Annotated in this window: 56 protein-coding genes, 1 pseudogene and 1 riboswitch (2 of these 58 only partly in view); of the genes and pseudogenes, 33 read left to right on the forward strand and 24 right to left on the reverse strand. The window is 72.4% G+C overall.

Annotated elements, in window-relative coordinates:
• On the forward strand, positions 1–251 hold the 3' end of the coding sequence (gene cbiE, locus OHS81_RS18295) for a precorrin-6y C5,15-methyltransferase (decarboxylating) subunit CbiE (RefSeq protein ID WP_328385812.1). It extends 1072 nt beyond the left edge of the window; 251 of the gene's 1323 nt are visible here — the last part of the coding sequence; its start codon lies off the left edge, out of view; the stop codon is at positions 249–251.
• The gene (gene cobM / locus OHS81_RS18300) at positions 248–1072 is read left to right on the forward strand and encodes a precorrin-4 C(11)-methyltransferase (RefSeq protein ID WP_328385813.1); all 825 of its coding nucleotides are present in this window, start codon (positions 248–250) and stop codon (positions 1070–1072) included. The genes cbiE and cobM overlap by 4 nt, the downstream gene beginning before the upstream one ends.
• Positions 1073–1197: 125 nt before the next feature.
• On the opposite strand, the gene OHS81_RS18305 is transcribed toward cobM, so the two are convergent.
• On the reverse strand, positions 1198–1428 hold the full coding sequence (locus OHS81_RS18305) for a bacteriocin (protein ID WP_328385814.1): 231 nt from the start codon (positions 1426–1428) through the stop codon (positions 1198–1200).
• A gap of 725 nt (positions 1429–2153) precedes the next feature.
• Here OHS81_RS18305 and OHS81_RS18310 point away from each other — a divergent pair.
• A complete protein-coding gene (locus OHS81_RS18310; protein ID WP_328385815.1) occupies positions 2154–2519 on the forward strand; it encodes a hypothetical protein in 366 nt (121 codons plus the stop codon).
• A 27-nt stretch (positions 2520–2546) separates the two neighbouring features.
• Here the strand turns inward: OHS81_RS18310 and OHS81_RS18315 are convergent, their stop codons facing one another.
• A complete protein-coding gene (locus tag OHS81_RS18315; RefSeq protein WP_328385816.1) occupies positions 2547–3794 on the reverse strand; it encodes a cobalt-precorrin-5B (C(1))-methyltransferase in 1248 nt (415 codons plus the stop codon).
• A 17-nt stretch (positions 3795–3811) separates the two neighbouring features.
• On the opposite strand from OHS81_RS18315, the gene OHS81_RS18320 reads away from it, so the two are divergent.
• Entirely contained in the window at positions 3812–4591 is a 780-nt protein-coding gene (locus OHS81_RS18320; protein WP_328385817.1) for a cobalt-precorrin-6A reductase, read from the forward strand.
• A 143-nt stretch (positions 4592–4734) separates the two neighbouring features.
• Here the strand turns inward: OHS81_RS18320 and OHS81_RS18325 are convergent, their stop codons facing one another.
• A complete protein-coding gene (locus OHS81_RS18325; protein WP_328385818.1) occupies positions 4735–5268 on the reverse strand; it encodes a hypothetical protein in 534 nt (177 codons plus the stop codon).
• A gap of 157 nt (positions 5269–5425) precedes the next feature.
• On the opposite strand from OHS81_RS18325, the pseudogene OHS81_RS18330 reads away from it, so the two are divergent.
• A pseudogene (locus OHS81_RS18330) lies at positions 5426–5662 on the forward strand (precorrin-6A/cobalt-precorrin-6A reductase); the annotation flags it as partial.
• Between the two features lie 141 nt (positions 5663–5803).
• Here the strand turns inward: OHS81_RS18330 and OHS81_RS18335 are convergent.
• Positions 5804–6037, reverse strand: a complete 234-nt coding sequence (locus OHS81_RS18335) for a hypothetical protein (RefSeq protein WP_443058721.1) — start codon at positions 6035–6037, stop codon at positions 5804–5806.
• A gap of 143 nt (positions 6038–6180) precedes the next feature.
• On the opposite strand from OHS81_RS18335, the gene OHS81_RS18340 reads away from it, so the two are divergent.
• From OHS81_RS18340 to OHS81_RS18360, 6 genes are read left to right on the forward strand one after another with little or no spacing between them, the layout of a single operon-like run.
• Complete coding sequence (locus OHS81_RS18340; protein WP_328385819.1) at positions 6181–7005, forward strand: helix-turn-helix domain-containing protein; 825 nt, start codon at positions 6181–6183, stop codon at positions 7003–7005.
• Positions 7002–7211, forward strand: coding sequence for a DUF397 domain-containing protein (locus tag OHS81_RS18345; protein ID WP_328385820.1), 210 nt, complete (start codon positions 7002–7004; stop codon positions 7209–7211). The genes OHS81_RS18340 and OHS81_RS18345 overlap by 4 nt, the downstream gene beginning before the upstream one ends.
• Positions 7212–7234: 23 nt before the next feature.
• Entirely contained in the window at positions 7235–7444 is a 210-nt protein-coding gene (locus OHS81_RS18350) for a DUF397 domain-containing protein (RefSeq protein WP_328385821.1), read from the forward strand.
• A gap of 58 nt (positions 7445–7502) precedes the next feature.
• The gene (locus tag OHS81_RS37450) at positions 7503–7817 is read left to right on the forward strand and encodes a type II toxin-antitoxin system HicB family antitoxin (protein ID WP_443058722.1); all 315 of its coding nucleotides are present in this window, start codon (positions 7503–7505) and stop codon (positions 7815–7817) included.
• 48 nt (positions 7818–7865) lie between these two features.
• Entirely contained in the window at positions 7866–8123 is a 258-nt protein-coding gene (locus OHS81_RS18355) for a hypothetical protein (protein WP_328385822.1), read from the forward strand.
• Positions 8120–8500 carry a hypothetical protein gene (locus tag OHS81_RS18360; RefSeq protein WP_328385823.1) on the forward strand — a complete coding sequence of 127 codons (381 nt, stop codon included), beginning with the start codon at positions 8120–8122 and terminating at the stop codon, positions 8498–8500. Before OHS81_RS18355 ends, OHS81_RS18360 begins: the two co-directional genes overlap by 4 nt.
• 60 nt (positions 8501–8560) lie before the next feature.
• Here the strand turns inward: OHS81_RS18360 and OHS81_RS18365 are convergent, their stop codons facing one another.
• Genes OHS81_RS18365 through cobG form a run of 3 tightly spaced genes read right to left on the reverse strand, consistent with a single transcriptional unit; the run spans position 8561 to position 12313 of the window.
• Positions 8561–10138 carry a precorrin-2 C(20)-methyltransferase gene (locus OHS81_RS18365; protein WP_328385824.1) on the reverse strand — a complete coding sequence of 526 codons (1578 nt, stop codon included), beginning with the start codon at positions 10136–10138 and terminating at the stop codon, positions 8561–8563.
• Positions 10135–10812, reverse strand: a complete 678-nt coding sequence (locus OHS81_RS18370; protein WP_328385825.1) for a precorrin-8X methylmutase — start codon at positions 10810–10812, stop codon at positions 10135–10137. Before OHS81_RS18370 ends, OHS81_RS18365 begins: the two co-directional genes overlap by 4 nt.
• Before the next feature lie 34 nt (positions 10813–10846).
• Positions 10847–12313, reverse strand: a complete 1467-nt coding sequence (gene cobG / locus OHS81_RS18375; RefSeq protein WP_328385826.1) for a precorrin-3B synthase — start codon at positions 12311–12313, stop codon at positions 10847–10849.
• Positions 12314–12515: 202 nt separating this feature from the next.
• Positions 12516–12588, forward strand: a riboswitch (cobalamin riboswitch).
• A 56-nt stretch (positions 12589–12644) separates the two neighbouring features.
• On the opposite strand from cobG, the gene cobN reads away from it, so the two are divergent.
• The 3 genes from cobN to OHS81_RS18390 all read left to right on the forward strand — a co-directional run bounded on the left by cobN (position 12645) and on the right by OHS81_RS18390 (position 17674).
• Entirely contained in the window at positions 12645–16247 is a 3603-nt protein-coding gene (gene cobN / locus OHS81_RS18380; RefSeq protein WP_328385827.1) for a cobaltochelatase subunit CobN, read from the forward strand.
• A 228-nt stretch (positions 16248–16475) separates the two neighbouring features.
• Complete coding sequence (locus OHS81_RS18385; RefSeq protein ID WP_328385828.1) at positions 16476–16748, forward strand: DUF1876 domain-containing protein; 273 nt, start codon at positions 16476–16478, stop codon at positions 16746–16748.
• Positions 16749–17146: 398 nt separating this feature from the next.
• Entirely contained in the window at positions 17147–17674 is a 528-nt protein-coding gene (locus OHS81_RS18390; RefSeq protein WP_328385829.1) for a CGNR zinc finger domain-containing protein, read from the forward strand.
• Between the two features lie 127 nt (positions 17675–17801).
• Here OHS81_RS18390 and OHS81_RS18395 read toward each other — a convergent pair whose 3' ends face one another.
• From OHS81_RS18395 to OHS81_RS18410, 4 genes are all read right to left on the reverse strand, one after another.
• Positions 17802–19130 (reverse strand): LCP family protein, encoded by a 1329-nt coding sequence (locus tag OHS81_RS18395; protein WP_328385830.1) that lies wholly within the window; start codon positions 19128–19130, stop codon positions 17802–17804.
• A 348-nt stretch (positions 19131–19478) separates the two neighbouring features.
• Entirely contained in the window at positions 19479–19733 is a 255-nt protein-coding gene (locus OHS81_RS18400; protein WP_328385831.1) for a hypothetical protein, read from the reverse strand.
• Between the two features lie 143 nt (positions 19734–19876).
• On the reverse strand, positions 19877–20839 hold the full coding sequence (locus OHS81_RS18405) for a M56 family metallopeptidase (protein ID WP_328385832.1): 963 nt from the start codon (positions 20837–20839) through the stop codon (positions 19877–19879).
• A 3-nt stretch (positions 20840–20842) separates the two neighbouring features.
• A complete protein-coding gene (locus tag OHS81_RS18410; protein WP_328385833.1) occupies positions 20843–21373 on the reverse strand; it encodes a BlaI/MecI/CopY family transcriptional regulator in 531 nt (176 codons plus the stop codon).
• A 238-nt stretch (positions 21374–21611) separates the two neighbouring features.
• Between OHS81_RS18410 and OHS81_RS18415 the strand changes: the two genes are divergently transcribed.
• From OHS81_RS18415 to OHS81_RS18430, 4 genes are all read left to right on the forward strand, one after another.
• Positions 21612–22187: a TerD family protein gene (locus OHS81_RS18415; RefSeq protein ID WP_328385834.1), complete on the forward strand. Its 576-nt coding sequence runs from the start codon at positions 21612–21614 to the stop codon at positions 22185–22187.
• 232 nt (positions 22188–22419) lie between these two features.
• Positions 22420–22686: a hypothetical protein gene (locus OHS81_RS18420; RefSeq protein ID WP_328385835.1), complete on the forward strand. Its 267-nt coding sequence runs from the start codon at positions 22420–22422 to the stop codon at positions 22684–22686.
• Positions 22683–23669, forward strand: a complete 987-nt coding sequence (locus OHS81_RS18425; RefSeq protein WP_328385836.1) for an acyl-CoA desaturase — start codon at positions 22683–22685, stop codon at positions 23667–23669. The genes OHS81_RS18420 and OHS81_RS18425 overlap by 4 nt, the downstream gene beginning before the upstream one ends.
• Positions 23666–24103, forward strand: coding sequence for a DUF5994 family protein (locus OHS81_RS18430; protein ID WP_328385837.1), 438 nt, complete (start codon positions 23666–23668; stop codon positions 24101–24103). Before OHS81_RS18425 ends, OHS81_RS18430 begins: the two co-directional genes overlap by 4 nt.
• A 240-nt stretch (positions 24104–24343) precedes the next feature.
• On the opposite strand, the gene OHS81_RS18435 is transcribed toward OHS81_RS18430, so the two are convergent.
• Genes OHS81_RS18435 through OHS81_RS18450 form a run of 4 tightly spaced genes read right to left on the reverse strand, consistent with a single transcriptional unit; the run spans position 24344 to position 28220 of the window.
• On the reverse strand, positions 24344–25081 hold the full coding sequence (locus tag OHS81_RS18435) for a response regulator transcription factor (RefSeq protein ID WP_328385838.1): 738 nt from the start codon (positions 25079–25081) through the stop codon (positions 24344–24346).
• The gene (locus tag OHS81_RS18440) at positions 25074–26402 is read right to left on the reverse strand and encodes a sensor histidine kinase (RefSeq protein ID WP_328385839.1); all 1329 of its coding nucleotides are present in this window, start codon (positions 26400–26402) and stop codon (positions 25074–25076) included. The genes OHS81_RS18435 and OHS81_RS18440 overlap by 8 nt, the downstream gene beginning before the upstream one ends.
• Before the next feature lie 53 nt (positions 26403–26455).
• On the reverse strand, positions 26456–27259 hold the full coding sequence (locus OHS81_RS18445; protein WP_328385840.1) for an ABC transporter permease: 804 nt from the start codon (positions 27257–27259) through the stop codon (positions 26456–26458).
• Positions 27260–27269: 10 nt separating this feature from the next.
• Positions 27270–28220, reverse strand: a complete 951-nt coding sequence (locus tag OHS81_RS18450) for an ABC transporter ATP-binding protein (RefSeq protein ID WP_328385841.1) — start codon at positions 28218–28220, stop codon at positions 27270–27272.
• A 380-nt stretch (positions 28221–28600) separates the two neighbouring features.
• On the opposite strand from OHS81_RS18450, the gene OHS81_RS18455 reads away from it, so the two are divergent.
• Positions 28601–29191, forward strand: coding sequence for a DUF6344 domain-containing protein (locus OHS81_RS18455; RefSeq protein WP_328385842.1), 591 nt, complete (start codon positions 28601–28603; stop codon positions 29189–29191).
• Between the two features lie 417 nt (positions 29192–29608).
• Here the strand turns inward: OHS81_RS18455 and OHS81_RS18460 are convergent, their stop codons facing one another.
• Genes OHS81_RS18460 through fabI form a run of 3 tightly spaced genes read right to left on the reverse strand, consistent with a single transcriptional unit; the run spans position 29609 to position 32406 of the window.
• Positions 29609–31132 (reverse strand): class I adenylate-forming enzyme family protein, encoded by a 1524-nt coding sequence (locus OHS81_RS18460; RefSeq protein WP_328385843.1) that lies wholly within the window; start codon positions 31130–31132, stop codon positions 29609–29611.
• The gene (locus tag OHS81_RS18465) at positions 31129–31629 is read right to left on the reverse strand and encodes a MaoC family dehydratase (RefSeq protein WP_328385844.1); all 501 of its coding nucleotides are present in this window, start codon (positions 31627–31629) and stop codon (positions 31129–31131) included. Before OHS81_RS18465 ends, OHS81_RS18460 begins: the two co-directional genes overlap by 4 nt.
• 6 nt (positions 31630–31635) lie before the next feature.
• Entirely contained in the window at positions 31636–32406 is a 771-nt protein-coding gene (fabI, locus tag OHS81_RS18470) for an enoyl-ACP reductase FabI (RefSeq protein ID WP_328385845.1), read from the reverse strand.
• Between the two features lie 358 nt (positions 32407–32764).
• On the opposite strand from fabI, the gene OHS81_RS18475 reads away from it, so the two are divergent.
• Entirely contained in the window at positions 32765–33019 is a 255-nt protein-coding gene (locus tag OHS81_RS18475) for an acyl carrier protein (RefSeq protein WP_328385846.1), read from the forward strand.
• 598 nt (positions 33020–33617) lie between these two features.
• Positions 33618–34181, forward strand: a complete 564-nt coding sequence (locus OHS81_RS18480; RefSeq protein ID WP_328385847.1) for a 4'-phosphopantetheinyl transferase superfamily protein — start codon at positions 33618–33620, stop codon at positions 34179–34181.
• A 76-nt stretch (positions 34182–34257) separates the two neighbouring features.
• Here the strand turns inward: OHS81_RS18480 and OHS81_RS18485 are convergent, their stop codons facing one another.
• Positions 34258–35499 (reverse strand): helix-turn-helix domain-containing protein, encoded by a 1242-nt coding sequence (locus OHS81_RS18485; protein WP_328385848.1) that lies wholly within the window; start codon positions 35497–35499, stop codon positions 34258–34260.
• A gap of 416 nt (positions 35500–35915) precedes the next feature.
• Between OHS81_RS18485 and OHS81_RS18490 the strand changes: the two genes are divergently transcribed.
• Positions 35916–37160 carry an aldehyde dehydrogenase family protein gene (locus OHS81_RS18490; RefSeq protein ID WP_328385849.1) on the forward strand — a complete coding sequence of 415 codons (1245 nt, stop codon included), beginning with the start codon at positions 35916–35918 and terminating at the stop codon, positions 37158–37160.
• Entirely contained in the window at positions 37157–38872 is a 1716-nt protein-coding gene (locus OHS81_RS18495) for a thiamine pyrophosphate-binding protein (RefSeq protein ID WP_328385850.1), read from the forward strand. Before OHS81_RS18490 ends, OHS81_RS18495 begins: the two co-directional genes overlap by 4 nt.
• 263 nt (positions 38873–39135) lie before the next feature.
• Here the strand turns inward: OHS81_RS18495 and OHS81_RS18500 are convergent, their stop codons facing one another.
• Both OHS81_RS18500 and OHS81_RS18505 read right to left on the reverse strand, forming a co-directional pair.
• Positions 39136–39972: an ABC transporter permease gene (locus tag OHS81_RS18500; protein WP_328385851.1), complete on the reverse strand. Its 837-nt coding sequence runs from the start codon at positions 39970–39972 to the stop codon at positions 39136–39138.
• 14 nt (positions 39973–39986) lie between these two features.
• Positions 39987–40649: a DUF1707 SHOCT-like domain-containing protein gene (locus OHS81_RS18505; RefSeq protein WP_328385852.1), complete on the reverse strand. Its 663-nt coding sequence runs from the start codon at positions 40647–40649 to the stop codon at positions 39987–39989.
• A gap of 371 nt (positions 40650–41020) precedes the next feature.
• Between OHS81_RS18505 and OHS81_RS18510 the strand changes: the two genes are divergently transcribed.
• On the forward strand, positions 41021–42268 hold the full coding sequence (locus OHS81_RS18510) for a helix-turn-helix transcriptional regulator (protein WP_328385853.1): 1248 nt from the start codon (positions 41021–41023) through the stop codon (positions 42266–42268).
• A 56-nt stretch (positions 42269–42324) separates the two neighbouring features.
• On the opposite strand, the gene OHS81_RS18515 is transcribed toward OHS81_RS18510, so the two are convergent.
• A complete protein-coding gene (locus OHS81_RS18515) occupies positions 42325–42504 on the reverse strand; it encodes a DUF5708 family protein (protein ID WP_088798687.1) in 180 nt (59 codons plus the stop codon).
• 520 nt (positions 42505–43024) lie between these two features.
• On the opposite strand from OHS81_RS18515, the gene OHS81_RS18520 reads away from it, so the two are divergent.
• From OHS81_RS18520 to OHS81_RS18540, 6 genes are all read left to right on the forward strand, one after another.
• Positions 43025–44284, forward strand: a complete 1260-nt coding sequence (locus OHS81_RS18520) for a beta-ketoacyl-[acyl-carrier-protein] synthase family protein (protein WP_328385854.1) — start codon at positions 43025–43027, stop codon at positions 44282–44284.
• A gap of 152 nt (positions 44285–44436) precedes the next feature.
• Positions 44437–45237 (forward strand): GNAT family N-acetyltransferase, encoded by an 801-nt coding sequence (locus tag OHS81_RS18525; RefSeq protein ID WP_328385855.1) that lies wholly within the window; start codon positions 44437–44439, stop codon positions 45235–45237.
• The gene (gene lanKC, locus OHS81_RS18530; RefSeq protein ID WP_328385856.1) at positions 45234–48002 is read left to right on the forward strand and encodes a class III lanthionine synthetase LanKC; all 2769 of its coding nucleotides are present in this window, start codon (positions 45234–45236) and stop codon (positions 48000–48002) included. Before OHS81_RS18525 ends, lanKC begins: the two co-directional genes overlap by 4 nt.
• 175 nt (positions 48003–48177) lie before the next feature.
• Positions 48178–48255 carry a hypothetical protein gene (locus OHS81_RS37455; protein ID WP_358463345.1) on the forward strand — a complete coding sequence of 26 codons (78 nt, stop codon included), beginning with the start codon at positions 48178–48180 and terminating at the stop codon, positions 48253–48255.
• A 57-nt stretch (positions 48256–48312) separates the two neighbouring features.
• A complete protein-coding gene (locus tag OHS81_RS18535; protein WP_206739719.1) occupies positions 48313–48432 on the forward strand; it encodes a class III lanthipeptide in 120 nt (39 codons plus the stop codon).
• Positions 48433–48592: 160 nt separating this feature from the next.
• Complete coding sequence (locus OHS81_RS18540; RefSeq protein ID WP_328385857.1) at positions 48593–50536, forward strand: FAD/NAD(P)-binding protein; 1944 nt, start codon at positions 48593–48595, stop codon at positions 50534–50536.
• A 52-nt stretch (positions 50537–50588) separates the two neighbouring features.
• Here the strand turns inward: OHS81_RS18540 and OHS81_RS18545 are convergent, their stop codons facing one another.
• Positions 50589–51251, reverse strand: coding sequence for a response regulator (locus OHS81_RS18545; protein ID WP_256331777.1), 663 nt, complete (start codon positions 51249–51251; stop codon positions 50589–50591).
• A 180-nt stretch (positions 51252–51431) separates the two neighbouring features.
• Positions 51432–52592 (reverse strand): sensor histidine kinase, encoded by a 1161-nt coding sequence (locus OHS81_RS18550; protein WP_328385858.1) that lies wholly within the window; start codon positions 52590–52592, stop codon positions 51432–51434.
• Between the two features lie 363 nt (positions 52593–52955).
• Here OHS81_RS18550 and OHS81_RS18555 point away from each other — a divergent pair, with 363 nt between their 5' ends.
• From OHS81_RS18555 to OHS81_RS18565, 3 genes are all read left to right on the forward strand, one after another.
• A complete protein-coding gene (locus tag OHS81_RS18555; RefSeq protein WP_328385859.1) occupies positions 52956–53720 on the forward strand; it encodes a hypothetical protein in 765 nt (254 codons plus the stop codon).
• Positions 53721–54028: 308 nt separating this feature from the next.
• A complete protein-coding gene (locus OHS81_RS18560; protein ID WP_328385860.1) occupies positions 54029–54691 on the forward strand; it encodes a transglycosylase family protein in 663 nt (220 codons plus the stop codon).
• Positions 54692–54923: 232 nt separating this feature from the next.
• Positions 54924–55237, forward strand: the 5' portion of a protein-coding gene (locus OHS81_RS18565) for a hypothetical protein (RefSeq protein WP_328385861.1). The gene runs 55 nt beyond the window's last position; the window shows 314 of its 369 coding nt (coding positions 1–314); it begins with the start codon at positions 54924–54926; its stop codon lies off the right edge, out of view.

Raw genomic sequence — 55237 nt, forward strand, 5'->3', positions numbered from 1 at the left:
GCTGGGAGGCGCTGCCCGTGGGCGGCCGGATCGTCGCGAACACCGTGACGCTGGAGTCCGAGGCGCTGCTCGCCGACTGCCACCGGCAGTACGGCGGCGAACTGGTCCGGCTCGCGGTCGCCCACGCGGTGCCGGTCGGCGGCTTCACGGGCTGGCGGCAGGCGATGCCGGTCACCCAGTGGTCGGCCGTGAAACCGCCGGCCACCTCCCCGTCCCCGTCCTCCCGCCCCCAGGAGTCCGAGCAACCATGACCGTCCACTTCATCGGCGCGGGTCCCGGCGCCGCCGACCTGATCACCGTGCGCGGCGCCCGTACGCTCGCCTCCTGCGGGGTCTGCCTCTACGCGGGCAGCCTGGTGCCGCGTGAGCTGCTTGCCGAGTGCCCGCCCGGCGCCCGGCTCATCGACACCGCTCAGCTGGACCTCGACACCATCACCGCCGAGATGGTCCGCGCCCACGAGGAGGGCCACGACGTCGCCCGGCTGCACTCCGGCGACCCGTCCGTCTTCAGCGCGGTCGCCGAGCAGATGCGCAGGCTCGACGCGGCCGGGGTGCCGTACGACGTGGTGCCGGGCGTGCCCGCGTTCGCCGCGGCCGCCGCCGCCCTGGGGCGCGAGCTGACCGTCCCCACCGTCGGCCAGACCGTCATCCTCACCCGCGTCGCCCAGCGCGCCACCCCCATGCCCGAGGGCGAGGACCTGGCCACCCTCGGCCGCAGCGGTGCGCTGCTGGTCCTCCACCTGGCCGCAATGTATGTCGACCGGGTCGTCGACGAACTCCTGCCGCACTACGGCGCCGACTGCCCGGCCGCCGTCGTCGCCATGGCCTCCCGCCCCGACGAAGTGGTCCTGCGCGGCACCCTCGCCGACATCGCCGGCCAGGTGAAGGCCGCGGGCGTGGTCCGTACGGCCGTCATCATGGTCGGCCGCACGCTGGGCGCCGAGCAGTTCCGCGACAGCCATCTCTACTCGGCGGACCGGGAGCGGCCGCACGGCGGGTGCGGGGCAGGCGGGGTCAGTGCAGGTGGGGGCGGGGCACAGGACTCCGCCGGCGCTCCGGCCGACACTCCCTGAGTCTTCCCCGAGTCCGGACAGACGCAGACGCAGACAGGCGCAGACACAGACGCAGACGCGCCGGAGCCCCGGGACGGAAGGTCCCGGGGCTCCGGCGCGTCCTGCTGATGCGTGACGTGCCGGCCTCAGAGGCTGGTGGTGTGCACCGCGCCCATGACGGAGCCGGAGACCTGCGCAGCGGCACCCTCGGGGGAGACCGACGCGCCGGCGCCGAGGAAGCCGCCGACGTTCGCGGAGACGCCGTGCCCGGCGATCTCGGCACCGGTGTTGGCGCCGCCGGCGACGAGACCACCGGAGATGTTCTCGAGCTCGCTGTCGGAGATCTCCGTGGCGGCGGGGGTGAAGTCGTTGCGCATGGTGTGCCCTTTTCGTCAATGCTGTGGATTCTGAACCAATGCAGGCCGAATTGTGGCGCAATCCGTCCGCAACACGGGCGCCTGGCACCGGGCACCGGAAACCGGACACCGGGGGAATGATGCGCATAATGGCGTCCGCGTGTTCACGAAATGCAATCACGACCAGGGGTTTCGCGGCAACTTCCCAGCCGGTTTTTCATCGGCGTGAAATGCAGCGCAACAACCACCCTGACGTGCATCTTTGTCCGATTCTTGCCTGATGGGGTGCACGGAGTATCCGCTGAGCGGGATGGCGTGAGATGTCTGCATTTTCCGCGTAACGAGGGTTGTCGTGGCGGTTGTCGCGCTGGTTGTCGGAGGGGTTGTGAATTTACGCCGAAGCTCTGAAATGCCCTTTGAGTTGCCGAGGGTACGTAACGTCCCTCGCGGCCACGGTCGCCGTCACGCTTTCAGTTTCCGCTTTCCGGTTTTCATTTTTGGGTTTTCAGTGAAGGTTCCGCACCGAAAGGCGGCACATCCGTTTACGGGGGCCTGCCCACTGCCCGCCCACTGCCGGTCCTCAGACCTGTCCCCGGACCTGAGCCCGCCCCCGTCAGACCAGACCTCCCCGGGCCCGTCCGGCTGACCATACGACCGCATAGGGGTGAATATCCGTTACTCGGCTCCCGGGGCCGGTAAGGAAGCTGCGACGCCCAAGGGGGGCACGAGCAAAGGAGTGCGCCACGATGCGTACCAGACTGGCCGCCGGTGCGGTCGGCGCCGCCGTCCTGCTGACGCTCTTCGGCGGCAACGTCGCCGGCGCCGACGGCAGGGACCACACCACGCAGGCGACGGCGGCGGACACCCCGGCACAGACGCACGACAGCTCGCCGTGGATGCACGACAGCCCGGCCCGGATGAACGACCGGCCGCTCCGCGTGAACACCCGTCCGGAAGAGCGCTACGACCGCCGGCAGGCCGGCTTCGACCGCAACGGGCGGTTCCGCGACAACCCGCTGCAGCTGACCTCCTGTGCCCTCGGCACGGCGCTGGGCAGGCTCAGCGGCCGCGGCAACGACTGCGTGGCCAGCCGGTACGGGCTGCGTACCTGACGGGTGCGGGGGAGGCGGGGGAGCCCTTCACCGGAGCGGGCCTCCCTGACGTGCTTCCCCCGGTCCCCGCGGCTCCGCCCGCCCCACCACCATGCCCGCCCGGTCGATGCAGATGACATCGACCGCGACGGGCGCCCCCCGCAGTACGGCCAGCGACTCGTCCCGCGCCGTCGCCGCCACCAGATCCCCCAGCGGCACGTCCGCCGCGGCGCACAACTGCAGCGCCGCCAGGCCCGTGTTGGCCTCGGCCACCGCCTGTGCCAGCGCCTCGTCCGCCCCGCCCCGCCGGGCGAGTTCCGCCAGGAACCCCTTGTCGACCTGGGACCGCGCGGAGTGCAGATCCAGATGCCCGGCCGCCAGCTTGGACAGCTTGGCGAACCCGCCGCAGATGGTCAGCCGCTCCACGGGGTGGCGCCGGATGTACTTGAGCACCGCCCCCGCGAAATCCCCCATGTCCAGCAGCGCGTCCTCGGGCAGGTGGTGCAGGGCGACGGCGACCTTCTCCGACGTCGATCCCGTACACCCGGCCACATGCCGCCGCCCCGCCGCCCGCGCCACGTCCACGCCCCGCCGGATGGAGTCGATCCAGGCCGAGCAGGAGTACGGCACCACGATCCCGGTGGTCCCCAGGATCGACAGCCCGCCCAGAATCCCCAGCCGTGGATTCCAGGTGCTGCGGGCGATCTCCTCCCCGTGATCGACGGAGATCTCCACCTCGACGTCGGCCGCCGCTCCCGGACCGCCGCCGTACCGCGCCGCGACCGCGTCCAGATGCTCCCGCATCATCTGCCGCGGCACGGGGTTGACCGCCGGTTCGCCGACGTCCAGCGGCAGCCCGGGCCGGGTCACCGTCCCGACCCCCGGCCCGGCCTTGAACACGACCCCCGACCCGGCCGGCAGCGCCCGCACGGTGGCCCGCACGAGCGCCCCGTGGGTCACGTCGGGGTCGTCGCCCGCGTCCTTCACCACCCCCGCCATGGCGGCCGTCCGCCCCGGCGCCGCCCCCTCCACGGTCAGCTCCTCCCTCACCAGCTCCTCCACTGCCAGCGCGAAGGACGGCGTCTGCCCCTTCGGCAGGGTGATCGTCACCGGGTCGGGAAACTCGCCGCTCAGCAGCGCCGTGTACGCGGCCGTGCTCGCCGCCGTCGCACAGGCCCCGGTCGTCCAGCCGTGCCGCAGCCCGGTGTGCGCGAGCTGCGCGCTGCGCCCGCCCGCGGCCTTGCCCGTACCCTGCGGCCCGGTATGGCCCGTACCCTGCGGTTGCGCTTCAGCCACGGAGGAACCCACATCCCATGAACGACGCAGCCTGCCCGCCGCGCCACGTACTGATCCTCGGCGGTACGACGGAGGCCCGCCGCCTGGCCGCCGCCCTGGCGGTGGAGCCGGCCCTGCGCGTGACGACCTCGCTCGCCGGCCGGGTCGCCGCGCCGCGGCTGCCGGCCGGGGAGGTCCGCATCGGCGGGTTCGGCGGCCCCGAGGGCCAAGCCCGCTGGCTGCGGGAGCACGCGGTGGACGCGCTCATCGACGCCACCCATCCTTTCGCCGACACGATCAGTCACCACGCGGCCCTGGCCGCCGCCACCGCCCATGTTCCCCTGCTCGCCCTCCGCCGGCCCGGCTGGGTGCCGGGACCCGGCGACTCCTGGCACCAGGTCGCCTCCCTGGACGAGGCCGCCGCCACCCTCCCCGCCCTCGGCACCCGCATCTTCCTCACCACGGGCCGCATGGGCCTGGCCCACTTCGCCCACCTCACCGACCTCTGGTTCCTCGTCCGCTCGGTCGACGCCCCCGAGCCGCCGCACCCGCCCCGGATGACGACCCTCCTGGACCGCGGCCCGTTCACCCTGGACGGCGAACGGCAGCTCCTCCGGGACCACCGCATCGACGTCCTGGTGACCAAGGACAGCGGCGCCGCCGCCACCGCCGCCAAGCTGACGGCGGCGCGGGAGGCGGGGGTGCCGGTGGTGGTCGTACGGCGCCCGCCGCTGCCGGACGGCGTGCCGGTGGCGGCGGATCCGGACGAGGCCGTGCAATGGATCCGGCGCCTTTTCAGCGAGGCCAATTCACGCTGAAGTGATTGGCCTCGCGGACCCGCTGCCGTAATTCCGTACGGCGGGCCTCGGCTTCCGGCTTTTTCTCTCCCTCGTACCGTGTTTCCCGACCGGGTTCGCTTTCCGCGGTGATTGCGGGGGCAGCGTGGGGTGTCAGCTCGCGGTCACGCCCAGGTGAGGCGTTGCCCGTCGGGGCTGACGTGCAGCCGCATACGGTCGGCCGACGGGCGCCCGTCCGCCTGCCAGTGTGCAAGGTGCTCGGTGATCTCGTCCCAAAGGCGTGCCGGGCCCCCCTGCCGCACCATCCACCGCGCGCTGTCTTGGTAGACGACCGCCCATGACTCGGCGTCCACGTCGATCACGACGTGTTCTGTCCGGCCGTCCCGTTCCAGCGTGAGCCGCTGCGCGCGTGGCGCGGCGAACTGCGCGACGAATCGGGCTGTCCAGTCGTCGAGCACATCCGCGCCCAGCTCTGCGGGCATCACGTCGCCCTCGCTGAGGTTCGGCAGCATCCCGAGCGGGGGCGGAAGGTGCGGACGGGCCAGCATGAACGAGACCTGACCGCCGAGAACCGGGCCGCTGGCCGTGCCATCGTGGGCGACCGTGAGCCGTACGAGTTCGGATGCGTGCATCCACCCGCCGACCGTGAGCAGGACCTCACCACCGGGCCGTGTCTGGGCGAGCCAGTCAGCCGGCACGGTGTGCACGCCGCACGTAGCGAGACCTGTCCAAAGGTTGCGGGCGGATGATCCCGCCGGGACGGGGTGGTGCACTGCCTTTTGCTACCCGCCCGACTGTCGCTGTCCTTCTTTCACAGCCGGACGGGGGCCTGGTAGCGAGGGTGTGCGTCACATCCCCTTCACGGTGGAAGGCGAACGGGCCCTGCTGCGGGAGCACCACATCGACGTCCTGGTGACGAAGGACAGCGGGGCGGCCGCCACTGCCGCCAAGCTGACGGCGGCGCGGGAGGCGGGGCTGCCCGTGGTGGTCGTACGACGCCCGGCCGTGCCGGAGGGGGTGCTGGTGGCGGCGGATCCGGACGAGGCCGTGCACTGGCTCCGGCGCCTTTTCAGCGAGACCAATTCACACTGAAGTGATTGGCCTCGCGGACCCTTTTTGCTAATTCTTCGCGGCGTTTTGCCGATTCCGCGGGCTCGTCATCCCGGCGGCCGTGCGTGTCATCACGGCAGGGGTCGCGGGAACTCGCGGTCGTGGATTCACCCGTCTCCCCGCTCACGGGGCGGACGCCCGCACCGCGTCCGCGAGCCGCCGTGCCACCTCCGGGGTGCACCGGCCCAGCTCCACGAGCGGCCGCGGAAAGTGATCCGCCAGCGAGATCGCGTCCACGGCCAGGGACGGAAGGGTGATCCCCGCCCCTTTCAGCGCCGTCCGCAGCTCGCCGCACGCCTGCTCCGCATCCCTGATCTTCCCGGCCACCGGACCGCGCTCCGCCATTCCCATTCCCATTTCCTCTTTCTTCTTTCTTCTTCTCGGTTCGAGTCCTGACTGGGCTGCGACAGCCCTTTCACGGTCCTAGAGTCGTCACAACGGGCCACGCCCAACAGGGAGTTGGCGTTGCCGTCGGCACGGGACAACGAGGGGATGGGGGAGTGGTCGAAAAGAATTCCGAGGAGTACGAGGGTTCGGCCCGCTGGGTCCTCGCCTGCGAACTCCAGCGGTTAAGGGAAGCATCCGGCAAATCACTGGCCCAGCTCTCCGAAGAGACCAACTGCGACCGCACCTACCTGCACCGCCTGGAGACCGGCGAACGCCTCTCCAAGCTCCCGGTCATGGAAGCCCTGGACCGGGTGTACGGCACGGGTGGGCTGCTGGTGCGGCTGTGGGGGCTGGCGCGGCTGGATGCCTTCAAGGACAAGTACCGGGAGTTCATGAAGCTTGAGGCGAAGGCCGTGATCATGCATGCGTACGTGGGCACTATCCCCGGCCTGTTGCAGAGCGAGGACTTCGCGAGGGTGGCGCTGTCGTCGGCGCCGACGCCCATAAGTCCCGACGAGCTCGAAGAGAAGATCGCGGCACGCATGGGCAGGCAGGAGGTGCTGCACCGCGACCCGCCGCTGACTGCCCGGATCATCTTGGACGAATCGGCCCTGCGGCGCCCGCCACCGGACGCCAAGGTCTGGTACGAGCAGCTCACCCGGGTCGTTGGGGTTGCCGAGACCCCGCACGTGACGATCCAGGTGCTTCCGTTTTCCGCAGGGTTGCATGGCCTGATGGAAGGCTCACTGTCCTTGTTGTGGATGGCGGACGGTAGCGCTGTTGCCTACTTGGAAGGCAACAAGTCGGGCGATTTGATCGAAGAATCAGAGGAGGTGGCGCAATATCGCCTGGCTTACGATCGGCTGCGAGATGCGGCTCTCACGCCGCACGATTCAGCAGTGTTCATGCGGCAGTTGGTGGAGGACAGCAGACCATGACAACAGCATCTGACCTGACCGGAACCGCGTGGCGCAAGAGCAGCTACAGCGACGGTGGAGCCAACAACTGCGTCGAGGTCTCCGACGGTTTCCCCGACGTCGTCCCGGTGCGTGACAGCAAGGCCCCGGCCGGCGGTGTGCTGCTCTTCCCAGCCGAGGCGTGGTCGGCGTTCATAGCCACCGTCAAGGCGAACCAACTGAGCTGAGGACACCGGGAGGCCAGCAAGCTGTGAAGACGATCCCGAATCCGGCCACCATCGCGTGGCGCAAGAGCAGCTACAGCGACGGAGGCGAGGACAACTGCGTCGAGGTCTCCGACGGCTTCCCCGGCGCCGTCCCGGTCCGTGACAGCAAGAGCCCGACCGGCGGTGTGCTGCTCTTCCCGGCCGCCGTTTGGTCGGCCTTCATAGTCACTGTGAAGTGCGGTCGGCTCGGCTGAGTGATCGCCAGGGAATCTGTAAGAGGCTCGAACCGGAGCTCTCAGAGAGGCGATTGCGATGACTGCCTACCGGGTCACAGCGCGTCGCGCGGGTGGATGGTGGGCCTTGGAGGTCCCTGACCTCCCGGGGGTGTTCAGCCAGGTCACACGCCTCGACAAGGCGGAGGAGGCGGCCCGTGAAGCCATCGCTGCCATGCTCGGTGTCGCAATCGAGGACATCGAGGTAGGGGTCGAGTCGGGGCTGCCCAGGGAGGCAGCGCAGGGCCGCAACGCTGCGGAGAGAGCCGATACGGCCGCCATAGGCGCCAGGTGGGCTGCCCGAAAGGCCATGCATCGCGCCGTACCGTCGACCGTTCGGCCGACGGAGCACTAGGGTACGGGTACGTACCCGTACCCTAGTGGCATGGGAAGGAGTACAACGATGTCCGATGCCAATGTCCGTATCCCCGAGGAGGCCAAGGACCGGCTCGCCGCGATCGCGGCTGCCGAGGGGCTGTCGCTGCGGGCTTATCTGGCGCGCTTGGCGGAGACCATGCTGACCCCGGCCGAGCGGGCCGAGCGTGCGGAGAAGGCCCTTGCGGCACTGAAGAAGTGGAACGGGTACGCCCCGACCGCGGCACAGCAGCAGGACCTGGACAGTGAGCTCGACCGGCGGCTGGCGCAGGTGACCGGCCGGTGAGCGATCCTTTGCACATCGTCCTGGACGACACCGCGATGACTGCGGCAGGCCAGGGCAACATCCTTGCCTCCCGCCTCATCCACCGTGCCCACGCCGAACCCGGCTGGTACCTCTACGCGCCGACGTGCGCGCTTGTCGAAGCCGACCGCGCACGGCCCGGCACGGCGGAACACCTTGCCGCCTTGCCTGGCATCACCGTCCTGGACCTGGACCTGCCCGCCGCCTTGGCCATAGCGGGACAGGAGACGTGGGCCGCGGCCCACAGCCAGTACGCGGCCCAGCCCACGGCCGACCGTCCCGATGGAGCGATTGTCGCCACCACCGCCCCGAAGCGATGGCAGAGCGAACCGGTCCGCGTCCTGGACCTCAACGACTGACCGCGTCCTAGCGAGGGCATGGTCGGCCGGGACCCCTGCCACAAGGCCCCGGCCCCAGCCTCACCCCTCCGGATACCTCCGCGGCGTCCACACGACCTCCGTGCCGTCGTCGCGCCGTACCGCCTGGGTCTGGGAGGAGCCGATGATCAGGAGCGTCCGCATGTCGACCTGGTGCGGGTCGAGGTCGGCCAGGTGCACCGTGCGGACGGATTCATCGGGGCCGCCGATGTCGCGGGCGAGGATGACCGGGGTGTCGGGGGCGCGGTGTTCCAGGAGGAGTTCGCGGGCCTTGCCGACCTGCCAGGTGCGGCTGCGGGAGCCGGGGTTGTAGAGGGCGAGGGCCAGGTCGGCGGAGGCTGCCGCGTGGAGGCGTTCGGCGATGACTTCCCAGGGCTTGAGGCGGTCGGAGAGGGAGATGACCGCGTAGTCGTGGCCGAGCGGGGCGCCGGCGCGGGCGGCGGCGGCGTTGGCGGCGGTGACGCCCGGGAGGACCCGTACGGGGATCGCGCGGTACGGGTCCTGGGAGGCGACCTCCAGGACGGCGGTGGCCATGGCGAAGACGCCGGGGTCGCCGCCGGAGACCACGGCCACCCGGCGGCCGCGCCGGGCCAGGTCGAGGGCGAGTTCGGCGCGTTCGGACTCGACCTTGTTGTCGGAGGCGTGGCGGCGCTGGCCGGGGCGCAGCGGGACGCGGTCCAGGTAGGTGGTGTAGCCGACGAGGTCTTCGGCGGCGGCGAGGGCGCCGCGGGACTCGGGGGTCAGCCAGAGGGGGCCGGCCGGGCCGGTGCCGACGACCACGACTTCGCCCGGACCGGAGGGTGCGGCGGCCTCGTCGGCCTCCGCACCGGGCGCGCTGTAGGACTGCTCGGCGACGCGGCTGGGGACGACCGCGACGGAGAAGTAGGGGACGGTGTCGGTGTCGATGCCGGCGAGCGTGCCGGTGCGCTCGCCGGACATCGTGGCGCGCTCGACGTACTGGGCCTCGGGGAGGCGGCCGGAGCGTTCCATGGCGCGGCGGACGGTGGGGAAGGTGCGGCCCAGCTTCATGACGACGGCGGTGTCGGTCGAGGCCAGGCGGGCGGTCAGCTCCTCTTCCGGAAGCGTGCCGGGGAGGATCGTCAGGACCTCGTCGGCCTCGGCGAGCGGCCTCCCCAGGCGGGCCGCGGCGGCGCTGATGGAGGTGACGCCGGGGATGACCTCGGTCGGGTAGCGGTGTGCCAGCCGCTTGTGCATGTGCTGGTAGGAGCCGTAGAAGAGCGGGTCGCCCTCGGAGATGACGGCGACGGTGCGGCCGGCGTCGAGGTGGGCGGCGAGGCGGGCCGCCGCCGACTCGTAGAACTCGTCCAGCGCGCCCCGGTAGCCGCCGGGATGGTCGGTCGACTCGGTGGTGACCGGGTAGACCAGCGCCTCCTCGATGTGGCCGGGGCTCAGGTGCGCGGCGGCGATGGAGCGCGCGATCGAGCGTCCGTGCCGGGCGCTGTGGTACGCGATGACATCGGCGGCGGCGATGACCTCGACCGCCCGGACCGTCATGAGGGACGGGTCGCCGGGACCGAGGCCGACCCCGTAGAGCCGGCCCGGGCCGGCCGTCGCCGCGACGCCGCCGTCACCGGTTGCCTGCTGCTCGCTCACGCTCACTCTTCCTCGCTTGCCATGGCGTTGATCGCGGCCGCGGCCATGGCGCTGCCGCCACGGCGTCCGCGCACCACGAGGTGGTCCAGCTTCGACGGGTGGGCGATCAGCGCGTCCTTGGACTCGGCGGCGCCGATGAAGCCCACGGGTATGCCGATGACGGCGGCCGGGCGGGGCGCGCCTTCCTCGATCATTTCGAGGAACCGGAAGAGGGCGGTGGGGGCGTTGCCGAACGCGACCACGGCGCCTTCCATCCGGTCCCGCCACAGTTCCAGGGCCGCGGCGCTGCGGGTGGTGCCCGTACGGGCGGCCAGCTCGGGGACCGCGGGGTCGGTGAGCGTGCACAGCACGTCGTTGTCCGCGGGGAGCCGCTTACGGGTGACGCCGCTGGCGACCATGTTGGCGTCGCAGAGGATCGGCGCACCGGCGCGCAGCGCCGCGCGGCCACGGGCCACCACCTCGGGGGTGAAGGCCAGATCGCGTACCAGGTCGACCATGCCGCAGGCGTGGATCATGCGGACCGTGACCTGGCTGACGTCGGCGGGCAGCCCGTCGAGGTCCGCCTCGGCGCGGATGGTGGCGAAGGACTGGCGGTAGATCGTCGCCCCGTCCTTCTCGTAGTCGAACGCGGTCACTCTGGCCTCGGGGGTGTCGGGTGCGGGAGGGCTCGGGTGGTTCATGGGACTTCGGGGTGGTGCCGGGTTTTGGGGTGGCTCATTGGGCCGGGGGCGGGGGCGCCGCGGTGTGTGCGGAGGTCGGGGCGCCGGTCGGGGCGGTGTCCGGCTCCACCAGTGCTACCCGGTAGCCCTCCGCCGTGGCCAGTACGTCGACCCAGGTGCCGTGCGGGTGACCGCAGCGGCGTTCGCAGCCGGACCAGTAGACGGGGAGGCCCAAGGGAGGGGAGGCGGTGGGCGCTTCGTCCGGGACGGTCGTGCCGGCGGCGACGGCGGCCGTGGCGTCGGCGCGTACGTCGGTGCGGGACTTGGCGCAGCCGGGGCGGCCCGTGCAGGCGCCGAGGCGGTGCCAGGGGGAGGCCGGGTCGGTGATCAGGCCGGCGGCGGTGAGCTCCGTCAGGCGGTCCGATGCCGTGGCGGCCGGCAGTCCGGGCAGGACGATGCCGCGCCACGGGGTGAGGCGCAGCGCGCCGGAGCCGTCGGCGTCGGCGATCGTGGTCAGCAGCCGCCATTGGGCCACCGACAGCCGGCCCAGCGGTGCCAGGACCGAGAGCGCCCGGTCGCCGTCGGGGCCTTCGACGATGCCGGGGGTGGCGGAGTCCGCGTACGGCGGGGCGTAGGACGGGGCGTACGGCGGGGAGGTGCGGGCGCCGGGTGTGGGCGGCTCGGCCACGTAAGCGGCCTCGATGCCCGCCGACCGCAGTGCCTCGGCCACGTCCCGGGCCGTGAGTCCGTGCCCGTCCGGGAGTTCGCGGACCCGCCAGGCGCCGCTGCCGCTCGCCGCGGCGGCGGTCAGGAAGGCCTCGGCGGCGGCGAGCGCGGCGCGCGGTACGTCCGGGCCGGCGATCCGCAGCGCCGCCGGATCGTCGCCGACCCGCAGCAGGGCGCCGGCGGCCGGGCCGGTCCGGTCCCCGTTCCCGTCCGCTCCCGGTTCCCCGTCTCCGTTCCCGTCCGCTCCCGCTTCCTCGTCTCCGTTGCCGTCCGCTCCCGGTTCTGCGAGCAAGCTCACATCCCCGCCGAACGCCGCCACATCGCCCCGCCCGTCGTCCAGAACGAACAGGAAGCGGCCGGAGAGGGCGGTCGCGGACTCGCTCGCACAGAGCAGTGCGTCCAGCTCACGGGCCCACCGTCGCACGTCAGAAGGGGTGTGCCGGTCCAGTCCGGCCAGCGGCGAGGCGAGGATGTTGCGGATGCGTTCGTGGCGCTCGGAGGGCAGCAGACCGGCGTCGCGCAGGAGGGCGGCGAGGCGGCCGCCGCAGTCCTCCGCCAGGCCGCGGAGCTCGGCGTTGCCGCGGGAGGTGAGGGAGAGATGACCGTCACCGAGCAGGTCAGCGACGTCGGCCAGGGCAGATGCCTGACGCACCGTCAAATCTCCGGCGGGCAGCCGGATGCGGGCGAGGTGGCCGTCGGCGGCCTGGTGCAGCCGCAGCGCTCCCGGGCAGGCGTCACCGCGGTCGCGCAGCGGCGGTGCGGCGGCCTGGGACCGTGTCGAGGGGGAGGGCGGCATGGCCGCGAGCATACCCACGGGGGTGGGCGCCGACCCGGGCCGGATCCGGCCGTGCACCCGGCCCGCCGCGTGCGCGCCCCCGTCCTGCCGCGGGCTGCCCGGAGGCCCGCTTACCTCGCCCGCCCATAGCCCTTACTATGCAGGTCGGTGGGTCGGCTGGCCCACCGGACGCCAGCGACGGCGCAGGGTCCACGACCCTGGGGAGGAAGCCCGGTGAGAATCCGGCGCGGTCCCGCCACTGTGAACCCGGCAGCTGCCGGGCGAGCCAGGAACTCCCGCCGTCCTTACGACCACCCGGGGCGCGGACACCCCGAGGAAGGCCTGCGCTCGCATGCTTCTGCTGCTGTCGACCTCCGACACCGACCTGCTCAGTGCCCGCGCGGCCATGGGCCCCGTGCCGTACCGGCTCGCCAACCCCGCCCGTCTCGACGTCGCCGAGCTGCCCGCCCTGCTGGAGGGCTGTGACCTCGTCGTCGTACGCCTCCTCGGCGGCATCCGCGCCTGGGAGGAGGGCCTGGAGGTGCTGCTCGCCGAGGACCAGCACCGGCCGGTCGTCGTCCTCACCGGTGAACAGGCCCCCGACGCCCAGCTCATGGAGCAGTCGACGGTCCCGGTCGGCATCGCGGCCGAGGCGCACGCCTACCTCGCGCACGGCGGGCCCGCCAACCTCGGCCAGCTCGCCCGCTTCCTGTCCGACACGGTGCTGCTGACCGGCCACGGCTTCGAGCCGCCGGAGCCCGCACCGTCCTGGGGCCCGCTGGGGTGGGAAGGCCGCAACGAGACCGGCCCGCTGATCTCCGTGCTCTACTACCGCGCGCACCACATGAGCGGCAACACCGGCTTCGTACGGACCCTGTGCGAGCAGATCGAGGCTGCGGGCGGCCGGGCCCGTCCCCTGTTCGTCGCCTCCCTCCGCGCCCCCGAGCCGGAGCTGATCGAGGAGCTGCGGGCCGCCGACGCCCTGGTCACCACGGTCCTCGCGGCGGGTGGCAGCAAGCCCGCCGAGGCGTCCGCCGGCGGTGACGACGAGTCGTGGGACGCGGGCGCGCTGGCCGCCCTCGACGTACCGATCCTGCAGGCGCTGTGCCTGACCGGGCCGCGCAGCGCCTGGGAGGAGAACGACGAGGGCCTGTCGCCGCTGGACGCCGCCTCGCAGATCGCCGTCCCCGAGTTCGACGGCCGGCTGATCACCGTGCCGTTCTCCTTCAAGGAGGTCGACGAGGACGGCCTGCCGGTCTACGTCGCCGACCCCGAGCGCGCCGCCCGGGTCGCCGGGATCGCCGTCCGGCACGCCCGGCTGCGCCACATCCCGGCCGCGGACAAGCGCCTCGCCCTGGTGCTGTCCGCCTACCCGACCAAGCACTCCCGGATCGGCAACGCGGTCGGCCTGGACACCCCGGCCAGCGCCGTGGCCCTGCTGCGCCGCCTCCAGGCCGACGGCTACGACTTCGGCACCGAAGAGGTTCCCGGCCTGGTCTCCGGCGACGGCGACGAGCTGATCTACGCCCTCATCGAGGCCGGCGGCCACGACCAGGAATGGCTCACCGAGGAACAGCTCGCCCGCAACCCCGTCCGTATCCCGGCGGCCGACTACAAGCGCTGGTACGCCACGCTGCCGCAGGAGCTCCGGGACTCCGTCGAGGAGCACTGGGGGCCGCCGCCCGGCGAGATGTTCGTCGACCGGAGCCGCAACCCCGACGGCGACATCGTGCTGGCCGCCCTGCGCCGCGGCAATCTCCTCATCCTCATCCAGCCGCCGCGCGGCTTCGGCGAGAACCCGATCGCGATCTACCACGACCCCGATCTGCCGCCCTCGCACCACTACTTGGCGGCGTACCGCTGGATCGCGGCCTCCGCCGACGACGGCGGATTCGGCGCGGACGCCATGGTCCACCTGGGCAAGCACGGCAACCTGGAGTGGCTGCCCGGCAAGAACGCCGGCCTGTCCGCGGCCTGCGGCCCGGACGCCGCCCTCGGCGACCTGCCGCTCGTCTACCCCTTCCTGGTCAACGACCCCGGCGAGGGCACCCAGGCCAAGCGCCGGGTCCACGCCACCCTCGTCGACCACCTCGTCCCGCCGATGGCCCGCGCCGAGTCCTACGGCGACATCGCGCGCCTGGAGCAGCTGCTCGACGAGTACGCGGCGATCTCCGCCATGGACCCGGCCAAGCTGCCCGCGATCCGGGCCCAGATCTGGACGCTGATCCAGGCCGCCAAGCTCGACCACGACCTGGGGATGGACGAGCGCCCCGACGACGACGGCTTCGACGACTTCCTGCTGCACGTCGACGGCTGGCTGTGCGAGGTCAAGGACGCCCAGATCCGCGACGGTCTGCACGTCCTGGGCGGCGCCCCGGCCGGTGAGGCGCGCGTCAATCTCGTCCTCTCCATCCTCCGCGCCCGCCAGATCTGGGGCGGTACCTCCGCCCTGCCCGGTCTGCGGGAGGCGCTCGGTCTCGACGAGTCGGCGGCCACCCGGACGACCGCCGACGCGGCCGAGGAGACCGCCCGTGGCCTGGTCCAGGCGATGGAGGACGCGGGCTGGGACCCGGCGGCGGTGCCCGGAGTCGCCGAGGGGCACCCGTCCGCGGTCGCCGACATCCTCGACTTCGCCGCCCGCCAGGTCGTCCCGCGCCTCGCCGCCACCACCGACGAGATCGACCACGCCGTCCATGCGCTGAACGGCGGCTTCGTCCCGGCCGGGCCCTCGGGATCCCCGCTGCGCGGCCTGGTCAACGTCCTGCCGACGGGCCGGAACTTCTACTCCGTCGACCCCAAGGCCGTGCCCTCCCGCCTCGCCTGGGAGACCGGCCAGGCGCTCGCCGACTCCCTGCTGGAGCGCTACCGCACCGACAACGGCGACTGGCCGCAGTCGGTCGGCCTGTCCCTGTGGGGCACCAGCGCGATGCGGACCAGCGGCGACGATGTGGCCGAGGCCCTGGCCCTGCTGGGCGTCCGCCCCGTATGGGACGACGCCTCGCGTCGGGTCAACGGCCTGGAGCCGGTCGACCTCGCCGAGCTCGGCCGCCCCCGTATCGATGTCACCCTGCGCATCTCCGGCTTCTTCCGTGATGCGTTCCCGCACGTCATCGGCCTGCTCGACGACGCCGTACGGCTGGTCGCCGGCCTGGACGAGCCCGCGGAGTCGAACTTCGTCCGCGCTCACGCCCAGGCCGACCTGGCCGAGCACGGTGACGAGCGGCGCGCGACCACCCGTATCTTCGGCTCCCGCCCGGGGACGTACGGCGCGGGCCTGCTCCAGCTGATCGACTCCCGCGACTGGCGCACCGACGCCGACCTCGCCGAGGTCTACACCGTCTGGGGCGGCTACGCCTACGGCCGCGGTCTCGAAGGCCGCCCGGCCCGGGACGAGATGGAGACCGCCTACAAGCGCATCGCGGTCGCCGCCAAGAACACCGACACCCGCGAGCACGACATCGCGGACTCCGACGACTACTTCCAGTACCACGGCGGCATGGTCGCCACCGTCAAGGCGCTCAAGGGCAAGGCCCCCGAGGCGTACATCGGGGACTCCACCCGTCCCGAGACGGTCCGCACCCGCACCCTGGTCGAGGAGACCTCCCGGGTCTTCCGCGCCCGGGTGGTCAACCCCCGCTGGATCGAGGCGATGCGCCGCCACGGCTACAAGGGCGCCTTCGAACTCGCCGCGACCGTGGACTACTTGTTCGGCTACGACGCCACCACGGGCGTGATCGCCGACTGGATGTACGACAAGCTCGCCCAGACCTACGTCCTCGACCCCGAGAACCGCGACTTCCTCCAGGAAGCCAACCCCTGGGCCCTGCACGGCATCGCCGAACGCCTCCTGGAGGCCGAGTCGCGCGGTATGTGGGAGAAGCCGGACGCCGAGACGCTGGCGGCGCTGCGGCAGGCGTTCCTGGAGACCGAAGGGGAGCTGGAGGGGGAGGACTGACGGACGCGGCGGCGGGGGCGCCGCCGCCTGCCCGGGCCCGCCTGATGCCTCGGCATCAGGCGGGCTTTGCCGTGCGGTCTCTCCGGCCCAAGGTGATGCCCCGGCCCCACGGTGATGCCTCCGCCCCACAGCGATGCTCCCGGCCCGGGTGCGGCCCGCGGGCCCCGGTGCGAGGATTTTTGTGGGGGCGGTGGCTGTGCTGCCCCCGGGCGGACGAGGAGGCTTCCGGTGACCGGCACGAAGACATGGAACGCCGAGATCAGCATCACCGAGACCGACAACGAGGTCCGGGCCGAGGCCAGGCTGCGGGGCAAGGCGGGCGGGCAGATGGTCGGCCAGGGGGAGGCCCGCTGTAACCCAGCCGACGAGAACGTCCCGGCCATCGGGGACGAGCTGGCCGTGTCACGGGCGATGTCGGACCTCAGCCATCAGCTGCTGCAGCGCGCCGCGCACGACATCGAAGTGCACACGGCCCGGCCGGTGGAGCGCCTGCGCGCCTGAGGCGGCCGCCGACACACCGGACGCCGTCCGGCAGACACGCCCGGCGGCGTCGGTGGCATGCCCTGTCCGGCATGCCGGGAGGACGTGGCGTCCGGCACACGCCGCCCGCCGGTCATGTAATGGTTGTATGTACTTGACCCATGACCGCACGCTGGCGGACATGGCACGACTCTCAGATGCGCAGTGTGAACCGTGGTGGTGTCCCGCATGCGGCCTCTCCTCCGAATCCTGCCGCCCGATATCGGAACACCCCACGTCCGAGGGAATGGTGCGGTACCTGTGGTGCCACACCAGTGGATGGCTCATCGCCCGCTCCGACGTTCAGCTGATCCAGGTGAGCCCGGGCGGAAGGCGCCGGACCACGGACTGTGGGGTTCCGTAACATCCGGGACGGTCACGTGAAGCAGAATCACTACGGCCGTCTCGGGGCCGTGCTGTCGGCCGATTTGATCAATCTGCCCGAGATGAGCGCGGCAAGCGTGCAAGGCCTGTTGGAGGCGCATGAGATTCGCCGCCCGGCAGTCGTCGATGCCGATGTGGACGGCTTTCGATGGTGGCGGGATCAACTGGCCCGCGTTTTCCGTTCCGCTGATCCGGCTGAGCAGTGCTCAGCCGTGAACGACCTGCTGGTGGCGGCGACCATCCGTCCCTGGGTGACCACCCATGACGGGCTCCAGCCCCATCTTCACTTCGTGCCCGACGAGGCTGATGTGCTCTCCAGGGTCAAGGCGGTCACCGCCGGTGGCCTTGCCTTCGTCCTGTGCTGGGAAGGGGGAGCAAGGCTCGGGCGGTGCCTGCGCGCCGAGTGCTCCCGCGCCTATGTGGACACGTCCAGGAACGGGCGACGGCGGTATTGCACAGCACGCTGCGGGAACACCGAAGCAGTGATGCGACACCGGTCCCGGTCGTCGGGCCTCGGGCCGTAGTCGTCGGGCCTCGGGCCGTAGAGGTCTTGCCCTGAGGTTTTTTTCGGAGATCCTTTCCGGCAGCCCGGCAGCCCGGCAGCCCGGCAGCCCGGCAGCCCGGCAGCCGCTCCCCGGCCCGACGGGATCCCTAGTGGCTTTCCGTCGGGAAGTCCGGTCCGATCGTCAGCGTCACCGCGCCCGGTGCCGCCCCGGCCGACTCCGTGGCCTTGGTCCCGGGGAGGCGGGAGGACAGCACCTCGCTCTGCGTCTTGAGCGCGGCCGGGTAGCTGACGGTGGTCTTGTCCGTCGCCGGGGCGTTGCCGGTGCCGACGACCGTGAAGCCGAGCGCCCGCAGCTGGTCGGCGGCGGAGGCGGCCCGGCCGGGTACGCCGGTGCCGTTGAGGACGCGGACCTGTACGGCGTGGGCGGTCACCGGGTTCTTCGCGGCCTCGGCGAGCTTCTGCTTTCCGGCGGCGCCGATCTCGCGGTCGTGCGCCAGGTCGCTGAAGAGCCGGCCGGCCTGCGGGTACTGCCAGACGACATTGGCCTTGTCGGTCGGGACGTCGGCCTCGCGGTAGTAGTTGGGGACGGTCAGGAAGGTGAGGCGGTCGGTGGGGATGTCCTTGACGGTCGCGGCCAGGTCGTAGAGCGGCTTGATACCGGCCAGGGCGTTGTCGGTGGTGAGGGACTTGGTGGCCGAGTTCAGGAAGTCGTAGAGCTCGGTGGGGCTGGTGAGCTTGGACTGGGCCTTGGCGCCCAGGGCCTTCATGAATTCCTGCTGGCGGCCGATGCGGCCGAGGTCGGAGCCGTCGCCGACGCTGTAGCGGGTGCGGACGTAACCGAGCGCCTTCTCGTCCCGGACGTTCTGGCAGCCCGCCGCCATGTCGAGATGGGCCTTCTTGTCGTGGATGGCGTGCTTGGGGCAGACCTCTATGCCGCCCAGCGCGTTGACCATGCCCTTGAAGCCCTGGAAGTCGACCGAGGTGAAGTGGTCGATGCGCAGCCCGGTGTTCTTCTCGACGGTCTTGATGGTGCAGGCCGCGGCCTTGCGGATGTCGCCGGAGTCACCGCCGATCGAGAACGCCTCATTGATCTTGAAGTGGTGCGGGGCCGACTTCGAGCCGTTGCCCCGGGTGCAGGCGGGGATCTGCACCCAGGAGTCCCGGGGGAAGGACAGCGCGGTGGCCCACTTACGGTCGGCGGCGATGTGCAGCACCATCAGCGTGTCCGACTGCATGGTGGTGAGGTTCCTGCCGTACTTGGCGTTGGCACCCGCGCGGCTGTCGGAGCCGACGACCAAAATGTTCTTGGAGCCGGGGCTGAGGTTGACCGGCCGGGCGCCGTCGACCCCGATGTCCACGCCGTGGATATTGCCGTCCAGGTGCTGGTAGACCCACGCCCCGACGCCGGCCGTGCCGAGCAGCAGCACGCCGAGTACGCCACCGGTCCAGGCGAGGATGCGGCCGCGGCGGGTCATCCGCAGCTTGCCCGTACCGCCCGCGGGACCGGAGCCGTCGCCGGCTCTACGGGACCTTCTGCCGGTGGTTCGCGTAGCTCCGCCGGTGGTACGCGACGTGCCGCCGGTGGTACGCGACGTTCCGCCGGTGGTACGGGACGTTCCGGATGCGCCGCGGGTGCCGCGCCGGGCCGTCTGCTGGTGCGTCTGCCTGTCATGCACGCCGATGGCCCTTCTGGTCCTTCTGATACTGGTGAGGCGAGCGGTGCTCTAGGGGGGAGGGCACGGCAGCGGCGGCCGACGATGTCGGCTGTGGCGGCAGGGCCTGCTGTGTCGTCAGCGTCTGCTGTGGCGGCTGGGGAGGGCGGATCAGATGCCGGTGCTGGGCAGCAGCAGTATGGACTCGGGGTCGTAGCGCAGCCACTGCGGACACGCGCTTGCGCTGCCGGGCAGGGTGCGCAGCCGACACCACAACTCGCCCGCACCGTCCGTCCACCAGGCGTTGATCCGGCCCAACATCCACTTGCCGTCCGGGTATTGGACCTCCACCGGCTGATAAACCCATCGCACCTCCGCCTCTGGGGGCGGGCAGTCCCAGGTCAGGAGTCCGCGCCTCGTTGCCATCTCCCCCTCAGGCCGCGCCTGTTGCGCATGTGCGCGCCACTGTACCGGGAAGATCTACAGCGTTGTAGAAGTTGCCCGGTACGGGGTTCGCGCAGCGCGGGTGCGCCGTGCGTGCCCCGTGAGGGTCAAGGGTCAGTGTGCCCCTAGAGGGGCGTTGCTGCCTTCAGAACAACGAACAGCGCTACCGCGGCGTTGAGCGCGGAGACGGCGGAGGCGGCCGTGCCCGCCGCGGCGACCAGGGCCGCCAGACCGGCCGGCGTCAGGGCCGGCGGCCAGTGGCGGGCCGGCGGTACGGGCCCGAGCAGCGCCACCACCCGGCGCGGCACCGGGCCCGGTTCGGGCGCCGCGAAGTGTGCCAGACCCGGTTCCGCGGACCGGGTGACCAGCGCTGCCTTGCCCACCGCACGCGCGGTCAGCCGCCGGTCGCCGACCACCTGCGCCGCCTCCTCGTCCGCCCAGCGCTCGGTGGCGAAGGCGACCGCCGAACGCAGCGGCAGCAGCAGCGGGTTGACGCAGCCGGCCAGGCGTACGGCGAGCAGATAGCGGTGGTGGCGGCAGTGCAGATGAGCGCGCTCATGGGCGAACAGGGCCCGCCGCTCGTCGCCGTCCAGGCTGCGCAGCATCCCGCGGGAGACCGCGACCCGGCCGGGCCTGGCGGGCCGTCCGGGGCGGGCCGGGGTGCCGGGCACGGCGTAGGCGTAGGGCTCGTCGTCCGGCAGCACCGCGGGATCGGCGTCGGCCGGCAGCCCGTTCAGCGCACGGTGGGTACGGGCCCGGATGCGGCGGTGCCGGCGCAGCGCCGCGCCGCACGTGGCGAGCGCGGCGGCCAGCAGCGGGATCGCGGCGACGCCCGCGACCTCGGCGAACGGGACCGCGGCCCGCACCTGAGGGTCCGACCAGCCGTCGGGCAGCGGATTGCCGCGCAGTTGGGCGGTGCCGACGACCACCAGCAGGCCCAGGCACAGCGTGCTGCACAGGCCGAGGACCGCGGCGAGCAGGGTCAGCAGGCGAGTGGTGGCGCGGGGGTGGAGGTGCTGCTCCGCGAGCCGGGCGATCGGCAGGGCGGTGAGCGGCAGGACGAGCGGCAGGAATACGAAGACGCCCACCGGTCAGCCTCCGCGCGCTTCGTCCGAGGGGTGGTGCCGGCCGGGAGGCGTGGGGTCGTCGGCCGTCGCGGTGTCCTTGGCCGTCGCGGTGTCCTCGGCCGTCGTGGGGCCGTCGGCCGTCGTGGGATCCTCGGCCGCATCGCGGTCGAGGAGGGTGCGCAGCAATTGCTCGTCGTGGATGGAGAGCGCGGAGACGAAGCTGGTCAGTACGGCGTCCCGGTCCGGTTCGCCGTCCAGGACGCGGCGCATCCGCAGTGCGGCGAGCCCGGCCTCGTCGGCGGCCGGCGTCCAGACGTAGGCACGGCCGGACCGCTCGCGGGTGACGGCCTGCTTGGCGTGCAGCCGGGAGAGGATCGTCATCACGGTCGTGTACGCGAGGTCGCCGCCGAGCCGTTCCTGTACCCAGGCGGCGGTGACCGGCCCCGGCGCCTGGTGCAGCGCGGCCAGCACCTGGGCCTCCAGCTGGCCCTGCCCCCGCCTGCGGGCGCGCTCCCGTCCGGCGCCGCCGAAGTTCCCGAAGGCCTTCCCGCCCATGCCGTCGCCTCCCGTCGCTCCGGGTGTCCCGCTGGCCGGGACGTCGGGGCATCTTACTGAGCGCTCGGATCGGGGCGGCTTGCCCGGTGGCCCGGATCCGGGTGCTTGCTGAGGGGCCGGATCCGGGCGGTGGTCCGCTCGTACCGTCGCCGGACGCCACGGACTCCGGCCGCCTACTTCTACACTCCTGTAGATTTTGAGGCTCACCCGGAATGCAGACAACACCTGGAGGGAAGCCATGGGAGTCTCGCTGGCCAAGGGCGGCAACGTCTCGCTGTCGAAGGAAGCCCCCGGACTGACCGCGGTCACGGTCGGCCTCGGCTGGGACGTACGGACGACGACGGGCGCGGACTACGACCTGGATGCCAGCGCGCTGCTGTGCACCGAGGCGGGCAAGGTCGTCTCCGACGCCCACTTCGTCTTCTACAACAACCTCACCAGCCCCGATGGCTCGGTGCGGCACACCGGTGACAACCTGACCGGCGAGGGTGAGGGGGACGACGAGTCCGTCGAGGTCACGCTCTCCACGGTGCCCGCCGAGATCGCAAAGGTCGTCTTCCCGGTCTCCATCCACGATGCCGAGAGCCGCGGGCAGAGTTTCGGCCAGGTCCGCAACGCCTTCATCCGCGTCGTCAACCAGGCGGACGGGGCGGAGCTGGCCCGCTACGACCTGAGCGAGGACGCCTCGACCGAGACCGCGATGGTCTTCGGGGAGCTCTACCGGAGCGGTGCGGAGTGGAAATTCCGCGCCGTGGGCCAGGGGTACGCATCCGGCCTGGCAGGCATCGCGGCGGACTTCGGCGTCAACGTCTGAGCCGCTGGCTCCGGGGGCGGTGCCGGTGCCGGTGGCCGTGCCGGGGGAGGGCGCGGGGGCGGGCGCCCGTGCCCTCCCGTGCCCTCCCGCCCATAATCACCCACAACGGGATGTACCGGTCCTCCCCGGGGTACCTTGGAAACACCGGAACGCCGAAGGATGCCGAGGGCGCCGAGGGCGCTTGGGTACGCCCAGGACCCCGGGGGTGCGCGCATTCGGTGAGGTGAGCACCATGCAGACTCTGTGGACCGTGGTCGTGCTGCTGGCGCTGGTCGCGCTGGGGGCGCTGTTCATCGCCCGGGTCAATGCCCAGGGAACCGGACGGATGGCCCCCCACCGCTACGCGGACTGGAAGCATTCGCTGCAAAACCGGAAGCACAAGCCCCCGCACGATCACGACGATGCCCACCCGGTACCTCCGGCGGCCGGACCGCCGGTGGCCGGACCGCCGACGGCCGCTCCACCGACGCCGCCGGACAAGGCAGGTGGCGACCCGTGACGTCCACCGCCCGAGGCGACCCGCCGGCACGGGACTACGACGGGACCTCCCCGTTCCCCGACAGCGGCACCGAGCCCCCGCCGACCCCCGGCCGCCGGATGTACGTCACGGTGACCGCCCTCATCGTCATCGCCCCCTTCGTCGGCCTGGCCGTCGCCATTCCTCTCCTCTGGGGCAGCGCCGTCCACCTCACCGACCTCGTTCTGCTGGCCGTCTTCTACGTCATCAGCGGCCTGGGGGTCACCGTCGGCTTCCACCGCGGCCTCACCCACGGCAGCTATACCGCCACCCCCGCACTGCGTGTCGCGCTCGCCCTCGCGGGCTCGCTCAGCTTCCAAGGCGATGTCATCGACTGGGTCGCCACCCACCGTCGCCACCACGCCTACACCGACCGGCCCGGTGATCCGCACTCCCCTTATCGCTACGGCACCAGCCTGCGCGGTCAGCTGCGCGGACTGGTGCACTCGCACATCGGCTGGCTGTTCGGCAACGACCCCACCTCACACCGGCGCTTTGCGCCCGATCTGCTCGCCGACCCCGGGATCCGCGCGGTCGACCGGGCGTTCCCGCTGCTGTGCCTGCTCACCCTCGCCCTGCCGTTCGGGCTGGGCTGGGCGCTCGGCGGCTCCTGGGTCACCGGACTGACCGCCCTGCTGTGGGCCGGGTTCATCCGGATCGCGCTGTTGCATCACGTCACCTGGTCCGTCAATTCGCTCTGCCATGTCATCGGGGAGCGTCCGTTCCGCACCCGGCGCCACGACCGGGCGACCAACCTGTGGCCCCTGGCCCTGCTGTCGTTCGGTGAGAGCTGGCACAACCTGCACCACGCCGACCCGACCTGCGCCCGGCACGGCGTCGACCGCGGTCAGCTCGATGTGTCCGCCGCCGTCATCCGGCTCTTCGAACGTCTCGGCTGGGTCCGGGACGTGCGGTGGCCCGACCCCGCACGGGTGGCGGACCGCCGCATCAGGAGCACCGCATGACCACCGCCGGGGATCCCCACCCAGCCCCTCCTCACCACCACGCGCCTCACGCGCCACCCCTCGTCGCCCGTCTGACCATTGCCCCGCACACCGATACGGTGCGGTGCATCGACGGTGTCTGGTGGCCCCACTCGGCCGACCTGCTGGCCGAACTCCCCGAGCTGCTGGCCGCGCTCCCCTTCGACTGGCCCCGGATCAGCCACGCCACGGTGAACGGCGCCCCCTGGTCCGCGCTCCCCGCCCACACCCTCGTCGAAGGCCATGTCGTCCGCCTCCGCAGAACCACCGGCCGTCCCGGCCCCGACACCATCTGCCTGGTCTCCCCCGGACACGGCCGCTGGGACCTGCTGATCATCCCGCCCAGCACCCCCGAGCCGGAGGCCGTGCGCATGATGGCGGAGATGGCCCGCACGGGGGAGCTGACACCGGCCTGAGCGGGACCACACGGGGGAGCCGACAGCGGCCCCTGAGCGGGACCAACAGTCCAGGGGCTGCAGGGGCTGCAGGGGCTGCAGGGGCTGCTTGGGCTGCCCCATGCCAACGGGCAGTCGGCCGCGGCCGTTTCACGTGAAACGAGCGCACCGCCCGCGGAGGAGGCCGCACCATCTGAGAGCGACGCCGCACCACCCGAGGGCGACGCCGCACCACCCGAAGGCGAGGCACGCCGGGCACCGCTAACCGAGAATCCCCCGGTCGTACGCCACCGCCACCGCCGCGGCCCGGTCCTTCGCACCCAACTTGCCGTAGATATGCGTCAGATGGGTCTTGACCGTCGCCTCGCTGATGAACAGCACGGCGGCGATCTCACGGTTCGAGGTGCCCTTGGCGACGAGTGCAAGGACCTCGCGCTCGCGGGCGCTGAGCGGTTCATTGCCCGGTGACCTGACCCGTGAGACCAGACGGGAGGCGACCGCGGGCGAGAGCACCGTACGGCCCTCGGCCGCCGCACGGACGGCCGTGAACAGTTCCTCGCGAGGGGTGTCCTTGAGGAGATAGCCGGTGGCACCGGCCTCGATCGCCGGGAGGGTGTCGGAGTCGGTGTCGTAGGTCGTGAGCACCAGCACCTTGCAGCGCGGCGCCCGGCGCGCCAGCTCGATGATGGCCGCGACCCCGCCGCCGCCCGGCATCCGCAGATCCATCAGGACCACATCGGGGTCGAGGCGTGCGGCGAGTTCCACGCCCTCGATGCCGTTGCCGGCCTCACCCAGTACCTCGAATCCGGCGGCGGAGGCGAACATGCCGCGCAGACCGTCCCGGACCACGGGGTGGTCGTCGACGATGAGGACGGTGACGACGGCGGACGGGCAGGCGTGCTCTGTCCGGTCGGTGCGCTCTGTCCGGTCGGTCCGCTCGGTGCGCTCCGCCCCGTCGCCGTGCTCGGTCCGCCCGGTGCGCTCGGTGTGTTCAGCCATGGCGGACCAACGGTACGCGTGCGGAGACGGCTGTTCCCTGGCCCGGTTCGGATTCGATGCCGACGGCGCCCGCGATCCGTTCGGCACGTGCCCGCATTCCCCCGAGGCCGAAGCCGCCCGTGCGCTCTCGGGGCGGCAGCGCCGCCGGGTCAAAGCCACGGCCGTCGTCGCGGATGTCCAGCGTCACCTCGTCCCCCATGTACGAAAGGGTGACGCCGACCCGCGAAGCGTCCGCGTGCCGACGGGCGTTGGCCAGGCCCTCCTGGGCGATCCGCAGCAGGGTGGCCTCGACCTCGTCGTGCAGCGGCTCGGCGGTTCCGGTGACGGTGAACTCGGCGCGTACGCCTGCCACGGCCGACCACTCCTCGACGGTCCGGCGCAGGGCATCCGGCAGCGCGGCATGCTCCAGCAGGCCGGGGCCCAGGTTGTGCACGGAGCGACGGGCCTCGCCGAGGCTGTCGCGGGCCAGTGCCACGGCGCGCCGGGCGTGCCCGCGGGCGGCAGCCGGGTCGCTGCTCTCGGTAGCGGCCTCCAGCTGGGTGATGATGCCGGCCAGGCCCTGCGCGAGAGTGTCATGGATCTCCGCGGCCAGCCGGCGGCGCTCATCGGCGATGCCCGCTTCGCGCGCCTGGACCAGTAGCTGTGCGTGGAGACCGACGTTCTCCTCCAGCGCCGACTCCAGCCGGGCGTTGGTGCGTTCCAGCTCGGCGATGGTGGCGGCCTTTGCCGCGGCGTGCTCGGCCTCCTGGGCGGCGATACGGCTGAAGACCAGTACCAAGGGGGCGTTGAGGATATACAGCAGCCCGAATGCCACCCAGTTCACGGCGCTCGCCGGGGGCAGCCCACCGGACTGCGAGCCGGACATGATCACCGCGGTCGCCAGCAGCCCCGCACGGAGGAAGCGCGGCGGCAGCAGATGCCCGGCGTCGAAGTAGCCGAGGACTGCATAGATCGCGAAGAAGGGGTTCAGCCACGTCAGCGTGAAGGCCAGCAGAAAGCGGACGAGGTAGTAGACCTGCCCGGCCGGTGCCTGCGCGGGCAGCCGGTGGCCGGCCCGGTTCCACCACACCTGGAGCGCCAGCGCGGCAGCCACCAGCACACCCGCCGCCCACACCTCCTGTCCCGGCAGCAGCTGATCCGCCGACGCGGCCGAGGCCAGGACCCCGAGGCCGAGGAGCGGGTAGCCGCCCCACCGCCGCAAGTTGTGGTCCCACGCCTGCTGCGCGGAGCTGCGGGGCTGCGCGAGCGGGGGAGAGGTGAGCGGCACCGGTGGCCGGGTGACGGGCCCCGCCGTCCCGCCCTTGCTGTCGACGCTTGCCATGCGGGCAGTGTCTCCCGGGCGGTGTGCGGACACCCAGACTCCGGTTGCCACCCTCACTCCCACCGGAAGCGACGCCTGGCGACCAAGCCCAGCACGAGGGTCCACGCCGCCAGCACGGCGAGATGCGACCAGCCGGGCCAGTGGCCGGACGAGGCCTGGGCGAGTGCCTGCGAGGCGGCACCGAACGGCAGCAACTGGACGATCTGCTGCAGCGTGTCCGACATCGCCTGGACCGGAATCCACACGCCCGCCGCGAACATCATCGGGAAGAACACCGCCGTGCCGGCCACACTCGCCGCCTTGGTGGTCGGGGAGAGCGCGCAGAGCAGGCAGCCCAGGGCGAGCGCGCTGCACAGGGTCAGCACGGCCGCCAGCACATAGCCGGCAAGCTGCCCGGGCAGCGCCACACCGAAGGCGATCCGGCCGACGGTGAGCGCCAGCACCATGGAGGCCACGGTGGCCCCACCGTGCAGGGCGATCTGCGCGCCGAGCAGCGCCGGGGGCCGTACCGGGGTCGTCGACATCCGGCGCAGGATGCCGCGCTCCCGATAGCCCGTCAGCACCGCGGGCATCACCTGGATTCCGGTGGTGATCGCGGCGAGCAGCAGCGCCACCGGAACATACAGATCGATGGTCCGCCGGCCGCCCAGCGACGGATTGGCCTCCCGGAAGGAGGGGATCAGACCGAGGATGGTCAGCAGCAGGGTCGGGAAGACCAGGATCCAGAACAGGGACCCGGGCTCGCGCAGGAACAGCCGGGCCTCGGTCTTCAGAACGGCGCGCGCGGCGGCTGCGGCCCGGGTCTTCGGCGGGGCCGGCGGGTGTGCCGGGGCGGATGTGGTGGATGTGGCGGGCATGGCGGGCACCTCAGGCTTCCTGCGCGGTCAGATCGAGAAAGGCGTCGTCGAGCGTGGCGTCGCCGACCCGTAGTTGCCGTGCGGTGATGCGGTGCCGGGCCAGCAGGGAGATCACCGCGTCGACCGTGGTGTCCGTGCCGTGGATCACCAGCCGCTCACCGGCGGACCCCGGCGCGTCCCGTCCGTCGGTCCGGCCGTCGGTCCGGCCGGTCCGTTCCACGGACCCGAGCTGTGGCAGCGCCGCCAGCTCGGCCGGGTCGAGCGGTGCCGACGGCGTGAAGGAGATGACGACGGACCGCGAGGCCTTGCTGATCAGACCCGCCGGGGTGTCCAGGGCGGCGACCCGGCCGCGGTCGATCACCGCGATCCGGTCGCACAGCCGCTGGGCCTCCTCCATGAAGTGCGTGACCAGCAGCACCGTCACCCCGGAGGCACGCACCTCCTCGATCAGCTGCCAGGTGTCCCGGCGGGCCCGCGGATCGAGGCCGGTGGTCAGCTCGTCGAGCACCACCACCCGCGGATTGCCGATCAGCGCAAGCGCAATGAACAGCCGCTGCTTCTGGCCGCCGGAGAGCTTGCCGAAGCGTGCGGAGAGCCGGTCGGTGAGGCTGAGCCGTTCGACGAGCCCGCGCCAGTCGGCCGGGCGTGGATAGCAGGCGGCGTAGAGCTCCAGCGCCTCTTGCACGGTGAGTTTGTTCTGCAGCTCGCTCTCCTGGAGCTGGGAGCCCAGGATCTGGGTGACCCGGTCGTGGTCGGCGACCGGATCCAGCCCGCCCACGCGCACCGTCCCGCCGTCCGGGACGCGAAGGCCCTCGATGCACTCGACGGTCGTCGTCTTGCCGGCGCCGTTCGGGCCGAGGACGCCGAAGATCTCTCCCTCCGCTACGGCGAAGGAGACCTCGTCGACCACGGCCCGGCCCCCGTAGACCTTGCGCAGCCCGGTGACTTCGATGATTGCCATAACCCGAGAATCCGCCCGGCGCACTCGGTGGCACATCGCCCAACCCGCTCGGAACGGCATCAACCGATCGGTTGACCGGAGGCTGCGACCCGTCGCCGGCCTGCCGTCCGACGGCTGTGGCTACTGCGTACGGGTGGTGTTCATCGGAAGAACGCCGATCCGGGGGCGTCGGTCCGTGAATCCTCCCATTGCGTACTCATCATAAGAAAACGCAACAGAAGCGACGCCATCCAAGCGGTGCACCGGAAGCGGCGCAACGGAAGCGAAGCAACCGAAGCGAAGCAACTGAAGTGAAGCGCCTGAAGCGAAGCAACTGAGAAAGCACAACGAAGCAGACGCAACGGATCTCTCGGGGAGATCCTGACCGAAAGTGAGGGGCCATGGCTGCGACCAAGGTCATGAAGTTCTGGGCGGTGTGCCTTGCCATGCTGGGCAAGCTGCTGGCAGCACTGGGTGTCTCCGCGACGGCCTCGGCCGCGCGCCGGGATGCCGCACTGTACGAGCGGACCCTGGGCAACGGAAACGCGGGCACCGACGCCCCCGAGGCCGAGGCCCCGGAGGCGGTGAGGTGCGCCGCACCGGACCGCGGGCCAGGGACGGGGGCCCCTGCCGTGCCCGCTCCGCGCGCCGTACCGCTGTACTGCCAAGCCGGCCCCGCCCGGCGGATGTTCGCCCGGCCCGAGCTGCCGCCGACGATCAAGCAGCGCATCAGCGCCGAGGCCCATGGCACCTCGCCCGGTCTGCGCACCCGCCTGCGCTCCCGCACCGAGCCGACGGCCGACGAGTTCGCCGCCCCGGCCCCGGCCCCGGCCCCGGCCCCTGCCCCGGCCCCTGCCCCGGCCTCGGCCCCTGCCCCGGCCCCTGTCCCTGCCCCGGTCGGTACCGGGCCGGACGCCGGTGCCGAGGCGGACGCACGCCCCGCGGCCATTCCGGCGGCCCGCCGCCATGCGCACACCGCTCGCGCCGTCTGAACCGGGCGGCAGCCGTTCTGAAGCCGGTACCCGGCCCTTTGAAAAGGGCGCAACGACGCGTGACAGCTCCGGCGGACACGCACGCCGAGCGAACGCTCACGCCGAGCGAACGCTCCCACCGAGCTCACGCCGGCATGGACGCCGGCGAGGAAGCGTCGTAGACGAGGCAGCGCAGATCGACATGTTCCACGTGAAACCACAGCAGACATGTCTCATCCGCAGGCATGAACCAACCGCCCGCGGAAGCGAACCACCCGCAGACGTGAACCACCCGCAGACGTGAACCACCCGCAGACGTGAACTACCCGCAGATGTGAACTACCCAGAGACGTGCACCACCCAGAGACGTGAACCACCCGGACTTCCCGGGGGTCCCGCAGGCCTGAACCACCCGCCCTCCACCCGGAGTTGTCCGGCTCAGCTCCCGACCGGGGCAGCGGTCCCCGGACCCCCTCCCAGCTCCAGCCCGAGCTCCGCACGCAACGCACGCGTGTCGGGCTTTCCGTTGGCCGTGAGCGGGAAGTGGTCGACGACATGGACCGCATTGGGCTGTTCATACTCCGCGAGGTGTTCGGCGAGCCGTCGGCGCCAGGTGAGCGGAGCCTCCCCGTCGGGGTCGGCGACCACGAAGTGCAGTGCACTGCCACGGCGTTGGTCCTCGACCGCCAGTACCTTCACCGGCCGGCCACAGGCCTCGGCACGGCGTTCCAGGCTCTCGGGGTAGAGCGTGAAGCCCAGCCGGTGCACGGCCTGATTGCGGCCCACCACCCGCACGGTGCCCTCGGCGTCGACACTGCCCAGGTCGGCCGTCGGATACCACGCGTCCGGGTCGACCGGCGTGAGCGAGCCGTCCTCCTGGAGGTAGCCGGCCATCAGCCCGGGTGAGCGCACCTCGATGCCGCCGAGCTCGCCGGCGTGGGCAGCGGTGCCGTCGGGGCGCATGACGCGCAGCCGTACGCCGGGCAACGGGCGCCCGCAGCCGTGCGGTGCGTCGGGGGTGGCCAGCGCGACATTGCCGAGTTCCGTCAGACCGTAGCCGTCCAGGAGCGGGCGGCCCATTGTCGTGTGGAAGGCCTCTGCCAGCGGCGCGGGCAGCGGTGCGCCGCCCACGCCCCAGAGCCGTACGCCGGCGAGCCCGGCGCGTGCCTCCGGGCGGCGGCGCACCACGCCGAGGAGCGAGTGGTACGTGGACGGGGCGGCGTCCACGGCGGTGGCGCCGTGGGCCGCGGCCTGGCCGACGGCCGCGTCGAGCCGCTGGTAGGGGGTGACCAGCAGGGTGCAACGGGCCAGCCACCACAGCAGGATGACGGAGAGCCCGTACTGGTGCGAGAAGGGCAGCAGCGGCGCGAGGACGTCGTCCTCCCGGTAGCCCATGGCCTGGATGGTGCGCAGTGAGTTGTCGAGGACGGCCCGGCCGGGCTTGATGATGCCCTTGGGCCGTCCCGTGGTGCCCGAGGACCACAGGACGAGGGCGTCGGGGCGGCGGAACCAGGGGGCCAGACCGACGGCGCCGGGTGGGGGCGGCGGGGCGTCGGCGGCCAGCCGCGGGTAGTGGATGACGCGCCGGTCGGGGATGCCGGGGAAGCCGGTGGCGTGGTCGGCGGCGGTGACCAGCCAGCGGGCCCGGGCCTGGCGGCCGGCCGCGGCGGCGTCGGCGCCGGAGAGCCGGTGGTCGAGCGGGATGAGCGAGGTGTCCAGCTGCATCAGGGCCAGCAGGGTGACGACATAGCCGACGCTGTTGTCGCCCTGCACCAGGACCCGGTCGCCGGTGCGGAGGCCGAGCTGCCGTAAGGCGTGTGCGGTGGTGCGGATCCGGAGGCCGAGCGTCGGGCCGTCGAGGCGGCCGGTGGCGTCGAGCGGGGCCGCGCTGCCGCCGGTCGGGGCCGCGGTGCCGTCGACGAGACGGGCGGCGGCGACCGGAGGGGCGATGGTGTCGGTCATGGGTGGTCCGATTCCGTGGTGTCGAGCGGGCGCCGGGCGGGCCGCGGGGCGGTGGCCGGGCGCAGCAGCGAGGACGTGGTGGTGGCCACCCGGGCGCCACCCTCGTCCCGGAACTCGCAGTCGAGGGTGAGGAGGGGGCGGCCGGCGAGGGTGGTGGTGGTGAGGTGCACGGTCGCGTGCAGGGTGTCGCCGGCGTGTGCGGGGCGGGCATGGCGCAGCGTCTGCCCGCGGTGCACGGTGCCCTCGGTGGTGCCGAAAGCCGGTTGCAGGCGCAGGAGTTGGTCTTCGGCGTGGGCGGCGAGGGTGGCCAGGTAGGTGGGCGGGGCGATGATGTCCGGGTGGCCGAGGGCGCGGGCGGCGGCGGGGTCCGTGTACGCGGGGTGGGGGTCGCCGAGCGCGGCGGCGAAGGCGGCGATCCGCCGCCGCTCGATGGCGTACGGGCCGCAGCACAGCGTGCTGGGCGCCGCCGCTCCGTCCGCCGCCGCTCTCTCCGTCATCGCCGCTCAGTCGCCGATCATGTGGTGGCCGCCGTCCGCGTGCACGATCTCGCCGGTGGTGGCGGGCAGCCAGTCCGACAGCAGCGCCACACACGTACGGGCGACCGGTTCGGCATCCTGCGGATCCCAGCCGAGCGGGGCGCGGGCCGCCCAGCTCTTCTCGAAGGACGGGCCGTCACCGCCGATCCCGCGCGCGGCCAGGGTGCGCAGGGGGCCGGCCGCGACGAGGTTGGCCCGTATGCCCTGGCCCCCGAGGTCGCGCGCCAGATAGCGGGAGCAGGCCTCGAGTCCGGCCTTGGCGACGCCCATCCAGTCGTAGCCGGGCCAGGCACGGGAGGCGTCGAAGTCGACGCCGACGACACCGGCCCCGGGGCGGAGCAGCGGCCGGCAGGCCATGGCCAGCGCCACCAGGGAGTACGTCGAGGTGTGCAGGGCGGCGGACACATCGCGCCACGGTGCGGTCAGGAAGCCGCCGTCCAGGCAGGTGGCGGGGGCGTTGGCGACGGAGTGCAGTACGCCGTCGAGGCCGTCGAGGTGCGCGCCGACGCGGTCGGCGAGGGTGCTGAGCTGTTCTTCGTCCGTGACGTCCAGCTCCACGACCGGGGGCTCTTCCGGCAGCCGCCGGGCGAGCCGGGCGACCAGACTCGGCCGTCCGTAGGCGGTAAGGACGATCTTGGCGCCCTCTTCCTGGGCGAGGCGTGCCACCGCGTAGGCGATCGAGCTCTCGGTGATCACACCCGTGATGACCAGCTGCTTTCCGTCGAGCAGACCGCTCATGCGGTTCCTCCGTCTGACTCATTCCGACTTCGGAGTCACTGAAGACAACTCAGAAGCTGTGTCCTGACTTGGTCTTGAAAGGCCGTCATTGACAACCTATCGGACCTCCAGTTGACTGGAACAGTCAAGTGTAGTCAAAAGAATGACTCCAGTGTCATGGAGATGTGGACGTCGCGCCGGCGCGCAGGACTTCCCGGTGATGCCCCCGTGCCGGGATGCCGCGTCGGCCGGTCGGCCCCGGCCCTGGTCCCGGCCCCGCCCCGTGGCAGGCCGCCGGCCGGGCCGCGGCCGCTCCGCACGGCCTCCGGGCCGCCCCTCCGCCCTGCGCCACCCCGCACTCCACAGAGAGGTGACCGTTATGACCGTCCCGACCCGCGAAGAGATCGTTGCGCAGCTCGCCGAGATCCTGCACGAGGTGGCCGGCGTGGTGCCGGCCGAGGTGACCGAAGAGAAGTCCCTGGTCGAGGAGTTGGATGTGGACTCGCTCGCGATGGCCGAGGTCATCGTCGTGGCGGAAGAGCGCTTCGGGATCGAGCTGCCCGAAGAGGAGATGAAGGACATGCGCACGGTTTTGGACATAGTGATCCGGGTGGAGAAGCAGGCGGCGTCCTGAGGGCGGCCGCCGGCCGTGCGCTTCTGCCGGCCATGCCGCACCGGCAGAAGCGCACCCGGGCACGCGTCACCCGCGCAAGTCGGCGCCCGCACAAGAAGGCACCCGGACAAGGACGGTGAATAGCAGTCAGATTGCCGCCCGTTGAAGAGCGGCCGGCCTTCGGCTTGCGGTCACCCGGGGTTCACCGCGTCGCGCCGGGCGCGCGGTGGCGAAATCTCGTAATGCCCTCGGGTAAAACGAAGTTGATTTTCGGTCGTCGCTTGTTGACGCAGGCATAGACCAGGGATACCTTGAAGATCTCCGGAGTGTAAATCAAATCGACTCAGTGCACTGCTTTCTCGGATGTGACCGTCCGGAAAGGAGACATGGTGCGAGGGGATCTATGCGGGGGGACCAGCCTTCCTGTGGCGCGCATTCGCTCAACCATGACGGCGGACCGGCCAACGTGCCCCAAGAGGAGGCGTGTTGGGACCCGTCCCGCTCATCGGAATTAGTCGACGGTTTTCTGCATATATTCTCGAACGTACCCGTTGACATTCGACGGCCCGACTGTTTAACGGCATTTCTGGGCCGGCTGCTGCATTGTTCTCCCAGCGATATGCGGGTGACCCGGGACGGCTTCGGACGGCCGGTGTGCGCCGAACAGCCCGCCGCCGGCCGGCGGCCGGGCACCCGTCTTTGCCTCGACGCCGGCGGGGACACGGGCCGGCGGTTCCTGGCCCTGATCAGGGACCTCCCGGTGGCGCTGTCCGTGCACACCGTGCCCCGTGGACCGGTCGGCGAACTGCTCCTCCCCTTCACCCCGTTGGAGCGCGACTACGTCCAGGAGGCTCCGGCGGGCCGGCGGGGCCGGCGACTGGCCCAGTTGTGGACCCGTAAGGAAGCGGCACTACGGCTGACCGGCCGCGGCGAGCTGGCCGCCGCCGACGCGATCGACGCGCTGAGCGGTGTGCGGGAGGGCAAGGTCGTGATCCCCGGATCCGCCGCGGGCCCCGGCGGCACGGCGTACGTCCGCGAACTGCCCGCGGGCCCGCAGACCGTGGCCTGCGCGGCGACCTCGGCCCCGGCGCCCGGGGTCCGGATCTGGCGGGCGCCGTGCGAGCCCGCCGGTAGCCACGGCGACGCGACAGCCGGGGCGGGCAGCGCCTGGAGGGACGCCTAGAGGGGATGTCCAGAGGGGGATGCCAAGAGGGAGACTCCCCAGGCCCGGACACCGCTCCCAGGCGCAGGACACCCCTCTACGGCATGAGCACCGCGTGCGGATCAGGGCCTTCGCCCGTACGGCCGCCGGCGCTCAGCTCCCGCCAGCTCTCCAGCGCCAGCCGGAAGGCGCCGGCGTGCTCATAGCCCTCGGCGGCCTCCTTGAAGTCGGCCTCCGCGGCCTCCACGCCGCCGTCCGCGCGATGGGCGCGGGCGAGGTGGAGCAGAGCGCGGGCACGGTCGAGGGGCGTCAGCCCGGCGGCGTCGGGATCGATCGCCGTGGCGTGCTCAGCGGCCGCCGCCGGCCGGTGGTGGCGCAGCGCCGCGGCCGTCTCCAGAACGGCGAGCCAGGTCCTGGTGGACGGGGTGTCGACGAGCGCGGCGGCCTGCCGGGCCCGCGCCAGCAGGGCGTCGGCCTCGTCCGCCGGGCCCGCGGTGAGGGCCAGCAGCGTACGGGCACGGGCCAGTTGGAGCCGCAGCCGCACACCGTCCGTCGCGGCGAGCAGCTGCTCCGCCTCGGCCAGCAGCTCCAGCGCCCGCTCCGGGTGCCCGCCGAGATACTGCGTCCCGGCCACCGCCCACAGCGCGGCGGCCCGCAGTTCACCGGCCGGGAGGGGGGCGACCTCCGCCTGCAGCTCCGCCCCGAGTTGTTCGGCGCGGCTCCACTCCCCGCTGTCGACGGACACCGACAGCAGCGCCATCCGGGCCTGCGCCCGCTCGGGGCGGCCGGGCTCCAGCTCGCCGGTGACCCGGACGGCCTCCTCGGCGAAGCGGAGCCCGTCCGCGAGGCGGCCGGCGGTGCGCAGCAGTTGGGCGAGTTCGACGGCGACGCGGGCGTGCAGCACCGGCGCGGAGCGGGTGAGCGGATCGTCGAGGAGGTGGCGCAGCGCCGCTTCATGGCGGGCCGGGTCGTCGAGCCGCCCGAGGACGGTGGCCAGTTCCCAGCGTGCCTCCCAGCGCACCTCGTCGTGACCGGTGCCGGCCTGCTCCACCACGGACTCCAACTGCCGCCGGGCGGCCGGCCAGTCACCGGCCAGCTGGCTGGACCGGGCGGCCACCAACTGGCCGACCAGGGCCAGGCGCCGGGTCAGCCGGTCGCCGGGCTCGTCGGTGGCGCACAGCGCCCCGACCGTCGTGCCGAGGCGCTGGGCGAGGGACCGGGCGATCTTGGCGCCGGGGACTCTGCGGCCGTTCTCGACCAGCGAGACATAGCTGGGGGAGAGATCGTCCCCGGCGAGGTCCCCCTGGGACAGACCCTGAGAGCGCCGGACCTCCCGCACTCGCTTACCGAAAGCAGGCTGCTCAATCGTCAAGAAAATCGCTCGCAGTTGAGTGGGGCGGACGGACGGTGACGGGGGCGCGGACGCTGCGGACAGACGGAACGCAATGACCGCGAGTCTACTCGTCACAGGCCTGCTCAGGGGCGATTGTGAACGACCCGGCTCCGCACCGGGAGTCATTTTTTGTCACGTTCGGAGCGTGGCATTCCCGTGGTCCGGGCGGGTGTATTACGACAGATGGGAGGTTGCCTCGGGGGTTTGGCGCCACGGTGGGCAGGAGTGTGAGGGGGCCCGCGGACCGGCCGGGAGTGCGGCCGCTTGTCATATGAGGAAGTCGAGTGTAATGACTTTACTTGACAATAAATGACAGTTGGCTGACGCTGACCCTCCATGGACTACGCCCCGAGGAGGGACATATGAGCTCCGCTCCCGCATGGCCGACCGTGGCCGCCGAGCCGGAGGAGGACAGCACCGACAGCCGGCGTGTGGCGGCCGTGCACCGGGTCCGGGACTTCCTGGTGAACGACGCCGGTACCGTGCACGAGCTGCTGTGCGAGATCTCCACCCACCGCGCCGCGCGCTACGAGATCGAGTCGACCATCGCCACCCTCGACGGGGCCCTGGACGAGGTGGCCGCCCACCGGCCAGGACGCGTCCCCCGGCTGGCCGCCTTCATGCCGTCGAACGTCATCCTCTACTCCTACGCCCTCTACCTCCTGGTCCCGGCGCTCTACACCGACCGCCTGGTCTTCCGCCCCTCCAGCCGGGTCAAGGACCAGATGCAGCGGCTGCACACCCTGCTCGCCGAGCGGCACGGCCTGCCGATCAGTCTCACCGGCGCCAGCCAGCGGGAGTTCCTGCAGGAGCACGTCCGCCCCGCCGATGTCGTCGTCTTCACCGGCGCCTACGCCAACGCCGAGCAGATCCGCGCCCAGCTCTCCCCCGGGCAGCTCTTCCTCTTCCTCGGCTCCGGCGTCAACCCGTTCGTCGTCGCCCCCGGCGCCGATGTGGAGCGGGCGGTCCGCGACGCGATCGCCATCCGGGTCCTCAACACCGGTCAGGACTGCCTGGGCCCCGACCTGTTCAGCGTCCACGAGTCGCTGCTCGACCCGTTCGTCGACACCCTGGTCAGCGAGCTGAAGGGGCTGCGCTACGGCCCCTACTGTGACCCGGACGCCGACTTCGGGCCGATCTTCTACGAGAGCGCACTGGAGGACGGCGCGCAGTTCCTCGCCCGCAACCACGGCGGCATCGTGCACGGCGGGCACGTCGACTTCCGCGGCCGGCGGCTCGACCCCACCGTCGTCGTCGGTCCGGAGGTCACCCCGCGCACCCACGTACCGGAGTTCTTCGCCCCCATCTTCAACATCGCCGGCTACCGCGACGAGGACGCGCTGGCCGCGACCCTCACCACGGGCATGTTCACCGAACGCGCCCTGGGCTCCAGCGTCTACGGCCACGCCCCCGGCCTCGTCGAGGCGCTGCGCCGGCGCACCACCGTCACCCTCGACACCACCTTGCTCTCCATCGACAACGGCAACGCCCCGTTCGGCGGCTACGGCCGGATGGCCAACTACATCGCCGACGGCGAGGACGTGCGGGCCGAACCCGTACTGATCTCCCAGGCCGTCGCCGCCTACGGACCGGGAGCCGGCCGATGACCCCGCATGTCCACCCCACCGCCTGGTCCGCGATCGCCGACCACCTCCACCACCTGGGCACCGAGGTGGTGTTCGGGCTGCCCGGCGACGATATGGCGCTGCTCGGGGAGCTGGAGCGGTCCGACACCACGGTGGTGCTCTGCCGCGACCAGCGCAACGCCCTGTTCATGGCGACCGGTTACGCGCTCGCCGCCGGCCGCCCCGGCGTCTGCGTGATCGGCAAGGGCCCCGCGCTGACCAATGCGCTCACCGGCGTCCTGGAGGCGCGCTCCGCCGCCGTGCCGCTGCTCCTCATCGCCGACGGCACCCGGCTCGACCGGCTCGGCACCGGCGCCTTCCAGGAACTGGACCAGCTGACCGCGATCCGCCCGTACGTGAAGTGGGCGACCCGCGTCGACCACCCCGAGCGGCTGCCCGGCGCCCTGGAGAAGGCCGCCGCGCTCGCCGTCAACGGCGCCCCGGGGCCGGTCTACCTGGAGCTCGCCGAGCAGATCGCCGCCGAACCGGTCACCCGCAACGGGCCGTGGCGCCCGGCCACGCCCCAGCGGCCCGGCCCCGACCCGGAGGCGCTGGCCGCCACCGCCGCCCGGATCGCCGCGGCCGAGCGGCCGTTGCTGCTGGTCGGCGGCGGCGCCCGGCACCGCAACACCGGCCGCCGCATGGAGCGCTTCGCCGAACTGCTCGGCGCCGGGCTCTTCAGCACCGCCTCCGGCCGTGGCACGGTCGCCGAGGACCACCCGCTGCACTGCGGCGTCAGCGGCCTCTACACGGTCGCCCCGATGGACACGCTGTGGCGGGAGGCGGACCTGGTCATCGCGCTGGGCAGCCGCCTGGAGGAGACCGCCACCTTCGGCTGGCCGGAGCAGACGGCGCAACTCCCGGTGATCCAGGCGGTGCTGGGCGAGGAGAATCTGGCCATGGAGCGGCCCGGCGGTCATGTGCTCGGGGACGCCGGACGGATCGTCGACGGCTGGACGGAGCTGCTGTCCGGTCACCGGCCCACGGGCGACTGGCCGGCGCGGGTCCATGCGGTGCGGGCCGCGCTGGAGCGGCGTGCGGCGGACCGCGCCGAGGAGGCCGCCAAGACGGTGACCGAGGGGGCCGTGCCGGTCGCCCGGGTGCTCGCCGCCCTCGACCGGGCGCTCCCCGCGGACCGTGTCCTGGTCCAGGAGAACGGCCTGCAGGACATGTGGTCGTACTTCTTCCCGCACTGGTCGCTGGGGTCCCGCGGCGGTTCCGTGGTGCCCAGCGAGCAGACCCCGCTCGGCTTCGGCGCGGCCGCCGCGGTGGGCGTACGGCTGGCCGAACCGACCGGGCGGCCGGTGGCCGCGGTGGTCGGCGACGGTGCCTTCAACCTCTTCCGCGGCGAGCTGCCCACCGTCGCCGACGCGGGCGTCGCCGTGCTCTACGTCGTCCTCGACAACGGCGGTTACGGCTGGCTGCAGTCCAACCTCGACCGGGTCTCCCCGGCCGGCTCGCGCTTCGCCTTCACCCGGTCCCGCCCGACCGGCACCGAGGGCCTGGCCGGCGCCTACGGCCTGGGCTACCGGCGGGTCACGGACGCCGACGAGCTGCCCGGGGCGCTGGCGGACGCCTGGCGGCAGGTCGCGGCCGGGACCACGGCCGTGGTGGAGGTGGCGACCGCGCTCGCCGACACCCCGCCCGGGATGACCGCCGCCGCGGGGGACTTCCCGGAGCGGGAGGGGCATTAGCCCCATCGGGGCCGCTGGGGCTGTCGGGCCATCAGGGCCCGTCGGCCCGGGGCGGGTGGACGGCGGACGGCGGCCGGCGGACAGCGGACGGTGGGCGGCACCAGAAAGGTGCGGCCCCGACGGGGAGGTCAAGACGGGGAGGTCGCGTGCCCGGCCCCCTCCGGCCCGGGGGTGCCGGAGGGAGCCGGGCACGACTTCTTCGTACGGAGGGAGCCACGCCGAGGGCGTGCCAGGGGAGGCGCTCGGCTCCGTACGGATCGGTGTCAGGTCTTGGTGCGGAACTTGGCGACGGCCACCGGGGCGGTGAGGGCGGTCAGCCCCACCGACCACACCAGCGTCCAGAGCACCGGGCCGGCCACCGGGCCCTCGCCCAGGGCGAGTCCGCGGGCCGCATCGGCCATGTGGGTCAGGGGATTGAAGCGGGTGAAGGTGTACAGCCAGTCCGGCATGGTCGAGGGCGGCACGAAGATCGAGGAGCCGAACTCCAGCGGGGTCAGCACCAGGACCGAGAGCCCCTGGATGGCCTGTGCGGTGCGCAGGGTCAGGCCCAGCAGCATGAAGGTCCACACCAGCGAGGTGCCGAACACGGCGGTCAGGGCGGTCGCGGCCAGCAGGCCGGGCCAGTGCCCGGCGACGTCGAAGCCGAGCAGCGCGCCGACGATCAGGAGCACCGTGATGGCCACCAGCATCCGGCCGGTCTCCACCACCACCTTGGCCACCAGCACCGAGGAGCGGCCGATGGGCATCGTGCGGAAGCGGTCCATCACGCCCGTACGGAAGTCGTCGTTGACGCCGACGCCCACGGCCATGGCGATGGTCATGCCGAGGATCACCATCAGCCCCGGTACCAGGAAGGCGGTGTACCGCACGCGGTTACCGCCGGGGTCGATCGAGCCGCCCAGGACGAAGACGAACAGCACGGTCAGCACGACCGGCATCAGCAGCGCGTCGGTCATCGCCGTCGGGTTCTGCCGGATCTGCAGGAGGTTGCGGCGGACCAGCGCGCCGGTGTGCCGCGCGCTCGCCCGCAGTCCGATCCGCCCCTCGTCGGGCACGGGGGCGGACGGTGCGGAGCGGGGCAGGGTCTGAGCGGATGCCACGGCTGCTCCTGTGGTCAGGCCCGGGTGCGGCGCTCGTCGAGCCACTTCTGCCAGTACGTGCGGCGGTCGCTGTCGGGGTGGGCGACGATGATGTCGCCGAGGACGGCGGCGCCGGTGATGCGCACGAGCGGGGTGATGGCTTCCGGGCCGGCGTGCGCCCGGGTCAGATCGCGCACATCCCCGAGGACCTGGCTGCAGTTCATCTCGACCCGGACGCCCTCCGGGAGCAGCAGATGCACATCGCCGACGATCGCACGGGCCGCGATGGTCAGTTCGCCGGTGGACGGTGCCGGGGAGGCACACAGGTCCAGGGTCAGGTCCCCGAAGACCGCGGTCGCCTCGATGCCGTGTTCCAGGACGGGGCTGCGGTGGACGAGGTCGCCGAAGGTGGCGCGGAAGGTGCGCGCTCCCGCCGGACCGGCCGGGCCCGGCGGTGCCGGGGGCGTCACCTGCGGCAGGTCGTCGCCGACGGACATCAACTCCGTGCGGGTACGGGCCAGATAGGCCGCCTCGGACCGTTCGGCCAGCTCCTCCAGGGTTAACCGGCCTTCCACGGCGGCCTCTCTGAGCCGTTCGACCATGTTCTCGCGCTCGGCGTCGGAGGCCAGCACCGAAGGCGACGAGGGGGAAGGGGGCGCCGGATTCTTCTGCAGATCCGGGCGTGGGGGCTGCGTCATGGGTGATGCCTCCGCGGAGTCCGGCGGTGGTGGGGCGCTTGATGGCTCATCCGACCACGTCACCTCCGGGGTGTGCATCGCCGTGCGGTAGTACATCGAAAGGTTGACCCACGGCCCCGCGGCACACAGTTCGGTGTACCCGGCAGCCGGTTTTCCGGTGTGCGCACCGGCCTCTCGGCGCGGCGCCGGACGCAATGCACCGAGGGCATCGAAATGATCTCGGCGGACTCGGTGAAGGGCCGGGGAGAAATCCGAATATCGGTCGACTTCTTCTTGACTGCTTGGTAAAGTGCCGACCACTCATTGTGACTCGGCGATTTGATGCAGCCGGCCGGGATCATCCGTCGTCCGAAATCCGGAGGGTTTGTCGAATGCCTGAGCTGGCGGACACCGGGAGGAGAATCAAAGAGCTCCGGGTCGGCGCCGGTATGACACAGCACGACCTTGCCGGGCCCGACATGTCGTCCAGCTACATCTCGTTGGTGGAACGCGGGAAGCGTATTCCCAGCGGCCGGGCACTCAAGATCCTGGCGGAACGCCTCGGCGTGGGCGTGGAGGAAATATCCGGCACCGGCGGGCAGGCCGAAACCACCGGCCGGGTCCGCAGGCTCGACCTCGTCGGGCGATTGGTGGCGGCGCGCAGGCAATGGGACGGCGGTGACGCCGAGGGCGCGCTGTCCGAATTCCGCGCACTGGCCGAAAGGGAACCGGCAGGGCGGCAGGACGACGTATTTGCCGAGGCGCAGCTCGCCATTGCCGAAATACTGGGCACGCTCGGCCGCGCCGACGAGGGCGCACAGGTCCTGCTGCGGATGCTGGAGGCGCCGGCCCCCGTGCCGTACGCCGAGTCCCGGCTGCGCGCTCTGATCGCGCTGGCCGGTCTGCTGGAATCGGCCGGCCGGGTCCAGGACGGGCTGCGCCACGCACTCACCGGCTACCTCGAATGCGAAGGCCGGCGCCCCGAGACCGGGTTCCACTCGCTGCTGGCCCTCGAAGTGCTCACCCGCTGCGCGTACTGGAGCGGCTGCCCCGACTGGGCTCCGGGCGGCGACCGGGCCCGGCCCCCGGCCGACGGCGTGCTCCCCGGGCCGCACGCCGCCATCGCTCTGCACCGGGCGCTCGACCTGAGTGACCGCGGCGAGGCGGAGCGTGCCGCCGCCCTGCTGGGGGAGTGTGCGCGCCGGGTGACCCCGGCCGCCGGCTTCCCGCTCTGGGAGAAGATCAACGGCCGGTACGCCCTGCTGTTGCTGCACCGGGGCGAGACGGAAGCGGCCCACAGCATCGTCGAGCGGGGGCTGGTGGTGGCCTCGGTGGCGCAGGAACCGGAATTCCCGCTCTGGCTCACGGCCGCCGATGCGGTCCGTGCGGAGGCGGCCGGTGACACCGACCGCCTCTTTGCGCTGGGCGAGCGGCTGGCCGCGCTGCCCGATACCGGCCGCGGTCATGAGAAAGCCGCCGCGCTCGGTGAGATCGCGGCGGCATGTGAGCGGGTGGGGGACCGGGAAAGGGCGGCCGGGCACTTCCGGTATTCCGCGGAACTGTTCCGCAGGGCCCAGGCGTACCGGCACGCCGAGCGGGCCCGGGAACGGCTGACGGCTCTCCTCGAAAAGCGGGACTGACGGCACCGGGGCCGTGTCCGCTGTGGTGCAATGCCACTCTTGCGCGTACTGCGCGTTTATTTATTAGCTTTCTTTCCCAATCCCAGGAGCGCGAACAAGGCCTCCGCGCCACCGATGATCGCCAGGATCAGCCCGGCCTTGTGAAGTGAGACGATCGGGGTCTCCACTTCCTTTGTGGTCAGCCACAGGACCAGACCTGCGATCGCCAGCACAATGCCTACGGCAATACCCTTCATGAGTTCCCCTCGTTCCCTGTGATGTGTCGGAGCGCGTTGTACGGACCAGCGTCCCGCCCGGCCGGCGCATTCGGATCATCCGCAGGTAGGCACTTTCCGTCCCGCCGTCTGTCACTTTCTATGTACTCCCGGCTCTGCCGGGGGAGGCGAAGGGGCCTCGGACGGGGTGGTGAGGGGCCGCCGGGGGAGGCGGCAAGTGTGGGGTGGTGGGCGGCAGGAGTGGGGGGCGACCCCGGGGTGCCCCTGCTCCGGCCGGGGCCTCCACCCCCGCCGCGCGGGCGCCGATGCCCCCGTCAAACAGCAGTCGCATGCCTCCCCCAGTCAAATTTAGTGACTCCGTCAGTCATCTCGCTGAGGGTGTTTCTGCTGGTGTGGGGCCTGCCTGGAAGCGGGGGTGCGGGGTGGTGACTGACCGCCTTCCGTTCAAGCCGTTGACAGCCCAATGACTCACCTGTCATGTTTCTGGTCATGAGGGCGCCCCGAGCGTGACAACGGGGCAGGAAAACAGGAGGCGGGTTTCATGGAGTTGCGCACGGATCGGCGACGCGTGGTCGTCACCGGCTGCGGCGTGGTGTCCCCCGTGGGAAACACCACCGCGGACTTCTGGGCCGCTCTTCTCGCCGGCCGTAGCGGCGTCCGCCCCGTGACCCGCTTCGACGTCTCCGGCCTTCCGGTCCGTATCGGCGGCGATGTCACCGGCTTTGACACGACCGGTTACCTCACTCCGCAGGAAGCCCGGCGCTGCGACCGCTTCACGCAGTACGCGGTGGTCGCCGCGGCGCAGGCGATGCGGGCCGCCGGCCTCGACGAGCCGGCCCGGACCGACCCGTACCGCTTCGCCGCGGTGATCGGCTCCGGCTACGGCGCCGCCAACGCGATCCAGCAGCAGTACGACGTCCTGAAGGTGCAGGGCCCGCGCCGGGTCTCCCCGTACCACTCGGTCCTCACCGCCATCGACCACCCGGCGAGCCTGCTGTCGATCAAGTACGGCATCGGCGGCCCCAGTTGCGCGGTCTCCGCGGCCTGTGCCACCGGCGCGGTGGCCCTCGGCGAGGCGACCGAGCTGATCCGCAGCGGCCGCGCCGACATCGCCCTGGCCGGCGGCACCGACGACGCCCTCACCGCCGTCGACCTGGCCGGCACCGCCAACGCCCAGGCGCTCTCCCGCCGCAACGACGACCCCGAAGGCGCCAGCCGGCCCTTCGACCGTGACCGCGACGGGTTCGTGATGGCCGTCGGCGCCACCGTCCTGACGCTGGAGGAGGCCGGCCACGCCGAACGCCGCGGCGCGGAGATCCTTGCCGAGGTGGCCGGGTATGCGGCCACCACCGACGCCCACCACGCCACCGCCCCCGACCCGACCGGCGCCGGAGCCGTCCGCGCGATGCGCGGCGCGCTCGCCGACGCCGGCCTCGCCCCCGAGGACGTCGGCCAGGTCAGCGCCCACGGCACCGGCACCCTCCTGAACGACCGCATCGAGGCGGCGGCGCTGCGCCAGGTGCTCGGCCCCGACCATCTGAGCCGTACGCCGGTCACCGCGGTCAAGAGCATGACCGGGCACATGCTCGGTGCCTCCGGAGCCGCCGAGGCCGCCGCCGCGGTGCTGTCCCTGCGGGACCGCACGATCCCGCCGGTCCGCAACTGCGACCACCCCGCGGAAGAAGACCTCGACCTGGTCCTCAAGGGCGCCCGCGACTGGGACGGCGATGTGGTGCTGAGCAATTCCTTCGGCTTCGGCGGCCACAACGCCGTCCTCGTACTGACCCGCTACACCCGCTGACGACGCGCCGGACGCGCTGACGACCCGCTCCACGCACCGACGACCGCTCCACGCACCGACGACCGCTCCACGCACCGACGACGCGATCCACGTGCCGACGACCCGCTCCACCCGCTGACGATCCGCCAACCCGCTGAGGAGGGAAACGCACCGTGCAGGGACGACTGGTGACCTTGGAATGGCCCGGCGACGACGACTGGGCAGCGATCGCCTCCTGGCTGCGGCCCGGCTCGCCGGCCGCCGTGCTCAGCGGGGACTGGGAGCTGCTGGGCGCCGCCGAGGTCGAGCAGGCCAACCGCTCCGGCCGGGTCCACCACCTGGTGATCCGCACCAAGGACGGCGAGCGCATCGGCGCCGTCAGCTATCAGCGCTCCGGCCGGATCGGCGGCTTCACCGTCGGGGGCGCGATCGGCTCGCCCGAACTGTGGCGCCGCGGCTACGGCGCGGAGGCCGTCGTCCTGCTCGTCGACTACCTCTTCCACCAGCTCGACGCGCACCGCGTGCAGGTCACCACCGCCGGCTACAACAAGGGCGTCATCCGGCTGATGACCAAGACCCCGTTCGTGGTCGAGGGCATCCTGCGCGACCACTGCTACCTCGACGGCCGGTACCACGACGCGATCGTCTGGGGCCTGCTGCGCGACGAGCACTACGCCTCGCTCAAACCCAGTGAGGACAACCGCGTGCTGGCCGTCGGCCTCGCCGACTTCCTCTCCGACGACGACAAGACCCAGGCCCGCGCCGTCCTCGCCGAGCACCTGGCGACCGGCCGCCGCACCGCACTCGACGCCTACCTGGACGGGGCCGCCGGGCCCGCCCGGCCGGCCGCACCGCTCGCCGCCAAAACCCCCGAGGCCGGTCCGCTCACCGCCGAGATCACCGAGACCGCCGAGCCTGCCGCACCGCCGGCCGCCGAGGCCGGCGCCCCCGCCCCCGCCCGGGGTGCCGCATGAGAGACGGCGCCGAGAGCTTCGCCCTGGCCGACCGCACCTTCTTCGACTGGCCCGGCAACTGGGACCTGGAGGCCACCCGCTTCCCCGCCCCGCCGCTGCCCGACGGCTGGCGGCGCGAGGACAACGAGGCCTGGACCTTCTGCCGTCCCCCCGAGGACCAACTCCCGGACCAGGGCTGGAAGATCCACGTCAGCGCGGCCCCCGGCGACGCCCCCCGCACCCTCGCCGATGTAGCCCGCTACTGCACCCGGCACGGCATCGCCTTCAAGTACCTCAAGAGCGCCAACGTCCTGCGTGCCCTGAGCCGCAAATACGCCCAGCGCTCCTCGGCCGGCAAGCTGCTGACCGTCTACCCGCTGGACGACGCCGAGTTCGCCCGCACCCTCGAAAGGCTCGATGCCCTCGTCGGCGGCCGCCCCGGCCCGTACGTCCTCACCGACCTGCGCTTTGGGCAGGGCCCGCTCCACGTACGCTACGGCGGCTTCCGCACCCACTACACGGAGGACACCGACGGCGAGCTGGTCACCGCCATCCACCGCCCCGACGGCACCCCGGAGCCGGACCGCCGCACCCCGGTCTTCCACACCCCCGACTGGGTCGAGGTGCCGGACGTTCTCAAGGACTCGCTGGCCGCCCGGCAGGCCCTGGACGACTTCCCCTACCGGATCACCGGGGCGCTGCAGTTCTCCCACGGCGGCGGTGTCTACCGCGCCGTCCCGACCGGCGCCGACGCCCTCGGCGCGGGGGAGGCCGGCGTCGTCCTCAAGGAGGGCCGGCCCTACTCCGGCACCGACGGCACCGGCCGCGACGCGGTCAGCCGGATCGCCCACGAGCACCGGATGCTGCAGCGGCTGGCGGGGATGCCCGGGATCCCGCGCACCTTCGGCACCTTCCAGGTCCGCGACCACCTCTTCCTGGTGCTGGAGGACATCGCAGGACAGGACTTCCAGACCTGGCTCGCCGCCCACCACCCGCTGACCGTCCCCGACCCCGACGAGCAGGCCGTCGCGCACTACCGTGACCGCGCGCTGGCCCTGTTCGGCCGGATCGAGGCGCTGGTCGCCACGGTGCACGGCCGCGGCATCCGGATCGGTGACCTGCACCCGGGCAACCTCATCATCAGGCCCGGCGACGAACCGGTCCTCATCGACTTCGAGGTGGCCGACGAACTCGACCGGGCCACCCCCAGCAGCCTCGGCGCCCCCGGTTTCCACCGCGCCGACGCGACCGGCGCGGACGGCGACCACTATGCGCTCGCCGCCATCGGACTGTGGCTCTTCCTGCCGCTGGCCGCCCTCGGCGGGCTCGCCCCGGACAAGGCCCCCGCGCTGCTGGCCGCCGCGGCCGAGCGGTTCGGGCTGCCGGACGCGCTGGTGGCCCGGCTGGCTCCGCAGCTGGCCCCCAACGACAACACGACCTCCACGCTCCGCTCCGCACCGGGCACCTTCCCACCCACCGATGTGCTGGTCTCCCTCGCCCGCGGGCTGCGCGACAGCGCCACCCCGCACCGCTCCGACCGGCTGTATCCCGGCGGCTTCGAGCAGTTCGTCGAGGGCGGCGCCGGCTTCGGACACGGCGCGGCCGGCGTCCTGTGGGCCCGGCACACCGCCCTCGGGGAACGCGACGAGCAGGGCGCGGCCTGGCTGCGCGCCGCCGTCGACCGGGTCCCCGCCGAGCGGATCGGCTTCTACGACGGCCTGCACGGCATGGCCTACGTCTTACGGCAGTTGGGCGACGACGAGGCGGCCCTGCGGGCCCTGGACCGGGCGGCGGACCAGCTCTCCGTACGCCACTGCCCCAGCCTCTACCGCGGTCTGTCCGGCGTCGGCCTGAACCTGCTGCACTTCGCCGACGCGCTCGACAGCGCCGACCTGCGCCGGCAGGCCCTCGGCCTCGCCGACCGCGTCACCGAGCGGCTGGCCACAGCCCGCACCGAACCCGTCGAGCGCCGCCGCCGGCGCGGCTCGAAGGACGCCGCCGGCCTGATGTACGGCTGGTCGGGCGCCGCGCTCTTCCTCCTGACCGCCCACCGGGCCACCGGGGACCCCGCGTTGCTGGACGAGGCGGTACACGCCGTCCACCGCGACCTCGACCGGTGCGCACCGGGCCCGCAGCACACCCTCCAGGTGGACGAGGGCTTCCGGCTCCTGCCCTACCTGGACAACGGCAGCGCCGGTATCGCCCTGGTGGCGGCCGAAGTGCTCCGGGTGCGCGACGACGACCGGATCCGCGCGGCGCTGCCCGCCCTGCTGCGTGCCTGCGCCGCCGACTTCGTCATCGAGTCGGGGCTGCTGGGCGGACGCGCGGGCCTGCTCGCCACCCTGGCGGCGCTCCGTGACCGGGTGCCGCTCTCCCCGGACACCGGGGAGCTGCCGGACGGCCCCGCGTTGAGCCGCGCAGCCGTCGACCGGTATCTGAGCCGTCATCTGACCCGGCTCGGCCAGCACGCCATGACGTGGAACGGCGCGACGGTCTTCCCCTGCGACGGCCGCGCCCGGATCTCCATGGGCCTGGCCGACGGCGGTGCCGGCGTCCTGCTGGCGCTCTCCGCCACCGAACGGGGCACCCCGCTGCTCCCGTTCCTCACCGACTCGCGCCTCGCGGCGGCCGTTCATCCGGCCGCCCCGGGACGCGCCGGCGGCGCTCACCGCGCCGCCACCCCCACCGCCCCGTCCGGGGCGGCGGGCACTGCGCACCGCGGAAGGGAGGTGTCGTCAGATGACCATCATGGACCTTCAGGGCCTGGAGGTGCCGGGCGAGCGTGACGCTCAGGCGCTCGGCTCGACCGTCTCCGGCGGCTGCTGACGCGACGCCGGGCGGACCGCGCACTGTCATGCACGGTCCACCGGCTCCAGGTGTCCCGCAACGGCACCTGGCACGTCATCACCGTGATTCCGCACCACGACGAGTCCCCGGGAGGAGGTGTCGTAGATGACCATCATGGATCTTCAGGGTCTGGAGGTGCCGGGCGAGCGTGACGCTCAGGCGCTCGGCTCCACCATCAGCGGCGGCTGCTGACACAGCCGGCCACACGGTGTGCGTATTCCACCACGCGCCGTGTATCTCACCGTACACATGTCCACCGATCCGCGGAAGGGAGGTGACGAGATGACCATCATGGACCTTCAGGGCCTGGAGGTGCCGGGCGAGCGTGACGCCCAGGCGCTCGGCTCCACGATCAGCGGCGGCTGCTGACACGGCGCCCGGCGGCCCCCTGCTACGGCACGGGCCGCCGGGCCTCTGTGTGTGACGGACGTCTGCGCCTGGCGGATGTCCCGGGCGCCACAGCGCTCCCGAACACACCCGAACACACCCCAACACACCCCATGAACCACGGCCGTCGGACGGAGGCCAGGTGAACGACCCGGTGGGCCCGGCCCGCTCCCTGTGCCTCATCGGCTGCGGCCCGCGCGGCGCCTCGATCGTCGAGCGGATCCTCGCCAACGTCCCCGCCCTGTACGGCGACCGGCCCCTGGACCTGCACATCGTTGACCCGTACCCGCCGGGCGCGGGCCGCACCTGGCGCACCGACCAGCCCGGTCTGCTGTGGATGAACTCCGCCGCCGAGCAGGTCACGATGTACCCCGACGAGAGCGTGGAGTGCGCCGGTCCGCAGCGCCCCGGCCCCACCACCGCCGGCTGGCTCGACGCCCCGCTGCACGACGGCGCCTACGCCGCCCGCCGCGACCAGGGCCGCTATCTGCGGCACTTCTTCGAGACCGTCACCCGCGAGCGGCCCGCCTCGGTGCGGCTGTACGTCCACCGGGCGCGGGTGGTCGATCTGCGGCGCACGCCCGCCGGGGCCACGCCGGGCGGGCGGGGCCGCCAGCAGGTGCTCCTCGACTCCGGCCAACCGCCCTTCCTCGCCGACCGGGTGGTGTTCGCCCAGGGCCACACGGACACCCGCGCCGCCCCCGCACCGGCCGGCCTGACCCGGCTCGGCCCCGGCCCCGCCGACCCGGAGGCGCTGGCGGCCGTCCCGCCCGGCGCGCGGGTCCTGGTCCGCGGCCTGGGCCTGGTCTTCATCGACTGTCTGGCGCTGCTGACGGAGGGCCGCGGCGGCCGCTTCGTCCGCCCTGCCCCCGGCGGCCCGCTGCGCTATCTGCCGTCCGGGCGCGAGCCCCGGCTGTACGCGGGCTCCCGGCGTGGCGTCCCCCTGCCGCCCAAACCGGCGTATGGGCCACCGGCCGCCCCCCGGGCGGCCCCAGCGCCCCTGGCAGCCCCCGCCGCGCCGCGCTTCGCCACCGTCGACGCCTGCCGGGCCGTGCTGTCCCGGCCCGGCGCCTCCTTCGGGGGCGAGGTGTGGCCGCTGGTGGTGGCCGAACTGGGCTGGTGCCACTACCGGGCCCTCTTCGCCGGGCAGCCCGCCCGTACCCGTATGAGCTGGCCGGATTTCGACGCCCAGTACGCCCTGCTGCACCCCGACGCCGACCGGCTGGCCAAACTCGCCCGCGAGGCGGTGCCCGACCCCGCCGACCGCCTCGACCTGGACCGGCTGGCCGCCCCGCTGGCCGGGCTGCGGTTCGCCGGCCCCGACGACCTCCAGCGCCGGCTGCGCGGCCTGCTCGCCGAGGAGCTGCGCCGCCGCACGGGCCCCGCGAGCGGTGTCGCCACCGCCCTGGTCGACGGCCTGCAGCGGGCCGGCGCGGTCATCGAGGAGCTGTGGCGCTCCGGCGAGCTGTCCGCCGGCCAACTGGCGGAGGCACTGAGCCACTTCGCACTCGGCACGTACCTCAGCTCGGGCCCGCCACCGCTGCGCGCCGAGCAACTGCTGGCGCTGGCCGAGGCGGGCGTGGTGACGTTCGTGGGCCCCGGGATGCGGGTGTCGCCCGTACTCGGAGACGGGGCCGTGCCCGGAGACGGGTCCTTGCCCGGAGACGGGGCCGCGCACGGGCACGGGACCTTGCCCGGAGACGGGACCTTGCCTGGAAACGGGGCCCCGGGGAGTGCCCCGCGCCGCGCCGTCTTCCGCGCGACCAGCCCCGCCCTCCCCGGCACCGTGTACGAGGCGGACATCCTCCTCGACGCCCGGCTGGCGGCGCCCGACCCCGACCGCGTGACCGACCCCCTGCTGCGCGCCCTGCTGTCCCGCGGCGAACTGGTCCAGGAGCGGCCCGGGGACGGCGCGGCCGGCATGCTGCGGCTGTCCGGCGCGGACCTGCACCCCGTCGACTCGACCGGCACCGTGCACCACGACCGGACCATCGCCGGACCGGCCCAGTTCCCCCGCCCGCACACCAACGCCGTCTACTTCCGCCAGAACGACGCGATCGCGCGCGGCCTGCTCGCCGGCGACTGAGCGCGGGCCGCCCGGCCCGGGGGCCGCCCCCGCCCGGCCCCCTCCCCGCTCCTCACCCCCGCAGCGCGATCCCGTGCTGTTGGGCCAGGATGGCGGCCTGTACCCGGCTGCGCAGGTTGAGTTTCGACAGGATCCGGCTGGTGTGTGTTTTCACGGTGCCCTCCGCGAGGTGGAGGGTTTCGGCGATGGCGCTGTTGGCCAGGCCGCGGGCTATACAGGCCAGTACCTCCAACTCCCTTTTGGTGAGGGTGTCGAGGGCCTGTGCGGCGCCCGCCGGGAGGGTGGGGCCGGCCACCGGGGGCCGGCCGGCGAACTCGGTGATCAGGCGCCGGGCGATGGCGGGGGTGAGGAAGCCGTCCCCGTGTGCCACCTCCCGTACCGCGCTGACCAGTACGGCCGGCTCCGCGTTCTTGAGGATGAAGCCGCCGGCGCCGGCCCGTAGCGCCCCGAAGATGTACTCGTTGAGGTCGAAGGTGGTCAGCACCAGCACCTCGGCGAGTCCGCGCTCCACGATCCTGCGGGTGGCGGCGACCCCGTTGAGCTGCGGCATCTGGACGTCCATCAGGACCACATCGGGCCGTAGTTCGGCGGCCATCCGGACCGCCGCCGCGCCGTCGCCGGCCTCGCCGACCACCGTGATGCCGGGGTCGGTCTGCAGCACCAGCACCAGTCCGGAGCGCACCGCGGCCTGGTCATCGGCCACCAGGACCCGTATGCCCTCGGGCCGTATGTCCTCGGGCCTGCCCGCCGGGACGTGGTCCGGCGCATCCGCCGGCCCGCCCCTCCGTCCGTCCGCCGCCGGCTCCTCCGCCGGCCCGTTCACCAGCCCCTCCACTAACCCCTCCACTGACTCCTCCGCCTGCTGCTGCACTGGCTGCTCCGCCTTTCTTGTCCCTTAGGAGTGCTGTGTCAGCGGGAGCACGGCCCGCACCCGCCAGCGTCCGGGGGCGGTGCGGTCGGGTCCCGCGTCGAAGATGCCGCCGACCAGGGCGGCCCGTTCGGACATCCCGGCGAGGCCGGCGCCCGCTCCGGTGGTCAACTGCGCCACGGGGCGCTGCCGGGCCCGGCCGTCGGGGCGGGCCAACGGGCTGTCGACCGAGAGGGTCAGCTGCCCGGCGCCGGTCTCACAGCGGATGTGCACCCGCCCCGCCGAGGCGTGCTTGAGGACATTGGTCAGAGCCTCCTGCACGATGCGGTACGCCGTCACCTCGATCACCGAGGACACTTCGGGGAAGTGCTCGGGGAACTCGGTGTGCAGCGTCAGCGCCGCCGCGTCGGCGGCCGGCCTGGCCTGTTCGACGAGCGACCCCAGCGCGTTCAGCTGGGGCCGGTCCCAGTCGTCGTCCACCCCCCGGTCGGAGCGCAACAGCACCACCATCCGCCGCATTTCGGCCAGCCCCTGCACACTGTTCTCGCGGATCACCGCGAGCGCCCGCAGTACCGGATCCTCCTCATCCCCCTCCTTGGCGGCGCCGCCTTTCTCCCCCTTCGTCCCGGCCAGCGAGAGCACGGCGCTGGAGTGAATGGCGATGGCACTGAGGTGGTTGGCCACCAGATCGTGCAGCTCACGGGCCATCCGGGTGCGCTCGGTCTGCAGTACGGTCTTGCGGTCCAGCTCCGCCAGCCGGTTGATCTGCGCGGCGCGCTGCCGTTCGGTGTCCGCCCGCTCCTTGTGGTTGCGTATCAACACCCCCGTCCACACCGGGGAGATGAGCAGCAGCGCGACGATGACACCGGTCGTCACCCCCTCCGAGCGGTCGCCGGTGAGAACGAGGACCACGGTGGTGGCGAGGGTGGCCGTGACGCTCCCGGTCTGCAGCAGCCGGCACAGCCAGGGGGCGCCGTACAGCGCGGCCGCATAGAGCAGATCGGTGTAGATGAGGACCGGGCCCAGGCCACCGCTGGACATGGTCTCCACGGTGACGGTGAGGGTGCCGACGGCGACGGCGGCCGCCGGCCGCGCACTGCGCAGGGCGGTCGCGGCGCACAGCACGAGGACCGGCAGGACGGCCTGCCAGGCGGGGATATCGCCCCCCCTCACCTGCGAGCCGCCCACGACATACAGAATCAGACAGCCGGCAAAGAAACCCACCGCCAATCTGAGGTCACGGAGCGGTACGGGGCGGTGGCGCGCGTGCGTACTGGTGAAAAGACGTAACCACACACGAGGACAGTACTTCCGTGCGCTGCCTGTTCTCCTGGCCCTGGCGCCCGAATTTGGGTCCGGCTCTCGTACATCGAAGTATGTAGCCGTACATCAGCAAGAGGGATGACTCGAAGGTTCCGGAGGATCTGCAAACCTTGGGCTGTCTGTATCGATCGATGTAGGCGGAAAAGGGGGAGAGAAGAAACTGTACGACGGGCCGTCACTCACCCAGTACGGCCCAGGCACCGCTCAACTGTGGAGGACGGAAAGTACGTGGAAACGAACGCCGCTCTTCTCCAACGCTGTCCGGAGCCCCTTGACCTGGGCGTTCCGGATCACTGGCAGCACCCAGGCCGGGCACGCCCGGCACCGCTCGCACCCGCACCCGCACCTGCTCACGATCACCCGGACATCCTGTCCACACCCGTCCCGCTCTTCGTGGTCCCCGTAGGATCCACCCCTCCCCACGGACCGGGAACGGGACTGTCCCCCGACATCTGCCCGGACCTCAACGGCCACTCCCGGGCCACTCTCGGCGCCGCGTCCCGCAGCCGGCTGCTGGCCCGCCTCCCCGACCGGGTGAGCGCCGCGATGGCCGCCGCCTGCCACTGGGAGTTGTACGGAACCCGCGGCCTGCTGATCGTGGCCTGCGGTGAGGACGCCCGTCAGATGGGCTTCTCGGTGGAGTCCGTCCGCACCGGAGCGTCCTTGCCGCACACCCCGTACGAGGTGCTGACGGACCAGGAGGCCCGCACCGCGGCAGGGAGCCCGGGCGCCGAACAGGAACGCCTCGTCACCCGTTTCTGGGTCCGCAAGGATGCCGCGCTGCAGGCCGTCGGCGGCGGTCTGTCCCTCGCCCCCGAACGTATCGAGGCCGGTTTTCCCGGCGACCGCGGCACGGTCCTCGTCCCGGGTCCGCAGGGCCTCGAAGTCCCCGTACTGGTAAGGAACTTCACCTTCTCGGCCGCCTACGAGTTCGCCGTCGCCACCCCGGAACCCCTCGCCCTCACCCCGTCATTCGCCTATTCGGTCAGGTAAATGCCCGTTTCTGCGGGGGCGGCGGCAAGGGCACCGGACCGGAATTGCTGTGGCTGGCCTGAATTCGGGCCTTGACGGCCTTGACGTAGGGCGATGGCACAGAAATTGGGCGGCAGAATCCCCGGCGACGGGGCCAAAGGGCCGTGCGATGCGGGGGTCTCGCTTTGCACCCACCCGGGTGAAACACGCGCATGTCGCACTCCCCGGGCCCCCGGAAAACCATATTGCCGGGTTAGTTGGTGCGTGCCCACCGGTCGTGGCGAGTACTGCGTCACGGCGTTGCCGGAGCACAGCGGAGGATTCCCGTCATGCCGTCGCCCCTCGCCACACGGTCCGCCGAAAGAGTCCTGCCCGTGCTGCTGGTCCTCCTGGGCGTCGCGGGCCTGGCCGGTCTCACCGGTCCGGGCGCCGCGGCGGCCGGGCCGTCCTTCGGCCCGCCGGGGCCCGACTGGGAGCGCATCGCCGCCTGTGAGAGCAACGGCCGCTGGCACATCAACACCGGCAACGGCTACCACGGCGGTCTGCAGATCGACCCCGCCACCTGGCGTGCCTACGGGGGTCTCCGCTACGCCCCGCGTGCCGACCTCGCCACCCGCGCCGAGCAGATCGCCGTCGGTGAGCGCATCGCCCGGGACCGCGGCCTGTCCGCCTGGCCCAACTGCGCCGGCTCCACCAACGGCTCCGCAGGCAGCTCCGCCCCCGCCGACCGGCAGGCCTCCGCCGACCGGCAGACCTCCACGGCCGACCGGATTCCCTCGGCCGACCGGGCCCCCGCTCCGCGCGCCCACCGCGCGCCCATCGCCACCAAGGCCCGCACCTATGTCGTGCATCCCGGCGACTGTCTCTCCGCCATCGCCGAACGCGCCCACACCCGGGGCGGCACCAAAGGCCTGTACGTCCTGAACAAGCATGCGCTCGACCAGGGCCCGGACCACATCTACCCCGGACAGCGGCTGCGGCTGCGGAGGTGAGAACGGCGCCGCGGCCGCGTCGGGGGCGGGGGACGGTCCGCGCACGGCGTCCGGGCACACCGCCGGCGAAGCCCGTCAGGCGGTGACGGGGAGAGCCGTCACGGTGAATCCACTGCTCGGTCAGAGTGAATGCGCGGGACGGGCCGTTGCTCAGGCTTGGTGGATGGGAGAAGGCCCGATAGCAAGTCCGCGGGTACCCAACCGCGAGGTGCAGGAGCACACAGTGAAGAACATGGCACGCATCAATTTTGTGATCGCAGGAGCTTGCGGCCTGCTCCTGGCGGCCGGGGCGTCGCCCGCCCAGGCATGGGACGGGGGGCCGTACGGCCTCGACGGGGTGTGGAACAGCGACACGGTGGCCAGCTTCCACGCCGGCTTCAGCTGCCGCAACCGGGCGAGGATCTGCATCAACGGCCCGCTGAACAGTGGAAACGTCAGCAACTCGCAGAACGTCCACCTGTCCGGCAACAACACCGACAGCGGTAGCCCGACCAACGTCAACGGCAACACCAACGACGACGCCGGCGGCACCACCGGAGCCGAGAA

Origin of the sequence: Streptomyces sp. NBC_00400 (assembly GCF_036048035.1) — a bacterium.
GTDB lineage: Bacteria > Actinomycetota > Actinomycetes > Streptomycetales > Streptomycetaceae > Streptomyces.

Coding starts and splice junctions, on each gene's coding strand:
- cobM (WP_328385813.1), top strand. CDS start 248: ATGACCGTCCACTTCATCGGCGCGGGTCCCGGCGCCGCCGACCTGATC.
- OHS81_RS18305 (WP_328385814.1), bottom strand. CDS start 1,428: ATGCGCAACGACTTCACCCCCGCCGCCACGGAGATCTCCGACAGCGAG.
- OHS81_RS18310 (WP_328385815.1), top strand. CDS start 2,154: ATGCGTACCAGACTGGCCGCCGGTGCGGTCGGCGCCGCCGTCCTGCTG.
- OHS81_RS18320 (WP_328385817.1), top strand. CDS start 3,812: ATGAACGACGCAGCCTGCCCGCCGCGCCACGTACTGATCCTCGGCGGT.
- OHS81_RS18335 (WP_443058721.1), bottom strand. CDS start 6,037: ATGGGAATGGGAATGGCGGAGCGCGGTCCGGTGGCCGGGAAGATCAGG.
- OHS81_RS18345 (WP_328385820.1), top strand. CDS start 7,002: ATGACAACAGCATCTGACCTGACCGGAACCGCGTGGCGCAAGAGCAGC.
- OHS81_RS37450 (WP_443058722.1), top strand. CDS start 7,503: ATGACTGCCTACCGGGTCACAGCGCGTCGCGCGGGTGGATGGTGGGCC.
- OHS81_RS18355 (WP_328385822.1), top strand. CDS start 7,866: ATGTCCGATGCCAATGTCCGTATCCCCGAGGAGGCCAAGGACCGGCTC.
- OHS81_RS18370 (WP_328385825.1), bottom strand. CDS start 10,812: ATGAACCACCCGAGCCCTCCCGCACCCGACACCCCCGAGGCCAGAGTG.
- cobG (WP_328385826.1), bottom strand. CDS start 12,313: ATGCCGCCCTCCCCCTCGACACGGTCCCAGGCCGCCGCACCGCCGCTG.
- cobN (WP_328385827.1), top strand. CDS start 12,645: ATGCTTCTGCTGCTGTCGACCTCCGACACCGACCTGCTCAGTGCCCGC.
- OHS81_RS18395 (WP_328385830.1), bottom strand. CDS start 19,130: ATGACCCGCCGCGGCCGCATCCTCGCCTGGACCGGTGGCGTACTCGGC.
- OHS81_RS18400 (WP_328385831.1), bottom strand. CDS start 19,733: ATGGCAACGAGGCGCGGACTCCTGACCTGGGACTGCCCGCCCCCAGAG.
- OHS81_RS18410 (WP_328385833.1), bottom strand. CDS start 21,373: ATGGGCGGGAAGGCCTTCGGGAACTTCGGCGGCGCCGGACGGGAGCGC.
- OHS81_RS18415 (WP_328385834.1), top strand. CDS start 21,612: ATGGGAGTCTCGCTGGCCAAGGGCGGCAACGTCTCGCTGTCGAAGGAA.
- OHS81_RS18420 (WP_328385835.1), top strand. CDS start 22,420: ATGCAGACTCTGTGGACCGTGGTCGTGCTGCTGGCGCTGGTCGCGCTG.
- OHS81_RS18430 (WP_328385837.1), top strand. CDS start 23,666: ATGACCACCGCCGGGGATCCCCACCCAGCCCCTCCTCACCACCACGCG.
- OHS81_RS18435 (WP_328385838.1), bottom strand. CDS start 25,081: ATGGCTGAACACACCGAGCGCACCGGGCGGACCGAGCACGGCGACGGG.
- OHS81_RS18440 (WP_328385839.1), bottom strand. CDS start 26,402: ATGGCAAGCGTCGACAGCAAGGGCGGGACGGCGGGGCCCGTCACCCGG.
- OHS81_RS18445 (WP_328385840.1), bottom strand. CDS start 27,259: ATGCCCGCCACATCCACCACATCCGCCCCGGCACACCCGCCGGCCCCG.
- OHS81_RS18450 (WP_328385841.1), bottom strand. CDS start 28,220: ATGGCAATCATCGAAGTCACCGGGCTGCGCAAGGTCTACGGGGGCCGG.
- OHS81_RS18455 (WP_328385842.1), top strand. CDS start 28,601: ATGGCTGCGACCAAGGTCATGAAGTTCTGGGCGGTGTGCCTTGCCATG.
- OHS81_RS18460 (WP_328385843.1), bottom strand. CDS start 31,132: ATGACCGACACCATCGCCCCTCCGGTCGCCGCCGCCCGTCTCGTCGAC.
- OHS81_RS18465 (WP_328385844.1), bottom strand. CDS start 31,629: ATGACGGAGAGAGCGGCGGCGGACGGAGCGGCGGCGCCCAGCACGCTG.
- fabI (WP_328385845.1), bottom strand. CDS start 32,406: ATGAGCGGTCTGCTCGACGGAAAGCAGCTGGTCATCACGGGTGTGATC.
- OHS81_RS18475 (WP_328385846.1), top strand. CDS start 32,765: ATGACCGTCCCGACCCGCGAAGAGATCGTTGCGCAGCTCGCCGAGATC.
- OHS81_RS18480 (WP_328385847.1), top strand. CDS start 33,618: ATGCGGGTGACCCGGGACGGCTTCGGACGGCCGGTGTGCGCCGAACAG.
- OHS81_RS18490 (WP_328385849.1), top strand. CDS start 35,916: ATGAGCTCCGCTCCCGCATGGCCGACCGTGGCCGCCGAGCCGGAGGAG.
- OHS81_RS18495 (WP_328385850.1), top strand. CDS start 37,157: ATGACCCCGCATGTCCACCCCACCGCCTGGTCCGCGATCGCCGACCAC.
- OHS81_RS18505 (WP_328385852.1), bottom strand. CDS start 40,649: ATGACGCAGCCCCCACGCCCGGATCTGCAGAAGAATCCGGCGCCCCCT.
- OHS81_RS18510 (WP_328385853.1), top strand. CDS start 41,021: ATGCCTGAGCTGGCGGACACCGGGAGGAGAATCAAAGAGCTCCGGGTC.
- OHS81_RS18515 (WP_088798687.1), bottom strand. CDS start 42,504: ATGAAGGGTATTGCCGTAGGCATTGTGCTGGCGATCGCAGGTCTGGTC.
- OHS81_RS18520 (WP_328385854.1), top strand. CDS start 43,025: ATGGAGTTGCGCACGGATCGGCGACGCGTGGTCGTCACCGGCTGCGGC.
- lanKC (WP_328385856.1), top strand. CDS start 45,234: ATGAGAGACGGCGCCGAGAGCTTCGCCCTGGCCGACCGCACCTTCTTC.
- OHS81_RS37455 (WP_358463345.1), top strand. CDS start 48,178: ATGGATCTTCAGGGTCTGGAGGTGCCGGGCGAGCGTGACGCTCAGGCG.
- OHS81_RS18535 (WP_206739719.1), top strand. CDS start 48,313: ATGTCCACCGATCCGCGGAAGGGAGGTGACGAGATGACCATCATGGAC.
- OHS81_RS18560 (WP_328385860.1), top strand. CDS start 54,029: ATGCCGTCGCCCCTCGCCACACGGTCCGCCGAAAGAGTCCTGCCCGTG.